The 57671-nt window shown below is 61.3% G+C and carries 49 protein-coding genes (1 of these 49 running past the window's edge); 19 read left to right on the plus strand and 30 right to left on the minus strand.

The window, feature by feature from the left end:
* Positions 1-145: 145 nt before the first annotated feature.
* On the plus strand, positions 146-1621 hold the full coding sequence (locus DDE76_RS07440; RefSeq protein WP_104894379.1) for an AMP nucleosidase: 1476 nt from the start codon (positions 146-148) through the stop codon (positions 1619-1621).
* A gap of 149 nt (positions 1622-1770) precedes the next feature.
* On the opposite strand, the gene eno is transcribed toward DDE76_RS07440, so the two are convergent.
* Positions 1771-3048, minus strand: coding sequence for a phosphopyruvate hydratase (gene eno / locus DDE76_RS07445; RefSeq protein WP_104894380.1), 1278 nt, complete (start codon positions 3046-3048; stop codon positions 1771-1773).
* Positions 3049-3150: 102 nt separating this feature from the next.
* On the minus strand, positions 3151-4107 hold the full coding sequence (locus tag DDE76_RS07450; protein ID WP_104894381.1) for an NAD-dependent epimerase/dehydratase family protein: 957 nt from the start codon (positions 4105-4107) through the stop codon (positions 3151-3153).
* A gap of 88 nt (positions 4108-4195) precedes the next feature.
* Between DDE76_RS07450 and DDE76_RS07455 the strand changes: the two genes are divergently transcribed.
* Both DDE76_RS07455 and DDE76_RS07460 read left to right on the plus strand, forming a co-directional pair.
* Positions 4196-4627 (plus strand): VOC family protein, encoded by a 432-nt coding sequence (locus tag DDE76_RS07455; RefSeq protein WP_245891833.1) that lies wholly within the window; start codon positions 4196-4198, stop codon positions 4625-4627.
* A 75-nt stretch (positions 4628-4702) separates the two neighbouring features.
* The gene (locus DDE76_RS07460) at positions 4703-5722 is read left to right on the plus strand and encodes a serine hydrolase domain-containing protein (RefSeq protein WP_104894383.1); all 1020 of its coding nucleotides are present in this window, start codon (positions 4703-4705) and stop codon (positions 5720-5722) included.
* A 33-nt stretch (positions 5723-5755) separates the two neighbouring features.
* On the opposite strand, the gene DDE76_RS07465 is transcribed toward DDE76_RS07460, so the two are convergent.
* Complete coding sequence (locus DDE76_RS07465) at positions 5756-5932, minus strand: DUF4169 family protein (RefSeq protein WP_104894384.1); 177 nt, start codon at positions 5930-5932, stop codon at positions 5756-5758.
* Between the two features lie 142 nt (positions 5933-6074).
* On the opposite strand from DDE76_RS07465, the gene DDE76_RS07470 reads away from it, so the two are divergent.
* The gene (locus DDE76_RS07470) at positions 6075-6479 is read left to right on the plus strand and encodes a YciI family protein (RefSeq protein ID WP_245891834.1); all 405 of its coding nucleotides are present in this window, start codon (positions 6075-6077) and stop codon (positions 6477-6479) included.
* Here DDE76_RS07470 and DDE76_RS07475 read toward each other — a convergent pair.
* The 3 genes from DDE76_RS07475 to tpiA all read right to left on the minus strand — a co-directional run bounded on the left by DDE76_RS07475 (position 6405) and on the right by tpiA (position 9506).
* The gene (locus DDE76_RS07475; protein ID WP_104894385.1) at positions 6405-8033 is read right to left on the minus strand and encodes a CTP synthase; all 1629 of its coding nucleotides are present in this window, start codon (positions 8031-8033) and stop codon (positions 6405-6407) included. The two genes, DDE76_RS07470 and DDE76_RS07475, sit on opposite strands and share 75 nt — an antisense overlap.
* 113 nt (positions 8034-8146) lie before the next feature.
* Positions 8147-8605, minus strand: coding sequence for a preprotein translocase subunit SecG (gene secG, locus DDE76_RS07480; protein ID WP_104894386.1), 459 nt, complete (start codon positions 8603-8605; stop codon positions 8147-8149).
* A gap of 145 nt (positions 8606-8750) precedes the next feature.
* Positions 8751-9506 carry a triose-phosphate isomerase gene (tpiA, locus tag DDE76_RS07485; protein WP_104894387.1) on the minus strand — a complete coding sequence of 252 codons (756 nt, stop codon included), beginning with the start codon at positions 9504-9506 and terminating at the stop codon, positions 8751-8753.
* 123 nt (positions 9507-9629) lie between these two features.
* Here tpiA and DDE76_RS07490 point away from each other — a divergent pair, with 123 nt between their 5' ends.
* The 8 genes from DDE76_RS07490 (at position 9630) to lexA (ending at position 18070) form a co-directional block, all read left to right on the plus strand.
* Complete coding sequence (locus DDE76_RS07490; protein ID WP_104894388.1) at positions 9630-11504, plus strand: peptidylprolyl isomerase; 1875 nt, start codon at positions 9630-9632, stop codon at positions 11502-11504.
* Positions 11505-11535: 31 nt separating this feature from the next.
* Complete coding sequence (gene trpE / locus DDE76_RS07495) at positions 11536-13044, plus strand: anthranilate synthase component I (RefSeq protein ID WP_104894389.1); 1509 nt, start codon at positions 11536-11538, stop codon at positions 13042-13044.
* 84 nt (positions 13045-13128) lie between these two features.
* Positions 13129-13728 carry an anthranilate synthase component II gene (locus DDE76_RS07500; protein WP_104894390.1) on the plus strand — a complete coding sequence of 200 codons (600 nt, stop codon included), beginning with the start codon at positions 13129-13131 and terminating at the stop codon, positions 13726-13728.
* Positions 13725-14744 (plus strand): anthranilate phosphoribosyltransferase, encoded by a 1020-nt coding sequence (trpD, locus tag DDE76_RS07505; RefSeq protein WP_198650867.1) that lies wholly within the window; start codon positions 13725-13727, stop codon positions 14742-14744. The genes DDE76_RS07500 and trpD overlap by 4 nt, the downstream gene beginning before the upstream one ends.
* On the plus strand, positions 14744-15556 hold the full coding sequence (gene trpC, locus DDE76_RS07510; protein ID WP_104894392.1) for an indole-3-glycerol phosphate synthase TrpC: 813 nt from the start codon (positions 14744-14746) through the stop codon (positions 15554-15556). Before trpD ends, trpC begins: the two co-directional genes overlap by 1 nt.
* On the plus strand, positions 15556-16035 hold the full coding sequence (gene moaC, locus DDE76_RS07515) for a cyclic pyranopterin monophosphate synthase MoaC (RefSeq protein WP_104894393.1): 480 nt from the start codon (positions 15556-15558) through the stop codon (positions 16033-16035). Before trpC ends, moaC begins: the two co-directional genes overlap by 1 nt.
* Positions 16032-17234: a molybdopterin molybdotransferase MoeA gene (locus tag DDE76_RS07520; protein WP_104894394.1), complete on the plus strand. Its 1203-nt coding sequence runs from the start codon at positions 16032-16034 to the stop codon at positions 17232-17234. Before moaC ends, DDE76_RS07520 begins: the two co-directional genes overlap by 4 nt.
* A 116-nt stretch (positions 17235-17350) precedes the next feature.
* Entirely contained in the window at positions 17351-18070 is a 720-nt protein-coding gene (gene lexA, locus DDE76_RS07525) for a transcriptional repressor LexA (protein ID WP_104894395.1), read from the plus strand.
* A 69-nt stretch (positions 18071-18139) separates the two neighbouring features.
* Here the strand turns inward: lexA and DDE76_RS07530 are convergent, their stop codons facing one another.
* Entirely contained in the window at positions 18140-19948 is a 1809-nt protein-coding gene (locus DDE76_RS07530; RefSeq protein WP_104894396.1) for an IlvD/Edd family dehydratase, read from the minus strand.
* 296 nt (positions 19949-20244) lie between these two features.
* On the opposite strand from DDE76_RS07530, the gene DDE76_RS07535 reads away from it, so the two are divergent.
* The 4 genes from DDE76_RS07535 to DDE76_RS07550 are packed head-to-tail and all read left to right on the plus strand — an operon-like array spanning position 20245 to position 24620.
* Positions 20245-21162 (plus strand): 2-dehydro-3-deoxygalactonokinase, encoded by a 918-nt coding sequence (locus DDE76_RS07535; RefSeq protein WP_104894397.1) that lies wholly within the window; start codon positions 20245-20247, stop codon positions 21160-21162.
* A gap of 10 nt (positions 21163-21172) precedes the next feature.
* Positions 21173-21784 carry a 2-dehydro-3-deoxy-6-phosphogalactonate aldolase gene (locus DDE76_RS07540; RefSeq protein ID WP_104894398.1) on the plus strand — a complete coding sequence of 204 codons (612 nt, stop codon included), beginning with the start codon at positions 21173-21175 and terminating at the stop codon, positions 21782-21784.
* On the plus strand, positions 21781-22656 hold the full coding sequence (locus DDE76_RS07545; protein ID WP_104894399.1) for an SMP-30/gluconolactonase/LRE family protein: 876 nt from the start codon (positions 21781-21783) through the stop codon (positions 22654-22656). The genes DDE76_RS07540 and DDE76_RS07545 overlap by 4 nt, the downstream gene beginning before the upstream one ends.
* A gap of 8 nt (positions 22657-22664) precedes the next feature.
* Positions 22665-24620: a beta-galactosidase gene (locus DDE76_RS07550; protein WP_104894400.1), complete on the plus strand. Its 1956-nt coding sequence runs from the start codon at positions 22665-22667 to the stop codon at positions 24618-24620.
* On the opposite strand, the gene DDE76_RS07555 is transcribed toward DDE76_RS07550, so the two are convergent.
* On the minus strand, positions 24589-26589 hold the full coding sequence (locus tag DDE76_RS07555; RefSeq protein ID WP_157955702.1) for a ComEC/Rec2 family competence protein: 2001 nt from the start codon (positions 26587-26589) through the stop codon (positions 24589-24591). The genes DDE76_RS07550 and DDE76_RS07555 overlap by 32 nt on opposite strands.
* Before the next feature lie 217 nt (positions 26590-26806).
* Here DDE76_RS07555 and gltX point away from each other — a divergent pair, with 217 nt between their 5' ends.
* Together gltX and gltA are read left to right on the plus strand one after the other, a co-directional pair.
* Entirely contained in the window at positions 26807-28222 is a 1416-nt protein-coding gene (gene gltX, locus DDE76_RS07560; protein WP_104895047.1) for a glutamate--tRNA ligase, read from the plus strand.
* A 184-nt stretch (positions 28223-28406) separates the two neighbouring features.
* Positions 28407-29696, plus strand: coding sequence for a citrate synthase (gene gltA, locus DDE76_RS07565; protein WP_104894402.1), 1290 nt, complete (start codon positions 28407-28409; stop codon positions 29694-29696).
* Here the strand turns inward: gltA and DDE76_RS07570 are convergent.
* From DDE76_RS07570 to proS, 16 genes are all read right to left on the minus strand, one after another.
* Entirely contained in the window at positions 29693-30820 is a 1128-nt protein-coding gene (locus tag DDE76_RS07570) for a lipid-A-disaccharide synthase (protein ID WP_104894403.1), read from the minus strand. The two genes, gltA and DDE76_RS07570, sit on opposite strands and share 4 nt — an antisense overlap.
* A gap of 21 nt (positions 30821-30841) precedes the next feature.
* On the minus strand, positions 30842-31639 hold the full coding sequence (lpxA, locus tag DDE76_RS07575; protein ID WP_104894404.1) for an acyl-ACP--UDP-N-acetylglucosamine O-acyltransferase: 798 nt from the start codon (positions 31637-31639) through the stop codon (positions 30842-30844).
* An 8-nt stretch (positions 31640-31647) separates the two neighbouring features.
* Positions 31648-32121, minus strand: coding sequence for a 3-hydroxyacyl-ACP dehydratase FabZ (fabZ, locus tag DDE76_RS07580; RefSeq protein WP_104894405.1), 474 nt, complete (start codon positions 32119-32121; stop codon positions 31648-31650).
* Positions 32118-33146, minus strand: a complete 1029-nt coding sequence (gene lpxD / locus DDE76_RS07585; RefSeq protein ID WP_104894406.1) for a UDP-3-O-(3-hydroxymyristoyl)glucosamine N-acyltransferase — start codon at positions 33144-33146, stop codon at positions 32118-32120. The genes fabZ and lpxD overlap by 4 nt, the downstream gene beginning before the upstream one ends.
* A gap of 72 nt (positions 33147-33218) precedes the next feature.
* Positions 33219-35333 (minus strand): outer membrane protein assembly factor BamA, encoded by a 2115-nt coding sequence (bamA, locus tag DDE76_RS07590; RefSeq protein ID WP_104894407.1) that lies wholly within the window; start codon positions 35331-35333, stop codon positions 33219-33221.
* Between the two features lie 183 nt (positions 35334-35516).
* Positions 35517-36653: an RIP metalloprotease RseP gene (rseP, locus tag DDE76_RS07595; RefSeq protein ID WP_104894408.1), complete on the minus strand. Its 1137-nt coding sequence runs from the start codon at positions 36651-36653 to the stop codon at positions 35517-35519.
* 41 nt (positions 36654-36694) lie between these two features.
* Complete coding sequence (locus DDE76_RS07600) at positions 36695-37462, minus strand: phosphatidate cytidylyltransferase (protein ID WP_157955703.1); 768 nt, start codon at positions 37460-37462, stop codon at positions 36695-36697.
* Positions 37463-37551: 89 nt separating this feature from the next.
* The gene (locus DDE76_RS07605; RefSeq protein WP_104894410.1) at positions 37552-38313 is read right to left on the minus strand and encodes an undecaprenyl pyrophosphate synthase; all 762 of its coding nucleotides are present in this window, start codon (positions 38311-38313) and stop codon (positions 37552-37554) included.
* Between the two features lie 33 nt (positions 38314-38346).
* Positions 38347-38907, minus strand: coding sequence for a ribosome recycling factor (gene frr / locus DDE76_RS07610; protein ID WP_104894411.1), 561 nt, complete (start codon positions 38905-38907; stop codon positions 38347-38349).
* Between the two features lie 111 nt (positions 38908-39018).
* Complete coding sequence (pyrH, locus tag DDE76_RS07615; RefSeq protein ID WP_461381899.1) at positions 39019-39756, minus strand: UMP kinase; 738 nt, start codon at positions 39754-39756, stop codon at positions 39019-39021.
* Between the two features lie 181 nt (positions 39757-39937).
* On the minus strand, positions 39938-40864 hold the full coding sequence (gene tsf, locus DDE76_RS07620; RefSeq protein WP_104894413.1) for a translation elongation factor Ts: 927 nt from the start codon (positions 40862-40864) through the stop codon (positions 39938-39940).
* 105 nt (positions 40865-40969) lie between these two features.
* On the minus strand, positions 40970-41743 hold the full coding sequence (gene rpsB / locus DDE76_RS07625) for a 30S ribosomal protein S2 (protein WP_104894414.1): 774 nt from the start codon (positions 41741-41743) through the stop codon (positions 40970-40972).
* Positions 41744-42080: 337 nt separating this feature from the next.
* Positions 42081-45536 (minus strand): DNA polymerase III subunit alpha, encoded by a 3456-nt coding sequence (dnaE, locus tag DDE76_RS07630; RefSeq protein ID WP_104895048.1) that lies wholly within the window; start codon positions 45534-45536, stop codon positions 42081-42083.
* 838 nt (positions 45537-46374) lie between these two features.
* On the minus strand, positions 46375-47061 hold the full coding sequence (locus tag DDE76_RS07635; RefSeq protein ID WP_104894415.1) for an ABC transporter ATP-binding protein: 687 nt from the start codon (positions 47059-47061) through the stop codon (positions 46375-46377).
* Positions 47054-48409: an ABC transporter permease gene (locus DDE76_RS07640; protein ID WP_104894416.1), complete on the minus strand. Its 1356-nt coding sequence runs from the start codon at positions 48407-48409 to the stop codon at positions 47054-47056. Before DDE76_RS07640 ends, DDE76_RS07635 begins: the two co-directional genes overlap by 8 nt.
* A 14-nt stretch (positions 48410-48423) precedes the next feature.
* On the minus strand, positions 48424-49773 hold the full coding sequence (gene proS, locus DDE76_RS07645; RefSeq protein ID WP_104894417.1) for a proline--tRNA ligase: 1350 nt from the start codon (positions 49771-49773) through the stop codon (positions 48424-48426).
* A gap of 351 nt (positions 49774-50124) precedes the next feature.
* Here proS and DDE76_RS07650 point away from each other — a divergent pair, with 351 nt between their 5' ends.
* Complete coding sequence (locus tag DDE76_RS07650) at positions 50125-50439, plus strand: MmcQ/YjbR family DNA-binding protein (RefSeq protein WP_104894418.1); 315 nt, start codon at positions 50125-50127, stop codon at positions 50437-50439.
* Positions 50440-50641: 202 nt separating this feature from the next.
* Here the strand turns inward: DDE76_RS07650 and DDE76_RS07655 are convergent, their stop codons facing one another.
* From DDE76_RS07655 to nuoL, 6 genes are all read right to left on the minus strand, one after another.
* Positions 50642-50893 carry a DUF1467 family protein gene (locus DDE76_RS07655; RefSeq protein ID WP_104894419.1) on the minus strand — a complete coding sequence of 84 codons (252 nt, stop codon included), beginning with the start codon at positions 50891-50893 and terminating at the stop codon, positions 50642-50644.
* 246 nt (positions 50894-51139) lie between these two features.
* A complete protein-coding gene (locus tag DDE76_RS07660; RefSeq protein ID WP_104894420.1) occupies positions 51140-52813 on the minus strand; it encodes a ribonuclease J in 1674 nt (557 codons plus the stop codon).
* Between the two features lie 74 nt (positions 52814-52887).
* The gene (locus DDE76_RS07665; protein ID WP_104894421.1) at positions 52888-53718 is read right to left on the minus strand and encodes a biotin--[acetyl-CoA-carboxylase] ligase; all 831 of its coding nucleotides are present in this window, start codon (positions 53716-53718) and stop codon (positions 52888-52890) included.
* 101 nt (positions 53719-53819) lie between these two features.
* Positions 53820-55265: an NADH-quinone oxidoreductase subunit NuoN gene (gene nuoN, locus DDE76_RS07670; protein WP_104894422.1), complete on the minus strand. Its 1446-nt coding sequence runs from the start codon at positions 55263-55265 to the stop codon at positions 53820-53822.
* Between the two features lie 9 nt (positions 55266-55274).
* Positions 55275-56858, minus strand: coding sequence for an NADH-quinone oxidoreductase subunit M (locus DDE76_RS07675; RefSeq protein ID WP_104894423.1), 1584 nt, complete (start codon positions 56856-56858; stop codon positions 55275-55277).
* Positions 56858-57671, minus strand: the final stretch of a protein-coding gene (nuoL, locus tag DDE76_RS07680; RefSeq protein WP_104894424.1) for an NADH-quinone oxidoreductase subunit L. Its footprint extends 1238 nt past the window's final position; the window shows 814 of its 2052 coding nt (coding positions 1239-2052); its start codon lies off the right edge, out of view — the gene reads right to left on this strand; it ends in the stop codon at positions 56858-56860. Before nuoL ends, DDE76_RS07675 begins: the two co-directional genes overlap by 1 nt.

Genomic DNA, 57671 nt, shown 5'->3' on the forward strand with positions numbered 1-57671 from the left:
AAAATGCCGCCACGTGAATGGTCCATGGCCAAGGCGCAGTTCGCTGTAATCTTCGGCGAGCGCTTCATCCGAGCCATGGCGGCGTAATATGCAATCGCCCGCCACACACGAAATTACTGACAGTCCCCACCGAGGGAACACCTTAATGACGACACTCAGCCCGCCACGCCTGGAAACCCAGGCATTTACCGATCCGGCAGCGGCCTGGGCGCATATCGCCCATATCTACCACCGCAATTGTGATTTCATCCGCAACCATCTCAATGGCCTGACCACGGGGACCATTCCGGCCGGGCGGGTGCGCGCCTGCTATCCTCAGGTGGAAGTGCGGTCCACCAGCTATTCCAAGCATGAGAGCACCCTGCCCTATGGGTATCTGCATAGCCCGGGCATCTATCGGACCACGGTGACTGCGCCGGACCTGTTCCAGGGCTATCTGCAGGAGCAGTTCGAGGTCATTCTCAAAAACCATGGCGGGGTGATCGAGGTTGGGGAGTCCGATACGCCGATCCCGCTGCACTTCGCTCTGGGGCCGCATGATCATCTCGATGGCAAGGCGATAAATGCCATGGAGGTGCCGCTGCGCGACCTGTTCGATGCGCCGGACCTTGGCAATACGGATGATGAAATCGCCAACGGCACCTATGTGCCACCGCGTGGCGGGCCCTACCCGCTTTCGGCCTTTACCGCGCCGCGCGTCGACTATTCGCTGTTCCGGCTGGCTCACTATACGGGCACCAACGCAGAGCATTTCCAGAACTTCGTGATCTTTACGAACTACCAGTTCTATATCGACGAATTCTGCCGCATGGCCAAAGGCTGGATGGCCGAAAAACATCCGCATTATCAGCGCTTTATTGAGCCGGGCAACGTTGCGACCAACAATATGCTGACCGGCGGCGGTGTCACTGGTAATCCACCGCCGCGCACGCCGCAAATGCCGGCTTACCACCTGGTGGGGGATCGCGGCCGTGGCATCACCATGATCAATATCGGGGTTGGACCCTCCAACGCCAAGACGATCACCGACCATATTGCGGTGCTCAGGCCGCATGCCTGGATCATGCTGGGGCATTGTGCGGGCCTCAGGAACAGCCAGGAGCTCGGCGACTACGTGCTGGCGCATGCCTATGTGCGCGAGGACCATGTGCTCGATGCCGATCTGCCGCTTTCCGTGCCGATCCCGGCGCTGGCCGAGGTGCAGGTGGCGCTGGAGCAGGCGGTGGAGGAAGTAACGCAGACCGAGGGGCTGGAAACCAAGAAGATCATGCGTACCGGTACAGTGGCAACCTTCGACAATCGCAATTGGGAGCTGCGCGACCAGACCGAGATCACACGGCGCCTCAGCCAGTCCCGCGCCGTGGCGCTGGACATGGAGAGCGCGACCATTGCCGCCAATGGTTTCCGCTTCCGCGTGCCCTATGGGACGTTGCTCTGCGTGTCGGATAAGCCACTGCATGGGGAACTGAAACTGCCGGGCATGGCCTCGGACTTTTATCGCACCCAGGTCAACCGGCACCTGCAGATCGGGCTCAGGGCGATGGAGATCTTGCGCGACCAGCCGGCGGAACGGCTGCATTCGCGGAAACTCAGGAGCTTTGCCGAGACGGCATTTCAGTAGGTCCGTTCGGGTTTGCGGCGGACCCTCTCACCCTTCTCAGCCTTTGGCCGATCCCCCTCTCCCCAAGGGGGAGAGGAAAAAGGGGACCAATCGATAGAAAAAAGCCCGGGATCGCTCCCGGGCTTTTTGCGTAACGTTTGGGGGACCGATCAGCGGCCCTTGACCACCGAATAGCCAGCATATTTGGCCGAGGAGCCGAGCTGTTCCTCGATGCGGATAAGCTGGTTGTACTTGGCCAGGCGGTCCGAGCGGGAGAGCGAGCCGGTCTTGATCTGACCGCAGTTCAGCGCCACGGCGAGGTCAGCAATGGTGGAATCCTCGGTTTCGCCCGAGCGGTGCGACATCACCGAGGTGTAGCCGGCGCGGTGCGCGGTATCGACGGCGTTGAGGGTTTCGGAGAGCGAGCCGATCTGGTTGACCTTGACCAGGATCGAGTTGGCGACGCCCATCTTGATGCCGGACACCAGGCGCTGGGTGTTGGTAACGAAAAGATCGTCGCCGACGAGTTGTACCTTGGAGCCAATGGCGTCGGTCAGAGCCTTCCAGCCGTCCCAATCGTCCTCGGCCATGCCGTCTTCGATGGTGATGATGGGGTAGCGATTGGCGAGGTCTTCGAGGAAGCGGACGTTTTCGTCCGATGAGAGCGACTTGCCCTCGCCCACCATCTCGTATTTGCCGTTCTTGTAATATTCGGTGGCTGCACAATCGAGACCGAGGAACACGTCCTCGCCCGGCTTGTAGCCGGCCTTTTCGATCGACTTCATGATGAAGCCCAGGGCTTCATCGGCCGATTTCAAGGCGGGCGCAAAACCACCCTCGTCGCCAACCGAGGTATTGTAGCCGTCGGCCGACAGGCCCTTCTTCAGCGTGTGGAAGATTTCGGCACCGATGCGCACGGCGTCGGCAATCGACTTGGCGCCGGCCGGCAGGATCATGAATTCCTGCATGTCGATGGGATTGTCAGCATGCTCGCCGCCATTGATGATGTTCATCATCGGCACAGGCAGTAAATGGGCGTTCGGGCCGCCGATATAGCGGTAGAAGGGCAGTTCACTCGATTCCGCGGCGGCCTTGGCCACGGCCAGCGAAACACCAAGAATGGCGTTGGCGCCCAGATTACCCTTGTTGGCAGTGCCATCGAGGTCGATCATTGCCTGGTCGATCGCGAGCTGATCGAGCGCGTCCATGCCCTGGATTTCGTCGGCAATGGTCGTGTTCACGTTCTCGACGGCCTGGGTCACGCCCTTGCCCATGTAGAGCGAACCGCCGTCGCGCAGTTCCACGGCCTCATGGGCGCCGGTCGAGGCGCCTGAGGGCACAGCGGCGCGACCGAAGCTGCCATCGTCCAGCACCACATCGACTTCGACGGTCGGGTTGCCGCGGCTATCGAAAATCTGGCGGCCATTGACGTGGATGATTGAAGACATGCGTGCCCTTCCCGGAATGCTACTTGGGTGTGAGTGCCTGTCTAGACGGGCCTTGTGACAGTGAAAAGAGGGAACGCGCAAAAAAGGCGCCGTCCTCGTCTCCTAGAGCGCAAGTTTTCCGTTGCCCAGCAGCCAGGACACCGACTCCTGCACAGCTTCCAGCGAGGTGTAACGTGGGGCATAGCCCAGCAGGCGGCGGCCCTTTGCGATACTGGCATTTGGACTGCGGGCAATGTGTTCCCAGGTGGCGGCGGCGTTCTCGGGCTTCTGCATGGATTTCCAGTCCTCCCAGGTTTGGAAGCTCAGCGAGGGTTCCTTGCCAAACCAGCGATACATGGCCTCGGCATAGCCCCGGAGTGTGATGGCGCCAGGCGATACGGCATGGAAGGCTTCCCCGACCGAGACGCTCCAGTTGGCCATGGCCTGCGTGAGAAGGATGGCGATGTCATCGGCATGGATATGATGCACCGTTTCCATGCCGAAATTGGGCAGGGCCAGGGTTTCGCCGCGGGCGATGGTTTGGAAGGCAGCATTGTCGAAGTGACCGGCCGGATTGAGCGGCGACCACCCCTGCCCCACGATGTGGCCGGGATGGAGAATGGTCACGGGGAAACCGTCACGTCGCGCCAGGTCGAGCAGGTAGTCCTCGATTGCTGCTTTCTGGACGCCATAATCGCCGAAGGGCCGCTTGGTCACGTCTTCGAGTGTCGGCACCACTTCAGAGAAGCCGTGGGTCCAGATCGTACCGATATGGAGGAAGTGGCGAATCTTGCCGATGAGAGCCTCAGCAAGCTGCTGGGCGCTTTCAAGTGTGAAGCAGATATTGTCGATGACGATATCGCCCTTGAGATCGGCGATCGCCCGGCCGAAATCTCCATTCGCCTCTGCAGCGGCGCGGTCGATGGTGACCCGCTCTACGTGGTTCCAGGCCGTGTCCGGGAGGTAAGGCTGCGCGGCGCCGCGCGAAACCGCCACCACGTCATGGCCCGCGCGCACCAGGCGCGGCACCAGATATGTGCCGATATGGCCCGTGGCTCCGATAACAATTATGCGCGCCATTTTGACCCCTCCCGCTGGTTTGGATGTACTTCCTGTCCTAACATGTCAGCGCGAACTGTCCAGTTCGCGCGTTCCGGAGGAGAAAGCCTTGACCAAACCCCTCGTCAAACAGGTGGCGCATACCTGTATTTTTGCCCGTGACCTCGACGCCGTCGAAACGTTCTACCGTGACGCGATGGGCGCGGCACCCAAGTTCGACTTCAAGCGCGGCGACGAGCGGATCGGCTTCTATCTAGATTTCGGTAATCGCACCTTTGTCGAGGTGTTCAAGAAGGGCGAGAGCCGGTTCGAGGAAAGCAACCAGATCAACCATATCTGCTTTGAGACCGACGATATCGATGGGTTCATGGCCAATGCCAGGGCCAAGGGCCTTGCGGTGACGGACAAAAAACTGGGTGTCGACCATACCTGGCAATGCTGGCTAGCCGATCCGAGCGGGGTGAAGATCGAGATCTTTCAGTACACACCGGACAGCAGGCAGTTCGGGCCGGACGGGGCGGTCTGCCAGGTGGACTGGTAGTCGATCACGAAACTGTGGAGGCGCAAGGCACCGCCTCCACATGTTTTCGCCGCAAGTGGCCGCGAAGCATGGGACATGAAGACATCACCTGCCCTTCTCGCCGTCCTGTTCGTCCTTTCACCCTTGCCCGCCCTGGCGCAGACGCAAGATCTCGCTGCCGTTCTTAACGCCGCCGATGCCCTTGAACCGCTCGAAGTGGTGGTTGTCGCTCAAGAAGGCGACATCCTGGCCGAGCGCGGCTATGACCGCCATGCGCCGGGCGATCCGACCAATATCAAGTCGGCCTCCAAAAGCGTTATGTCGGCCCTGGTCGGTATTGCCATCGACAAGGGACTGATCGAAGGGGTTGACCAGCCGATTGCCGATTTCCTGATCGATGATTTTCCTGCCGATGCGGATCCTCGACTGGATATGGTGACGGTTGGGCATTTGCTGTCGATGCAGGCCGGACTCGGTCGCACATCCGGGCCGAACTATGGCCGCTGGGTGGCCAGTGACAACTGGGTGCGCTCGGCACTTGCACAGGCTTTCGAAACCGATCCGGGCGGCCCGATGCAGTATTCGACAGGTTCGAGCCACCTGCTGTCGGCCATCCTGACACGGGTTAGCGGGCGTGCCACCCTGGATCTTGCCGAGGACTGGTTCGGGGCCGTCCCGGAGTTTGATATTGCCGGATGGGAGCGCGATCCGCAGGGGATTTACCTGGGTGGGAACCAGATGGCGATGAGTCCACACTCGCTCCTGGGCTTCGGGGAGGTGTTTCGCACGGGCGGGCTCGCGCCGGATGGAACGCGGGTGGTATCCTCAGACTGGATTGCGCAGTCCTGGGTGGAACGGACCAATTCCCGATTCAGCGGCGACGGCTATGGCTATGGCTGGTTCCTGCGGGAGATCGGCGGCGAAGCGGTGCGCTACGGCTGGGGTTATGGCGGGCAGATGATCTATGTCGTGCCGGCACTGGACCTGACCGTGGTGATGACGTCGGACGAGTTCTCGCCCTCCGCCGGGAACGGCCATCGCGACGCGCTGCATGATCTGCTGGCGGAGATTATCGGGGTGGTCGATGTGGAAGAAGCAAGCGCTGCCCAGGATTAGCGCCCTGGTATCCTGATTGGCGCGGGATCCGCGCTACTCCTCGCGCTTGTGCCCATCAACGTGCTTTTCTGCACGTGACTTCTCTCTCGCGCCCTTGAGCTTCTCGGCCTTGGTGCGGCCGAATTTGGCGCGGTTCTGTTCGGCCGTCGCGACCTTTTCGGCGCGGGTCTTGTTCTTGCGGGCGGTGCGGAGGTTGATGATCTCGGCCATGGCGTTTTTCCGATGTCGGGCACCTGGTGCGCCTGACGGCCTTTCCTAGCATATTCTTCCCGCGCGGTCACAGGCGCATTGGGCAGGCGGCGGAACCGTGTTTTGCTCTCGTCAATTGTCTTGAAGGAACAGGAGAACTGACATGCCGAAATTTGTGACCATCGGCTATGGCGACCGCCAGGGCTATGACCGCACACCGCAGGCCGTGCGGGACGCGGCGCATGCCCATGACGAGAAACTCAAAGCGGAAGGGGCGCTGATTGGCATAGCGGGGCGGCCGATTCAGGTCCGTAATCCCGAGGGTACGGCGATGCAGGTCACCGACGGCAGTTTCATGGCCGCATCCCTGCCCGTTGCCGGATTTGCCATTATCGAGGCCGACACTCTGGAAGATGCCATCGAGAAAGGTGGCCAAGGTGCCATGCGCCGTGGCGCATGGCGTGGTCGAGGTGTGGCCGCTGGAATACCCGGCCTAGACCAGCCGGCTCTGTTCCATCGCCGCGGCAATGAAGCTGGTAAAGAGCGGATGCGGCTCGAACGGCTTTGATTTCAGTTCTGGATGGAACTGGACGCCGATGAACCAGGGGTGGTCGGTGCGCTCGACGATTTCGGGCAGCGTGCCATCGGGTGAAACGCCAGAGAACAGCAGGCCATTGGCCTCCAGCCGCTTGCGGTAGTCCATGTTCACCTCGTAGCGATGACGATGACGCTCGGAAATGCGGGTGGTACCGTAAATATCGGCAACCCGGGAGCCTCGGGTGAGCTGGGCCGGATAGGCGCCAAGACGAAGCGTTCCGCCGAGATCTCCTTCGGCGCCCCGAGTTTCCTTTTCGTTGCCCTTCACCCATTCCGTCATCATACCCACAATCGGCTCCTTGGTGGGGCCGAATTCGGTGGACGAGGCATTCTTGATGCCGGCGGTGTTCCGCGCGGCTTCGATACAGGCCATCTGCATGCCGAAACAAATGCCGAAATAGGGCACGTCCTTGATGCGGGCGAAGCGAGCAGCCTCGATCTTGCCTGCCGAGCCGCGTTCACCGAAGCCGCCAGGCACCATGATGCCGTGCACGTGTTCGAGATAGGGCGCCGGATCGTCACGCTCGAAGACTTCCGAATCGATCCATTGCAGGTTGACCTTCACCTTGTTGGCGATGCCGCCATGGGTGAGCGCTTCGGAGAGCGACTTATAGGCATCCTTCAGGCCGGTATATTTGCCCACGATGGCGATGTTCACTTCACCTTCGGGATTGTGATAACGGCGGGATACTTCTTCCCAAGAGGACATGTCGGGTTCGGGCGCATCGGTGATGCCAAGCGCGGCGAGGACTTCCCGATCCAAGCCTTCATTGTGGTAGGCGACGGGTACATCATAGATCGAGCCGACATCGAGACCCTGGATAACGGCGGTTTCGCGAACGTTACAGAACAGCGAGAGCTTTTTCTTCTCGCCTTCCGGAATGGGGCGGTCGCAGCGGACCAGCAATACGTCCGGTGCGATACCAATCGAGCGCAGTTCCTTGACCGAGTGCTGGGTCGGCTTGGTCTTCAATTCCCCTGCAGAGGGGATATAGGGCATCAAGGTCAGATGAAGGTAAGCCGCGTGATTGCGCGGCAGTTCATTGCCAAGCTGACGGATGGCCTCGAAGAACGGCAGTCCCTCGATGTCGCCGACCGTCCCCCCGATCTCGACCAGCACGAAGTCGTAATCCTCGTTGCCGTCGAGGACGAATGCCTTGATCGCGTCCGTGACATGCGGAATGACCTGGACGGTGGCACCGAGAAACTCGCCTTTGCGCTCCTTGGCCAGCAAGTCCGAGTAGATGCGGCCGGAGGTGACATTGTCACGCTTGTTGGCGGCGCGCCCGGTGAAGCGCTCGTAGTGTCCCAGGTCAAGATCGGTTTCCGCCCCGTCGTCGGTGACGAACACTTCACCGTGCTGGGTCGGCGACATCGTGCCGGGATCGATGTTGAGATAGGGGTCGAGCTTGCGCAGGCGGACCTTGTAGCCACGTGCCTGCAGCACGGCGCCGAGCGCCGCCGAAGCCAAACCTTTGCCAAGGGAGGAGACCACGCCTCCGGTGATAAATACGTACCGAGCCATGGGCGATCACCATAAGCACATCAGACATGATTCGCAGAGCAGCTTTTGCGCTCTACACAAAAAGAAGAAGGGGATGTTGCCATCCCCTTTTCTCGCGGACGCCTTGCGGCGGATCAGTTGCCCGCAGGCACTGCGGGCGTTTCTTCGGTATCGGTCGATACTTCGGGTATGGGCAATTCGCTGTCCGATGCCGCTGGTTCTTCAGCCGGCGTCTGTGCCTCTGAAGGCAGCAGCAGATCGGAGGTCTCATCGCCCTGAAGAGCGTTGAGCGCGTCGAGCACCGTCGAAGGCTGGGTGCCATCTTCAAGCGAGGTCGCGTTGTCCAGAATGCTGGAAGTGCCACGATCAATCTCGTTGAGAATGGTCAGACCGATGGCAGAAGCGAAGAACAGGACAGCCAGAATGGCCGTTGTCCGGGTCAGCAGGTTTGCCGAGCCACGGGCGGTCATCAAACCGCCGCCGCCACCGCCACCACCGATTCCAAGGGCGCCGCCCTCAGAGCGCTGAAGCAGGATGACGACAATAAGCGCCAGCACAATCAGCAAATAGGCGACGAGCAGTACGTTGGCCATGAATCTCTTGTCTTCGCGTCAGTCCGGACGCGCCGATACGGCCCGCCCGGTTTGGAAAGGATGCGGGGTCATACACCCCCCGAACGGCAATTGCCAGCCGCTTGCGGCGCTTTTTCGCCACAGGCGGCTGCCTGTCCGGATACTCTTATACGGCCGAGATAATCGTATAGAAGTCCTTTGCCAAGAGGCTTGCACCTCCCACAAGGCCGCCATTGACGTTGCCTATACCCAAAATCTCGCGGGCGTTCTGGGGTTTTAGCGAGCCGCCATAGAGAATGCGGATGCTTTCACCCTTGGACAGACCGAACCGATCCACCAGCCGGGCGCGAATTGCATTGTGCATTTCGTCGATTTCATCGAGCGTGGGGGTGCGGCCGGTTCCGATGGCCCAAACGGGCTCATAGGCAACAACCACTTCGTGCTGCTCGGCAGCGTCAGGGATAGACGCGGCCAATTGCGCAGACACCACCGATTCTGCCTCTGCGGCATCGCGCTGTGCTTCAGTCTCGCCGACACAGATGATCGGTTTCAGGCCTGAGCCGATGGCGGCTTCGGCCTTGGCGCGTACTGTATCATCGGTTTCACCGTGATTTGTTCGGCGCTCGGAGTGGCCGACAATGACATATTGTGCACCGGCATCAGCGAGCATGCTGGCAGAGATGTCACCGGTATGGGCGCCGTGCGGTTCCTGATGACAATCCTGCCCCCCGGCAATGATGCCGCTCGAGGCGCCCTGCGCCGCGACCGCGGCCAACAGGGTGGCCGGCGGGCAAACCACGACAAGGGCACGGGGCGACTCGCCAGTGGTGAGCAGGCGGGCAAGTTCACTCAACTCATCAAGAGAGTGGGTGAGCCCGTTCATCTTCCAGTTTCCGGCGATCAGAGGTGATACGGTCGACAATCTTGGTACTCCTGCCTCTTGCGCCGGACAAGGCTTTGCCCTAACCCCGGCTGTCGTATTTGTCTTACTAGTCTGACCTTCGCCTCACGGTAAAGGATTGGACCCGAAAGTGGAACGCTTCAGATGCTTGATGGTTTGCGTGATTTTGCAAAATCCTGGCCGGGAAAAATCCTGGGCGCGTTTCTGCTTGTCGGTGTAGCTGGTTTCGGCATCAACAACGTGATCGTCGATCTGGGCAGCAATACCGTGGCGCGGGTTGGCGACGAGGAAATCACTTCGCGAGAGTTCCTGCGTGCCTATCAGAACCAGGCCAACCGGATCGCCCAGCAGATCGGTTCTGTGCCCACGGCCAGCCAGGCCGAAGCGATGGGCATTCCCACGGCTGTTATCTTGGGCTTGTCCGAGGGGGCCGCGCTCGACACTCTCTCGGCCCAGTTCAACATGGGCGTCTCGGAAAGCAAACTCGCGCAATTGCTGCGCGAGGACCCTTCATTCCATGGGACGCTGGGCACGTTCGAGCCGGCCCTGTTCACCCAGGTGCTGCAGAGCGCCGGTTGGACCGAGGCCGAATATTTCGAGGCGCGGAGCGACGAAGCTCGCCGCGACCAGCTCACCACGGCGCTGTTTGCCGATACAGATATGCCCGAAGTGGCGGCTGACCTGATCAATGATTATGCCACGGCAACGCGCACCATCGACTACATCGTTCTGAGCGGGACGAGCATTGAGACCCCCGAGGCACCAACCGAAGACGAACTCTCCGCCTATCTGGAGGAGAACCAGGCCGATTTCCGCACGGTGGAAACGCGTACCGTCAAATTGCTCGACCTTTCGCTAGCTTCGTTGGCGGCCACTAAAGATATCTCGTCGGAGGCGGTGCAGGCAGAATATGAGGCCACAAAAGCCTCGCTGACCACGCCTGAGCGTCGGACCATCGAACAGGTATCGCTGGCGACACCCGAGTTGCAGGCCCAGTTCGAGGCTGGTCTCGCAGACGGCACTGATTTCGCCACACTGGTTGCCGAGGCCGGGCTGACAGCATCCAGCCTTGGTACGCTCACGCAGGCGGAAATTACCGATACGCGTCTGGCCTCGGCGGCATTCGGCCTGCCCGAGGGCGGTTTCGCCATTATCGAAGGCATTGGCGGGCAGCGCGCGGTGCATGTTGCCGAGATCGAAGAGGCACGCGAGCCCACGCTCGAAGAAGCCCGGGACGATATTGTGGCGCGGCTGGCGCAGGACGAGGCCCGCGACGAGATCAACGACGTGCTAGACCAGATTGAAGAGCTGCGTGCGGCCTTCCAGCCCATCGACCAGATTGCCGAGCGCTTCGGCCTGCCGGTCTATGAGGCAAACGTGACTGCGGGGGGTGCTGAACTGGCCGTGTTGCCGAATCTGGCTGCAGAGGATTACGCCAGCGTCTCGCAGGCTATCTTTGCGGCCGAGCAAGATCGCCTGATCCCGTCCATTCCCTTGTCTGGCAGCGCGCATCTCTGGTTCGACCTCGAACAGGTCGAACCCGCCCGTGACCAAACCCTGGACGAGGTGCGGGCCGAGGTCGAAGCGGCAATTGCCGCGGAGCGGATAGATGCGGCGCTGGCGGCCAAGGCAGAAGACATTGTCGCGCGGCTCGAAGCGGGCGAAGCGCTGGCCGATATAGGCTTTGAGCTGAGCGCCTTTCCGCAGTTGAGCGCGCCCTTTACCCGCTTCGGATCCGAGGATGGGCTGGTGGACGGCACCGTGGCGTCGGCAGCGTTTGCTGGTGGACCGGGCCATGCTGGTGCGGTTCTAAACGAGAGCGGCGAACAGGTGGTCTTCCAGGTTGTCGACACCGCTGAGCCGACCACACCGCTTGATGATGTCGCCCTGGAAAGCATCAATGCCGAGGCGCGGGCCGGCCTCACCTCTGAATTTGTGGCGGCGGTGCGTGAGGATGCGGGCCTTCGGATCAACCAGCAGGCTCTCAACCAGCTTCTCGTGCAGAATTACGGCCAGTAACCGGCAGCTTTACCAACGGAACCAGACCAAAATGGGCGACGACACTTCCAAGACCTTTGCCGCGCAATATGATGCCGGAAAGTCTGGACTGCTGTGGCGTCGAGTCGTGGCGGATCTGGAAACCCCGATTGGCACCTATCTCAAGCTGGCGGCGGGCCGCAGTCACTCCTTCCTGCTCGAAAGTGTGCAGGACGGCACGACGCGCGGCCGCTATTCGATGATCGGCCTCTTGCCGGACCTGATTTTGAAGGTCGAGGACGGCAAGGCCTCGATCAATCGAACGGCGCAGACAGCACCTGACGATTTCGAGTCGCTCGACGACCTGCCGCTTGATGCTTTGCGCAAGCTCGTTGCCGAAAGCCAGATCGAGATGCCTGCGGGCCTGCCTCCGCAGTCGGCAGGAATCTACGGCTATCTCGGCTACGAGATGGTCCGCTACATGGAAGTGCTGCCCAACGAAAACCCTGACGATCTGCAGACGCCAGAAGCACTGCTGATGCGTCCCTCGTTGCTGGCGGTCTTCGATACGGTCAAGGACGAGCTCTACCTGACCGCGCCGATCTATGTGCGCGAGGGGGTGACGGCGGCACAGGCGCATGCCGCAGCCGAAGACCGGATCAACGATGCCATTGTCCGGCTGACGCGGGCGACGCCGGCCGCCCCTGCCCTGCCCGATCTGGAAACCATCGCGGTGACCAGCAACACCTCGCGGGACGAATATTTCGAGATGGTTGCGCGGGCCAAGGACTACATTACAGCCGGCGATATCTTCCAGGTGGTGCTGAGCCAACGGTTTTCCGCCGACTTTACACTGCCGCCAACGGCGCTCTATCGCGCGCTGCGCCGCACCAATCCCAGTCCCTATATGTACTTCTTCGATTTCGGCGGCTTTGCCGTTGCCGGATCGAGCCCGGAAATCCTGGTGCGGGTGCAGGACGGCCAGGTGACCATTCGGCCTATTGCCGGCACGCGCAAGCGCGGTGCTACGCCAACACGCGACAAGGAACTGGCCGCCGAGCTGCTGTCGGACCCCAAGGAGTTGAGCGAGCATCTGATGCTGCTCGACCTTGGCCGCAATGATGTCGGGCGCGTCACCAAGTCCGGGACCGTGAAGGTCACGGACAAGTTCTTCCTCGAATATTATTCCCACGTCATGCACATCGTCTCGAACGTGGTTGGCGAGCTGGATCCGCAGTATGATTTCGTAGATGCGCTTTCGGCTGGGTTCCCGGCTGGCACGGTTTCGGGTGCACCGAAAGTGCGTGCCATGGAAATCATTGATGAGCTCGAGAAGTCGCGTCGCGGCATATATGGCGGCTGCGTCGGCTATTTTGGCGCTGACGGCACGATGGATACCTGCATTGTGTTGCGCACCGGCATCGTCAAAGACGGCAAGCTCTATGTGCAGTCCGGTGCCGGGATCGTCGCCGACAGCCAGCCTGAGCTCGAACAGCTCGAATGCGAAAACAAGGCCCGCGCTCTTTTCAGCGCCGCCGAGGAGGCGCTACGCTATGCCGGAGAGGCCGGATTGGGGCAATGATGATGCTGAGGGACAACGATTTTCGATGGCGGGGCTGGTTCTGAACACCAAGTCACGGAACCAACGCCCAGAGGCAGTCTAGAAATGACCAAAACCCTCGTTATCGATAATTACGACAGCTTTACCTACAACCTCGTCCATTATCTGGGCGAGCTGGGTGCCGACATCATTGTCAGGCGCAATGACAAGGTTACGCTTGAAGAGATCGCCACCATGGCGCCGGACGCCATCGTGCTCTCGCCTGGCCCCTGCACGCCCAATGAGGCGGGGATTTGCCTGGCCGTGATCGATCGCTTCAAGACCACCATTCCCATGCTGGGCGTATGCCTGGGGCACCAGGCCATGGGCCAAGCGCTTGGCGGCGACGTGGTCCGGGCGCCGAGCCTCTTCCACGGCAAGACCAGCAAGATCAATCACACCGGCAAGGGCCTGTTCTTCGGGCTCAATTCAGGGTTCGAGGCGACGCGCTATCATTCCCTGATCGTCAAGGCGGACACCCTGCCCGCTGACCTGGAGGTGACGGCAACGACCGATGATGGCCTCATCATGGGCATGCAGCACAAAAGCCTGCCGATCCATGGCGTGCAGTTCCATCCAGAGAGCATCGCCAGCGAGAATGGCCACGCCTTGCTGCAAAACTTTCTCAACATTGCACGCGACTTCAACGGACGGAAGGCAGCGTGATGGATATTAAGCAAGCTCTGAACAAGATTGCTGACGGCAAGGACCTGACTGGCGAGGAGATGCGCGGTGTCATGCGCATCATCATGGCCGGTGAGGCCACGCCTGCGCAGATCGGCGCCTTCCTGATGGGGATGCGGATCAAAGGCGAAACGGTGGGCGAGATTGCCGCCGCGGTTTCGATCCTGCGTGAGCAGATGGTGCCTGTTAGTGCACCCGATGACGCCATCGATATCGTTGGCACCGGTGGCGACGGCGTTGGCAGCCTCAATATTTCAACGGCGACGGCGCTGGTGGTGGCGGCGGCCGGCGTGCCGGTGGCCAAGCATGGCAACAAGGCGCTTTCGTCCAGATCTGGTTCGTCGCAGGCGCTCGAAGCACTCGGCGTGAAGCTTGACCTGACGCCGGAGCAGATCGGCCAGACCATCGCCGGAGCCAATATCGGTTTCATGTTTGCGCCCAGTCACCACCCGGCGATGCGTCATGTGGGGCCGGCACGGGCCGAAATGGGTGTGCGGACGCTCTTCAACCTGCTCGGGCCGCAATCGAACCCCGCTGGTGTCCGGCGCTACTTGCTTGGCGTTTATGCACAGGAATGGGTGGAGCCGGTTGCCGCGGCCTTGCTCGCCAACCGCGCGACCAAGGCCTGGGTGGTGCATTCGAGCGAAGGGCTGGACGAGCTTTCGACCTCTGGCCCCAATTTTGTGGCCCAGATTGCCAATGGCGATCTGCGTAGTTTCGAGCTGCACCCTGAGCAAGTTGGGCTCAAGCTGACCGATCCCAAGGACCTGTTGGGCGGTGAACCGAGTGAAAATGCGGCGGCTATCGTGGCGCTGCTGGACGGGGCACCGGGTGCCTACCGCGACACGGTGTTGCTCAACGCCGGCGCCGCGCTGCTGGTGGCCGACAAGGTGGAGACCATCGAGGATGGCATTGCCCTTGCCCGCGACACCATCGATAGCGGCAAGGCCAAACAAACTCTCGCGCGCCTGGTGGCGGTATCGAACGGACGAGCCTGATGAGCGATATTCTCAAGCAGATCGAAGCTTACAAGCGCGAGGAAATCGCGGCGGCCAAGAGCATGCGCCCCTGGGCTGAAGTCGTGGCCGAGGCGCATGACCAGCCGGCGCCGCGCGGTTTCCTCAGGGCCATCAAAAACAAGCGCGCCAAGGGCGACTATGCCCTGATCGCGGAAGTGAAGAAGGCCAGCCCTTCCAAGGGGCTGATCCGCTCCGACTTCAACCCGGCCGAGATCGCCCGGTCCTATGAGCTGGCAGGCGCTGCCTGCCTCTCGGTGCTCACCGATCGCCCAAGCTTTCAGGGCTCGCCGAGCTATCTGATCGAGGCGCGTGCTGCGACCAGGCTTCCGGTTTTGCGCAAGGACTTCCTGTTCGAGACCTATCAGGTGGCCGAGGCCCGCTCCTGGGGTGCCGATTGCATTCTGATCATTCTGGCGGCGGTGGGCGACGATGTTGCGCGCTACCTGCTCGATGCGGCAGAGGAATGGGGCATGGATGCCCTAGTGGAAGTGCATGACCAGCTCGAGCTGGACCGGGCGCTGGCGCTCGGCGCCAAGTTCATCGGCGTCAATAACCGCAATTTGCGCACCTTCGAGACCACGCTGGAAACCACGGTCAATCTGGCGGCCGGCGTGCCGGACGATGTGGTGCTGGTCAGCGAAAGCGGCATTGTTACCCATGAGCACGTCAAGATGCTCGACGAGCGTTGCCATGTCGGCACGTTCCTGGTGGGTGAAAGCCTGATGCGCCAGGACGACGTGGTTGCGGCCACCCGCGCCCTGCTGATGGGTGCGGTGGAAACGGTGCGCTGATGGCAAGCGGCCTCACCCATCTCAATGAAAAGGGCGAGGCCCATATCGTCGATATCGGTGACAAGCCGGTTACCCGACGCCGCGCCGTCGCGCAGGCGGTGCTGAGCGGTCAGGCGGAGACGATCGCCACCATATTGGGCGGCGGGCTCCAAAAGGGCGACGCTCTTGCCGTGGCGCGGATTGCCGGGATCCTGGCCGCCAAGAAGACGGCGGAGCTGATCCCGCTTTGTCACCCGATCCCGCTGACCAAGGTCAGTGTCGAAATCACCGGGACAAGCGACACCAGCATTCGCATTGTGGCGACCGCCGAAACCACCGGACAGACCGGCGTAGAAATGGAGGCCCTGATTGCGGCCTCGACTGCGGCGCTGACGCTTTACGACATGGCCAAGGCGATTGATCGCGCGATGGTGGTGTCCGAGATGTGCCTGGTGGAAAAGTCCGGCGGCAAGTCGGGTGATTTTGTGCGGACGCCATGAGCCTTCTTCCGGTCGACGAGGCCTTGCGGGCCATTCTGGATCGAGTCCCAGCCGTCACTCCTGAGCAGGTGCCGCTGGGCGAGGCCAGTGGTCGTGTCCTGGCTGCTCCGGTCATCGCGGGACACAACCAGCCCCCCTTCGATGCCAGTGCCATGGATGGCTATGCCATGCGGGCAGAGGACGTTGCAGAGGGGGCACGCCTGCGCGTGATCGGCACATCGCAGGCCGGTGCGGGCTATGGCGGTGGGGTGCACCGTGGGGAGGCGGTCCGCATTTTCACCGGCGCGCCGGTGCCGCCTGGCGCAGATACCGTCATTATGCAGGAAGAGGCCGTTCGCGACGGTGATTTCGTGCAATTCACGGCCCCTGCCCGACCCGGCCACAGTGTGCGCCCCAAGGGCAATGATTTTTCAACCGGTCAGAGCCTGATTGCGGCGGGAACGCGCGTGACGCCGATGCAGATTGCAGTAGCTGCAGCGGCAAACCAGGCCCGCCTCACTGTTGCGCGGCGCCCAAGCATTGCGCTTCTGGCCACAGGGGACGAGCTGGTTCTGCCCGGCACGCCACTCGGGCCAGATCAAATTGTCGCCTCGAACAGTTTCGGACTCTCCGCCATGCTGACGCCCTATGCCCGGCAGGTCACCGACCACGGTATTGTCAGCGACGACGCGGATCGGCTGCGGGAGCGGCTGGAGGGTATTCTCATTGTGGGGCCGGATGTCCTCATCACCACGGGCGGCGCCTCGGTGGGTGAGCACGACCTGGTGCAGGACATTCTCAAAGGGCTCGGCGTGTCGCTCGATTTCTGGCGCATAAACATGCGTCCGGGAAAACCGCTGATGTTCGGCACTCATGGGCGGACTCTGGTGTTTGGACTGCCAGGGAACCCCGTTTCGGCCATGGTGACCGCAATGGTCTTCATCAAGCCGGCCTTGCGCGCCTGGGTTGGTCACGGCGAGCCAGCCCCCTGGCGCCTGCCGCTTGCAGGCGCCACCCCACCCAACAGCGCGCGCCGGCATTTCATGCGAGCGCGACTTATCCCAGGGGCCGATGGCATGCAGGCGCTGCCCATTACACAAACAGATAGCGGCCACACCTCGTCCCTGGCGGCGGCGGACCTGCTTATCGTGCAGCCGGAAAACGATCCCGGCCAGTCTATTGGGACCATGGTCGAAGCCCTGCCGATCGACGCCTTCTAGTTTGCGCCTGGCCGCAGGAGGCTTCGGCAGCGCCGCGTGCTCAAGGCCGTTGCAGAACATAACTGGAACATGTATGGTCGTTCCGTCTATGTTCCGATTCTGGGGTAGTGGGGCCAATGCTGACACGCAAACAACACGAGCTGCTAATGTTCATCCATGAACGGATGAAGGAGAGCGGCATTCCCCCAAGCTTCGATGAAATGAAGGATGCGCTGGACCTGGCGTCCAAATCCGGCATTCATCGACTGATTACGGCCCTGGAGGAGCGCGGCTTCATCCGGCGCCTGCCCAACCGAGCCCGGGCGCTGGAAGTGGTAAAGCTGCCCGACTCGATGAACCCGTCGCTAGGCGGGCGTAAGGCGCGGTTCGAGCCGTCGGTGATCGAGGGTAATCTGGGCAAAGTGGCCAATCCACCAGCCCGCGGCCATTCGGGCGGCGGGGACGACTATGCCCGTCCGGTTTCGATCCCGGTCATGGGGCGCATTGCGGCCGGTACCCCGATCGAGGCTATCCAGTCTCATTCCCATACTATCTCCGTGCCGCCTGAAATGCTGGGCGCAGGCGAGCATTACGCCCTTGAAGTGCGCGGTGACTCGATGATCGAGGCGGGCATTTTCGATGGCGATACCGTGTTGATCAAGAAGCAGGAACACGCTTCGACCGGCGAAATCATCGTGGCACTGGTCGATGATGAGGAAGCGACCCTGAAACGTCTGCGCCGCAAGGGTGACACTGTGGCCCTGGAGGCCGCGAACCCGGCGTATGAAACCCGCATTTTTCCGCCCGACCGGGTCAAGGTGCAGGGTCGGCTTGTGGGTTTGATGCGGAAATATTGAGATCAGTCTCGCTAAATTTGAGAGGCCCGCCGAAATGGCGGGCCTTTTGTTTTTTGATCAGCGCGAGCCTTAGTGATTGTCGCGCGGCACGCCTTCTGTTTGAGCGATGCGCTGGTACTTCTGGGCGGGCTTGAGGATGGCTCCTTCGCCCAATTGCCCCACGATCCCGCGCTGGATTTCCTGCCAGGGCGTCTGGTGCTTGGGGTATTTGTAGCCACCCTCGGCCTCAAGGGCTGCGCGGCGGTTTGCGATTTCCTCGTCGGAAATGAGGATGTCGGCTTCGCCCTTGTTGAGGTCGATGCGCACCCGATCGCCGGTCTTGAGAATGGCAAGATTGCCACCTGCTGCGGCCTCGGGGGAGGCATTGAGGATCGAGGGCGAGCCGGAGGTGCCGGACTGGCGACCATCGCCAATGCAGGCCAGCGAGGAAATGCCCTTCTTGATGAGGTAGTCGGGCGGCCGCATGTTGACCACTTCCGCGGCACCCGGATAGCCGATCGGTCCGGCGCCGCGCATGAACAGCAGGGTGTGTTCGTCGATCTCAAGAGCCGGATCGTCGATCCGGTGGTGGTAGTCTTCGGGGCCATCGAAGACCACGGCCTTGCCCTCGAACATGCCTGGATGGGCCGGATCGGAGAGGTAGCGGTCCTTGAACTCTGGGCTGATCACGCTGGTCTTCATAATAGCGTTGTCGAAAAGGTTGCCGCGTAGCACGAGGAAGCCAGCCTCGGCCTTGAGCGGATTGTCGAAGTGGCGGATGACTTTGTCATCCTCGATGACAGTGGTGCGGCAGTTCTCACCAATGGTCTTGCCGTTGACGGTAGGCGCGTTCTCGTGGATCAGCCCCTGCCCCATCAGCTCGTTGACCACTGCGGGTACGCCACCGGCGTGGTAATAGTCCTCGCCAAGATATTCGCCAGCCGGTTGCAGATTGACCAGCAGAGGTACCTTGTGGCCGTGCTGCTGCCATTCATCGATTTCGAGTTCGACGCCGATATGCTTGGCAATGGCATTGATATGGATCGGCGCATTGGTCGAACCGCCAATGGCAGAATTAACGACGATAGCGTTGAGGAAATTTTCCTTGGTCAGGATGTCTGAGGGCTTGAGATCCTCATGCACCATTTCCACGGCGCGCTTGCCGGTGCGGTAGGCCATTTCCTGACGGTCGCGATAGGGTGCGGGGATGGCGGCGGAACCGGGGAGCTGCATGCCCAGTGCCTCGGCCAGCGAATTCATGGTCGAGGCCGTGCCCATGGTGTTGCAATAGCCGGTGGACGGCGCGGACGACGCGACAAGCTCGATGAACTTGGGATAGTCGATCTCGCCTGCGGCCAGCATCTGGCGGGCCTTCCAGACGATAGTACCCGAACCGGTACGCTCACCTTTGTGCCAGCCGTTGAGCATGGGGCCGACTGACAACGCGATCGCTGGAATATTGACCGTTGCCGCGCCCATCAGCATTGCCGGCGTGGTCTTGTCGCAGCCAATGGTGAGGACCACGCCATCGAGCGGATAGCCATAGAGCACTTCCACCAGGCCCAGATAGGCCAGGTTGCGGTCGAGACCCGCAGTCGGGCGCTTGCCGGTTTCCTGGATCGGGTGCACCGGGAATTCGATGGCGATGCCGCCCGCCTCGCGAATGCCCTCGCGCACGCGCTCGGCGAGCACCATGTGATGGCGGTTGCAAGGGCTGAGATCCGAGCCGGTCTGGGCGATACCAATGATCGGTTTTCCAGACTGCAATTCCTCCCGCGACACGCCAAAATTCATGTAGCGCTCAAGATAGAGCGCGGTCATGTCGGGGTTTTCGGGATTGTCGAACCATGCGCGCGAGCGAAGCTTGCGGCCGCCGGCGCCGCCATTGTCTGCAGTCATCTTGCCTGTTCCTTGCTTGTCCGCCGGGCGCGGATCAGAGGGCCTTGGTGGAAGTGTTCTATCACGCGAAACCGCGCTGTGAATGGGTTTGGGATAAAAAATCATACAAATCAGCCAAAGCTGTGCCATGGATGTTAGAAATCTGGTCAAAGGGCCTGCTGAGCTTACCCTGGGAGAAGCTGGCAGCGCAGCTATCGCGTAGGAAAAGGTCCGGAGTTGGAATCGAACTGGCCAGCAGGCGCAGAGGCCATTAGGGTCGCGCCGCATCGTTCCGGGATCGAGGGAGAGGGTTCAGATTGACCGAGTCAGTTGCATGGGTTGGGGTGGATTGGGGAACATCCAATCTGCGCGCCTGGGGCATTGGGGGGGCTGGCGCTGTGGTCGCAAGCGCCGATTCCGACCAGGGGATGGGCAAATTGGCACGCGAGCAGTTTCCGCAAGCGCTCGGCGCAGCGCTCGGGCAAATGCCATTGCCAGCCGGGCCGCTTGATGTGGTCATTTGCGGTATGGCCGGAGCGCGGCAGGGTTGGCTCGAAGCCCCCTATCTTGAGGCACCGACCGATCTTGGGTCGCTTGGCCTGGGCGCGGTAAGCCCGGCTATGCCAGATGAACGGTTTCGCGTGTCTATCCTGCCCGGCGTCTGTCAGCGGCAGGGCGGCGAGAATGTCATGCGTGGCGAGGAAACCCAATTGCTTGGTCTGGCCAGCCTCTACCCCGACTATGCTGGTCTGGTCTGCATGCCGGGCACGCATTCAAAATGGGCCAGGCTCGAAGGTACTCGGATCGCGCACTTCTCGACGGCCATGACCGGGGAATTGTTCGCCCTGCTCAAGAGCCAATCGGTACTACGCCACTCGCTGAACGGACCATTGGACGGCCCAGGCCAGGATGAGGGTTTTGTTGCCGGTGCGCGTGACGGGCTGGACAATCCTGCAGGACTATTGGGCCAGTTGTTCACCGTTCGCGCGGCCTCCCTGCTTTCGGGCAAGGCGCCGGACTGGTGCGCGGGCTATCTCTCGGGCCTGCTGATCGGCACCGAGATTGCTGCGAACCGTAACGAGATCAGCACAGATCCGGTGCCGCTGATCGGCTCTGACAAGCTCTGCGCGCTGTATATGCGCGTGCTCCACATGGCCGGCGCCTCTGGTCGCCTGGTCGACTCAACTGAAGTCGTGCTTGCCGGTCTCAAGGCCGCGCGCGCGTCCATTGCCTGAGGATTTGCCCGTGACCCATCGCCATATCATCGCCATTCTGCGCGGCATGACGCCCGATGAGGCCGTGCCCGTCTGCACGGCACTGGTGGAGGCCGGTATTACGCTGATCGAAGTGCCGCTCAACTCACCCAATGCGGTGGATAGTATCGGCCGCGCCGCCAAGGCTCTGTCTGAGCGGGCTGAGATTGGTGCGGGCACGGTGTTGACGCCAGAGGATGTGCGGGCCGTTGCCGGTGCCGGGGGTACTTTCATCGTTTCCCCGGACACCAATGTCGAGGTGATCGCGGAGACAGTGCGACTGGAGCTGAAGTCCTATCCCGGAGTGTTTTCTCCGACCGATGCCTTTGCCGCCATTCGCGCCGGCGCGACCGGGCTCAAATTCTTCCCGGCCGAAGTGCTGGGCGCCAAGGGAATCAAGGCGATGAAAGCCGTGCTGCCGCCCGCCCTGCCGCTCTATGCGGTGGGCGGCGCCAATCCGGATAATTTCCACGAGTTCTTCGCCGTGGGCTGCGCCGGATTTGGCTTGGGCACCTATATCTTCAAGCCGGGCATGAGCGTGGCGGAGGTCAGCGAGCGCGCGAAACTGGCCGTTGCGGCCTATGACCAAGGAGCCGCGAAATGACCGAGACCGCCAAGCTGCTGATCGACAGCCAATGTGCATTGGGTGAAGGGCCGTTCTGGCATGCGGGCCGCCAGCAATTGTTCTGGTTCGATATCAACAACAAGACCCTGTTTGCCGCCAATGCCGAGGGCGCCGTGCAGAACCAGTGGCAGTTCGACGAGATTGTCGCGGCGGGCGCGATTATCGATGATGCGACGCTGGCACTGGCCAGTGAAACCGGGCTGAAGCGTTTTGACATGGTGACCGGTGAGACGGTTCACCTGGTCGATATCGAGCGGGACGTGCCTGCCAATCGTACCAATGACAGCCGGGTGCATCCCTCCGGTGCATTCTGGATCGGCACCATGGTCAAGGATGAGGGTCCCAAGGACGGTGGGGTCTATCACTATCGCGCGGGCGTTCTGACCAAGATCATCTCCAACGCCGCCATCCCCAATGCCACCTGTTTCTCGCCCGACGGGCGCACGGCCTATTGGACCGACACGCCGGACCAGAAGATTCTCAAATGCGCCGTCGATCCCGAAACGGGGATGCCGGTTGGCGAGTGGAACCTGTTTGCCGATGTTTCAGAGCATCGCGGCTATCCGGACGGGGCCGTGGTCGATAGCGCGGGCTATCTGTGGAACGCCCGTTGGGGCGGCTCCTGCGTGATCCGCTATGCACCTGACGGGTCCATCGACCGAATCATCGAGGTGCCTGTGAGCCAGGTCACCTGCCCCGCATTTGGCGGCAAGGACCTGAAGCGCCTGTTCCTGACCAGCGCCAACAAGACCCTGTCGGCCGAGCAATTGGCGGAGGAGAAGGTCGCTGGCGGGGTCTTCTTTATCGACCTCGATGTGGCCGGACAGCCCGAACCCAAGATCAAGCTTTGAGACCTGCAATGAAGCCCTGCCTTGGCGTCTGCTACTATCCCGAACACTGGCCAGAGTCCTTTTGGGAATCCGATGCCATGCGGATGGCCGAGGTCGGCATTCGATTCGTCCGGATCGGTGAATTCGCCTGGTCGCGGCTTGAGCCAACTGACGGCAATCTCCAACTCGACTGGATGATTCGCGCCATGGACGTGCTGGGGCGCCACGGCCTCAAGGTGATCGTCGGCACGCCGACGGCGACGCCGCCGCGCTGGATGATCGACAGGCATCCGGATATGCTGGCAGTCGATCGTGAGGGGCGAAGCAAGGGCTTTGGCTCACGGCGGCACTATGATTTCTCGCATCTGGGCTATCGCGAGGAAAGTGCGCGAATCACGCGGATTCTTGCCGAGGCGCTGGGCGATCATCCGGCACTCGGTGGCTGGCAGACCGACAATGAATATGGCTGCCACGACACGACCTATTCCTACTCATCGGCCGCGCAGGACGGTTTTCGAAAGTGGTTGGCCGAGAGATATGAAAATATCGGCGCGCTGAACCAGGCCTGGGGCACTGTGTTCTGGTCGATGGAGTACAACAACTTTGACCAGATCGAGCTGCCAAACCTACTGGTCTGTGATGCCGCTCCTGCCCATGAGCTGGATTTCCGGCGCTATTCGTCCGACCAGGTCGCCGCGTTCAATGCGGTGCAATATGAGATATTGAAGGCCCGGCGGCCTGACCTGCCGGTGATCCACAATTTCATGAGCCGGTACAGCGAGTTCGATCACTACAAGTTGGGTGAGACGCTCGATATTGCCAGTTGGGATTCCTATCCCATCGGGCACCTCGCTGGCAGCGATGAAACCGCGGAGCACAAGGCCCTCTATATGCGCCAGGGCGATCCGGACAATGCAGCATTCCACCACGATCTCTATCGCAGTGTCGGGCATGGCCGGATGTGGATCATGGAGCAGCAGCCCGGCCCGGTGAACTGGGCAGCCGCCAACCCCGATCCTCTGCCCGGCATGGCGCGGCTTTGGGCCTGGGAGGCTTTTGCGCACGGTGCGGAAGTCGTGTCCTATTTCCGCTGGCGCCAGGCGCCTTTCGCGCAGGAACAGATGCATGCAGGGCTAGTGCGACCCGACAGCGAACCGGCGCCCGGCTATGGTGAAGCCAGCCAGGTGGCGCGGGAGCTTGCCGAAATCGGGCTGGAGGGCACGGTTTCACAAAGCAGGATTGCGCTGATCTACGACTATGAAAGCGAGTGGGCCTGGGAGGTCCAGCCGCAGGCGGCCGGTTTCAAACATGGCAATCATGTGCGGGAACTCTATTCGGCATTCCGCAAGCGCGGGCTGGATGTCGATGTGCTGCCCCCATCGACAAGTAGCTTTGCAGGCTATGACATTGTCGCCATTCCCGCCCTGCTCGCCTGGACGGACGAGCTGCGTGACGCAGTGGCCAATTTTGATGGTCACGTACTGATAGGGCCGCGCACTGGCTCGAAAACAGAACACTTTGCCATTCCCGACCGGCTGGGTCCCGACCTGCCGCAGAACCTGCTCGACGCCAAGGTGGCCAGGGTGGACAGCCTGCCCGCAGGCGTCGAGGTGGCCGTCAAGGGCGGCGGCGCGGCGCGACTTTGGCGCGAAAAAGTGGAGGGCAGTGCGAAAGTCGTGATGGAGGATGTCGAGGGCGTACCAGTGCTGCTCTCGCAGGGGAACCTTTTCTACCTCACCGCCAGTGGCGACCAGGCACTGGTGCAGCGTGTGGCCGACTATCTGATTGCCGAGGCCGATACGCCAACACTGGCCCTCCCCGCGGGCGTTCGCTGCCGGGTGCGCGGCCAGTATCGCATCTATGTCAATTACGGGACCGGCACGCAGACACTGACCCCGGCCCAAGACGAAATTGGCTATGTACTGGGTGGTGCCACCATTCCGGCAGCCGGTGTCAGCGTGGCGCAATGCGCCAGGGCCGATTGAGATTCTCAATGGCCGGGCGGATATCGAACCGCCCGGTCGCCTCATTCCAGACCAACCAGTGCACACCGCCTTCGAGCAGGTTTCGCGGTCCGATGACCTGCCCCGTAGCGTAGCAGAATTGTGGCGGGTAGATGCGCGCGATCAACAGGTCATGGCGACCACAATCTTCGGCGAAAGCTGCCGCATTGCGGATGACGGCTACGCTATAGGCCGGGTTGGTCAGAATGCAGCCCAGACCGTCGCAATTGGCCGCCGGGTGCGGGGCTGTAATTTCGGCCTGGTAGTGGTCGCTCCAGACATCGACGGCAAAGCTGCCGGTTCGGCCAGTCACCAGCGCCATTGCCTCACCATTGCGAATTGCGACGGCCTGGGTGGTATCGGCAATCAGGATGTCCGGGCGCGGTTCGAACCCAATTGCCAGGATTACGGGGAGTGCCAGGGCCGGCCCCAGCAAGCGCCAGCGGGTTTCAAGGAAGGCGAACCAGGCAAGAGCGATCAGCCCCACGCCCAATGTCCAACCTGCGAGCAGCGGATTGCCTGTCCAACCCTGGCTCCAGGCGGCCACCAGTTCGGCGACATCGATCATGCGGTCAATGCCCCAGCCCATGATGGCCAGGAAAAGCCCGTCAATGCCCAGTGGCATGGCAAGAACCGAGACGACGCCGAAAGGCATGATGACCAGGCTGACAAAGGGCAAGGCCAGCACATTCCCGATAACCCCCAGCGGGGCAGTCTGCTGAAAGTGGTAGGCAGAAAACAGGAGGGTCGCCAGACCCGCGACAAGGCTGGTCCATGCGGTAGCGGCAACAACACCGCCGATGCGGGCCAAGCGCCCTCTCGATGGCGTTCCATGAAGGCGCGGCAGTTCATAGATGCCGATGAGACCGACGACTGCGGCGAAGGAGAGCTGGAAGCTGGGCCTGAAGATGCTCGCCGGATCGATGAGAATGATGATGATGGCCGCGATGGCGACATTGCGCATGGTCAATGCCTGGCGTCCCGCGAGGACCGCGCCGAAGATCAGAGCGAGCATCAGGGTCGAGCGGAAGGCCGGCACATTGTCCATACCACCGGCTAACAATAGATAGAGAAAGGCCGCGACAATGCCGACCGATGCAGAGATCTGCTTGATGGGCCAGGCCACAAGAGCCGGAATCGAAGCCAGCGCCAGGCGCAGGAGCCAGTAGATGCCGCCTGCCACAATGGACAGGTGCAGGCCCGAGATCGAATAGATGTGGGCCAAGCCCGAGGCGGCCATGACGTCGCGCGTTTCATCGGTGATGTCGCTTTGATCCCCGACCACCATGGCCTTGCCGATCGCGGCTGTAGCGCCATCCAGAACCGTATCGATGCGGTCACCAATGACGGTGCGCAGGCCCTGAACCTGACGGGCCAGGCTCCAGATGTCGCCGGCGGCAAGGACCTCAAGCGTCCCGATGGTCGAACCATAAGCCCCCACGCCAACGAAATAGGAGTGAAACTGCCCGTCATGAGCACCGGGCAAGACCGGCCCTGGAATGGGTGCCAACCGCAGGGCGGCCCGGAAGCTGTCGCCCGGCGCGAGCTTTAGATCGCCCGGCAGGACGATACGGGCGCGGCGGATCGGGACTGGTCTGGCGTCTTCGATCGGCACAAGTTGGGACGCAATGATCCGGATCCGGTTCTCATCGGCGGACAGGACCTCGTCGACCTGGGCTTCATAGGTACCATAGGCCGGGTAGGCCAGCATCGGGGTGCCAAAGGCCAAGCCATGCAGGGGCAAGAGGCAGAAGCCGAGCCAGAACGCGGAGATCTGAACGACGCCCCGGAGCCCATTCAGTGCAAGCCGAACACGAGACACCACCATCAGGACAGCCAGAGCAATCGCCACGCCAGCGAGCAGATAGGCTGACGGCTCGGCTGGCATGGTTGCGTAGCAGATCAGCCCCGCGATCATGGAAAACGGCAGCAGGACAAAGAGCCGACGCATTTCAACGGCACTTTGTATGGCGTTGCGCAGGCTATCCCCTGCTGCAGGTTCTCCAGGAGCAGGCCAGTCCGCCCGCTTGCCGCGCGCGCGCAACCATCTGGCCAGCCTCGACGTGCCCTCGACAACCCTTTGCCCAGCCCCCATGCGCCCTGCCCTTGCGCTCAAGCCCGCCTATGCTACACACAGCCCGCAATTTCTCAAATCCTTCCGGTTTGCCATGTCTCAGGTCGTCACGCGTTTTGCTCCCTCTCCCACCGGCTATCTGCACATTGGCGGTGCGCGAACGGCGCTGTTTAGCTGGGCCTATGCGCAGAACAAGGGCGGCAAAATGCTCTTGCGTATCGAGGATACGGATCGGGAAAGGTCCACTGAGGCCGCCGTCACCGCACTGATCGATGGGTTGAAGTGGCTGGGCTTGGACTGGGAAGGCGAGCCGATCAGCCAGTTCTCCCGCGCTGCGCGGCATGCTGAAGTGGCTCACGAGCTGGTGAAAAAAGGGCACGCCTATTATTGCTATTGTTCCCCCCAGGAGCTGGAACAGATGCGCGAGGAGGCCCGCGCCGCTGGCAAGCCGCCACGCTATAACGGCTATTGGCGGGACCGCGACGCTTCGGAGGCCCCTGCCGACATCAAGCCAGTGATCCGTATCAAGGCGCCGCTGGAAGGCGAGATCGTCGTGCGCGACCATGTGCAGGGTGAGGTGGTGTTCAAAACCGAGAACCTGGATGACTTCATCATCCTGCGATCGGATGGCACCCCGACCTACATGCATGCCGTGGTGGTCGATGACCATGACATGGGCGTCACCCATATCATCCGCGGCGACGACCACCTGACCAATGCGGCCCGGCAGATCATCATCTACAATGCCATGGGCTGGACCGTGCCGGAAATGGCGCATATCCCGCTGATCCATGGGCCGGATGGCGCCAAGCTGTCCAAGCGGCACGGCGCGCTCGGCGTCGAGGCCTATCGGCAGATGGGCTACCTGCCCGCAGCCTTGCGCAACTATCTGGCGCGCCTGGGCTGGAGCCATGGCGACGACGAATTCTTCACCACCGAGCAGATGGTGGAATGGTTCAGCCTTGAGGCCCTCAACAAGGGGGCTGCGCGCTTCGACTTCGTCAAGCTCGAGAACATCAACGGTCACTATATCCGCGAGGCCGACCCCGCCTATCTGTATGACGTTATGGTTGAAACGGCCAGGGAAGTCGGGCGCGACGAGGATGCCAAGGGCCTGATGGCCAACCACAATACGGTTCTGGCCGCCCTGCCCGAATTGCAGCCGCGCGCCAAGACCGTGCTTGAACTGATCGATCTTGCACAGTTCATCTATGCCCTGCGCCCAATCCAGCCGGACGAGAAAGCTGCGGCGTTGCTGACCGATGAGGCACGCATTGTGCTCCAGAGCGTTGCCGATACGTTAGGGGGCCTTGCCGATTGGTCAGTGCCAAGCATTGATGCGGCCATGCGTGCCCTGGCTGAGGAAAAGGGGCTCAAGCTGGGCAAACTGGCACAGCCTTTGCGTGCGGCGCTCACCGGACGCACTGTTTCTCCGGGGATTTTCGAGGTCATGGTGCTGATCGGACGAGAAGAGAGCCTTGCCCGACTCGGTGATCAGACGGCTGCTTGAGACACGATAGGCAAGCCTGTCGCCAGCCTGTCGGATAGATAAGTCATACTCACCTATCGGTTGCTTGCGATGGGCAAGACCTGATACCTCTGCACCGGAAAATCGGCGCTTTAAGGGCGCCGCCCCCGGGGCCGCATTTCCTGTCCTTTCCTGCGGACGAACGGGGTGAAGCGAGGAGAGCTCAATGACCGAAAAAGTCGCCAAACTCGTCATCGGAGACCAGACCCACGAATTCCCCATATTGAGTGGTTCGGTGGGTCCGGATGTGATGGATATCCGTTCGCTCTATGCCAAGACGGGCCTGTTTACCTACGACCCCGGGTTCACCTCGACGGCAGCGTGCGATAGCGCGATTACCTATATCGATGGCGACAAGGGCGAGTTGCTCTACCGCGGTTACCCCATCGAGCAACTGGCCGAAAAGTCCAGCTATCTCGAAGTGTGCTACCTGCTGCTCTATGGCGAGCTGCCGACCCCGACCCAGTTCAAGGAATTCGAGGCCCTGGTGACGCGCCACACCATGGTGCATGAGCAGATGCACTATTTCTATCGTGGCTTCCGCCGCGACGCGCACCCAATGGCCATCATGACCGGCGTTGTCGGCGCCATGGCGGCCTTTTACCATGACAGTACCGACATCAACGATCCGCAGCAGCGCGAGATCGCTTCGATCCGCATGATCGCCAAAATGCCGACGATTGCGGCCATGGCCTACAAGTATTCAGTGGGCCAGCCCTTCGTCTACCCGCGCAACGATCTCGATTACGCAGCGAACTTCCTGCATATGTGCTTCTCGGTGCCCGCCGAGGAATACAAGGTCGATCCCAAGATCGCCCGCGCGATGGACCTGATCTTCACACTGCATGCCGATCACGAGCAGAACGCATCGACCTCGACGGTGCGTTTGTCGGGATCGTCGGACGCCAACCCGTTCGCCTGTATCGCGGCTGGCGTGGCGTGCCTCTGGGGCCCCGCTCATGGCGGCGCCAATGAAGCCTGCCTCAACATGCTGCGTGAAATCGGCACGGTGGATCGTATCCCCGAATTCATTGCCCGCGCCAAGGACAAGAACGACCCGTTCCGCCTGATGGGCTTTGGTCATCGCGTCTACAAGAACTTCGATCCGCGCGCCAAGGTGATGCAGGCCACGGCCAAGGAAGTGCTGGAGATTCTCGGGGTGGGCAATAATCCCACGCTGCAGGTGGCCCAGGAGCTGGAGCGCATTGCGCTCGAGGACCAATACTTCATCGACCGCAAGCTTTACCCGAATGTCGACTTCTATTCGGGCGTGATCCTGGATGCGATCGGCTTCCCGACCTCAATGTTTACCGTGCTGTTCGCCGTCGCCCGCACCGTTGGCTGGATCAGCCAGTGGAAGGAAATGATTGGCGACCCGCAGAAGAAGATTGGCCGCCCGCGCCAGCTCTACAATGGCGCCACTGCACGGGACTACGATCCGATCAACAGCCGCTAAGTGCGCCAGATTTCGAGGATCCGGTCTGCCGGGTCCTCGCGGAGGTGCGGGGGCAGCCCCGCCTCCATAATCCGAAAAAGCTCGTCAAAGGCCAGTATCTGGTCCTGGCGGGCTTTTTTGTTGTCCAGCAGATTGCGCATTGCTGACTTTGCAGGGCTCGCCAAAAGTGGTGCTGCGACAAATTCGGGCACAATCTGTTCGCCGAGAATGATATTGGGCAGGGATACCCAAGGCCGACCGAGTTTTGCGTAGACATGGGATTGGTGGCTGTCGAGCGCGTAAATGACCACCATAGGAACACGCGCGAGAGCTAGTTCGAGCGTCACGGTGCCCGAGACGCAGATGGCGCCAATGGCCTGCTGATAAACTTCGCGACGCGCAGCGCGCGATTCAACGACACGGACTGGCGCCGGCCAACTGGCGGTTTCCCGGATCAGCCTGTCGCGCAGCCGGGGCAAGGTCGGGATGACCAGTTCAGTCACCACCTCATGGCGCGCGAGGTCGGCTGCCATTTCGGCCAATACGGGCATGTGGCGGCGCAGCTCGCCATCGCGGCTGCCAGGCAGCAGAACAAGCGGCCCTCGATCAGGTGGCGATAGCGAAGGGATGGCCTCGGCAAGGGCCGGATGGCCGACGTAGCTGGTGGGGGGACCGCCAAGCCGCTCCATGGCCTCAGGCTCGAACGGGAGCACGGCCAGAACGGCATCGAAGAGCGGCGCAAGGCGTTTGGCGCGCTCCGGGTGGCGGGCCCAAACCGATGGCGCCACATAGAGGACCAAGTGACCAGCATACCCGCGCTTGCGCAGGCGTGCCGCCAGAAGGCGCGAGAAGTCCTGGGCATCGACAAGCACCACCATGTCAGGGTTTGCGGCCAGGATGGCCTGCGCTGTCTGCTTGAGCCGCCAGAGCAGGCGTGGCAGGTTGAGCAGCACATCGGTGATGCCCATGACCGCCAGATCGGACATCGCATAGAGCGTGGTCAGCCCCTGCCCCGCCAATTCGTCGCCGCCAACGCCAGACAGCTCCAGATTCACCTGGCCGCGCAGCCGCGCCACCAAATCTGCAGCAATCCGATCTCCGGACGGCTCACCGGCCAGAATAAAGAGGCGCAGCTTCTCGCTCATGGTTGCCTCCGGATCGGATGGCTATTCTGTCTCGTGGCCGTTGCGCGGCAGCAGGATGGGGCGATCCTGGGCGTCTGCAATGAAACGCACCACGTCCTGAACCAGAGCATCCTGGCTGAAGATCTCGGCTGCGTCTTCCACGCGTTCCCGCAGCGTCCCCTCACTCGCAAAAATCTGCCGATAAGCGGCGCGCAGGCGGTGGATGGCTTCGCGCTCAAAGCCCCGGCGCTTGAGGCCAATGAGGTTGAGGCCAGTCAGGGTCGCCCGGTTGCCGACCGCCATGCCGTAGGGAATGACGTCGCCATCCACCATGGATTGGGCGCCGATAAAGGCGTGCGCGCCGATGCGGGTGAATTGATGGATGACGCAGGTGCCGCCAAAAATCACATTGTCACCGACCTGAACATGGCCGGCTACGCCGACATAGTTGGCCATGATGACATTGTTCCCCAAAATCGCGTCATGGGCGACGTGAGCGTTGGCCATAATCAGGCAATTATTGCCAATGCGCGTGACCATGCCACCATTTTCGGTGCCCGGATTGATGGTCACGGATTCCCTTATGGTGCAGTTCGCGCCAATTTCGAGGCGTGAGTTCTCACCATGAAACTTGAGATCCTGCGGCTCATGGCCGATCGAGGCGAAGGGAAAGATACGCGTACCGGGGCCGATCGTCGTGTTGCCTTCGACAACAGCGTGCGACACCAACTCGACCCTGTCGCCAAGCGTGACATTGCTGCCAACGATGCTATATGGCCCGATGCGTACATCCGCGCCGAGCCTGGCCCCATCGGCGACAATCGCCGTGGGGTGAATCATAGGGGCTGTCACGCCTCGGCCCCGACGATCATCGCGGTGATCTCGGCTTCGGCAATCACTGTGCCGTTGACCTTGGCCTTGGCCTCGTAGCGTCCCACATTGCGGCGGCGGTGCATCTTGGTGATGTGGAATTCGATTGTATCGCCAGGTCCGGCAGGCTTGCGGAAGCGGGCATTGTCGACCCCGAGCATCAGAACGATGTTTTTCCGGCCACCGGTCGAGTCGTGCTTGATGACAATGGCGCCGGCTGTCTGGGCCATGCCTTCTATGATCAGGACGCCAGGAAAGATCGGGTTGTTCGGGAAGTGTCCGAGAAAGATCGGTTCGTTGAACGTGACGTTCTTCACCCCAATGGCCGATTCGTCGCCGTTAATCTCAACGATCTTGTCGATCATCAGGAAGGGATAGCGATGTGGCAGCGCCTCAAGAATTTCGGCGATGTTCATGGCATTGAGTTCGGTGACGGCGGTGGTTTCGTTCATCCCCGCTTCTCCCCCTTCGACAGTTTCCGCACAACGGCGAGTTCTCGCCAGAAATCTCTTATATCCTGCGCTGGAGCGCCAGCAAGCTTGGACCCGGCGGGCCAGTCCTTGGTCACGGCCGCCCGGCCATGAATGACCGAGCCGGCGCCAATGCTGAGATGACCCGAGGTGCCAACCCCGCCGCCCATCAATACGCCATCCCCCACGATAGTGGAGCCGGACAGGCCGCTCATAGCTGCAATCAGACAGTTGCGGCCAATACGGCAGTTGTGACCGATCTGGACCAGATTATCGATCTTTGACCCTTCGCCCAAAACCGTGTCACCCAGTGCGCCCCGGTCGATGGTACTGTTCGCGCCAATCTCGACGCGGTCCTGAATGACCACCCGACCCAGTTGCGGGATCTTGCGATTGGACTGGCCGAAATCGAGCCAGCCGAAGCCTTCCGTGCCGATGCGCACGCCGGAATGCAATACGACTTCATTGCCCAGATGAGCGCAGTCGATGGTGCAATTGGGGGCAATGATGCAGTTTCTGCCAATGGTTACACCGGCGCCGATCACCGTGTTGGCGCCAATCACAGTGCCTCGGCCGATTTCAACGCCGGCGCCCACCACAACATTGGTGCCAAGGGTGACATCGCGCTCGAACACGGGCGCACCAAGATCCTCTCGCCCGGCCGCGATGATTGATCGGGTGCTTGACGGATAGAGCGCGTCGAGAATATCGGCAAAGACGTTGTGGGGCTTGTCGATCACGACGGCGATGCAGCCCACGGGAACGGCGTCCTTGAGAGCGGGCGACACCAGAACGGCACCAGCAGTGGTGGCGCGCAGTTCCTCAATGTAGCTGGGCTGGGCCGCAAGGGCCAGTTCACCCGGCCCGGCCAATTCGAGTTCGGCGACCCCGGTAATTGTGAGCTCGGGATTCCCAAGGCCCGCCGCCAAGTCTGATTGACCAACCAGAGCAAGCAATGCGCCCAAGGTCTGCGGACCGGCGAAGCGATGGAAACGGGTATCGACCATGATATCACTTAAACAGAAAGAGCCGCGGCGCTACCGCCCCGCGGCTCCAAAAAACTATTCACGCCGGCCAGACTAGAGCAAGGTCGAGATGGTGAACTGGAACATCTGCGTGCGGTCGTCGGTCGACTTGTTCAGGACATGAGCAAAGTCGCCGCGCAGCGGGCCGAACGGCGAATCCCAGATAAGGGATGCACCAACCGAAGTGCGCCATGGCTGGTCGTTGCTTGTGGCAACCGCACCACCGCCACCGATGATGTCGCTGCTGTCACCAACCCAGGCAGCGTCTGCCCAGACCGCACCGCTCAGACCGTAGCTCTCCGGAAGGCCGGGGATCGGGAACTCGATTTCACCGGAGATACCGGCAAACATAGTGGCCCCGACATATTCGCCAGTCCCCAAGCGCGGGCCAAACCCACGGGGTTCAAAACCGCGAATGAGCTGCGAGCCAGGCGTAAAGGCCTCGACCGAATGAACGGCGCCGCCATTCATGCTATTGATGATGCCAGCCTGGCCGCGGATGCTGCCCACCACGCCGCTGTCCGGGATCAGCGGCACAAAATAGCGTGCGCGCGCCTCGGAGCGCAACAGATTGTGGTCCCAGCCAATGTAGCGCTGGGTGAAGGTGGCATAGAGCCCTTCTGTCGGGTTCTGGACATCGTCCACACCGTTCCAGGTCAGCGTGTAGCCAATAAACGCCTTGTTGAACTCCTGACCATTCGCGACCAGCGTCGAATTTGGCGCATCTGTATCGTCAACGACCATCCGCTCATAGCCACCGAAGAACTGCGCGTTCAAGGCGCTGGTCAGCGGCACACCCACCCGAAGCTGCCCACCGGTTGTCTGCGTCCCGTAGAAGCTGGTCGAGGTCTCGTCGTTGATGCGATGATAGGCATCCACGCCAGCAGAGATCTTGAGACCCATGAAGCGGGGCTCGGTGAACGAAAAGTCGAAGGTGCGGCCCGACTGCGAAGCACCAATGGCCGCCCGCAGATACTGGCCGCGGCCAAGGAAATTGCGCTCGGTCAGCGACAGCTCGCCCAGAATACCGTCGGTGGTGGAGTAACCGGCTGTGGCCCCGTACTCACCGGTGGACTGTTCTTCGACATTGATGTTGAGGACAATCTTGTCCGGCGAAGAGCCAGGCGCAGTCGAGATATCGATCCTGGAAAAATAGCCAAGAGCGTCGATATTATTGCGACCGCGGATCACCATGGAGCGGTTGAACGGGTCGCCTTCAGCAAAATCGAGCTCACGACGAATGACGAAGTCACGTGTCTTGATGTTACCCGTAATGTTGATGCGCTCGACATAGATGCGCGCACCTTCATCAACCAGATAGGTGACGTTGAAGGAATTGGTGGCCGCGTCGCGATCCAGGCGCGCCCGGACGTCGGCAAAGGAGTAACCCTGGACTGTGGCCTCGTAGGCCATATCCTCGATGGACTTTTGCAGATCAAGCGCCGAATAGGTCGCACCCTGCCCCGTGCGCACAGTGCTGCGCAGCACGTCTGTGTTCAGGCCGTCAATGCTGGTTTCGATACCAACATTGCCGAACTCATACTTCTGACCTTCGTTGACGGTCACATTGATGAAGTAGGCATTGCGAGCGGCATCATATTCGGCAACCGAATTGACCTGCGCATCGGGGAAACCCCGATTGGCGTAGTATGCCCGGATCCGCTCACGGTCGACGGCCATTTTCTGCTCGTCATAGGTGTCGTCCCGGAGCAGCCAGCTCAGGATGCCCGACTCCTTGGTGAGCATGGCGCCCTTGAGATTGCCTGCGCCGATGGAGTTGTTGCCGGTAAAGTTGATCGCGGCGATCCCGGCGCGCTCACCTTCATTGATCTCGAAGATCACCCGCACCCGACCATCTGTGGTCTGCTCGGTCCGGGCCGTTACCGAAACGGAGTTGAACCCGTCACGATCATAGGCAAGGCGAATGCTCTCGATGTCAGCGTTGAGACGCTGCTGGCTGTAAATTCCCGAGGTCGAGATATCGACCATGGTCAGGAGCTGACTGTCAGGGAAGCGGCGATTGCCTTCGAACAGAACGGAAGCAACCAGTTGCTCCTGTGCCTGTGCCGTCACGACGCCAAGGACAGGCACGCCAGCAACCATGGGGGCTGCCCCCAAAATGGCTATCGCCGAAACCGCGCCACGCATCAACTTGGTGGGGTGAATCATATTGTTATTGCCTTCTGCGACCCGCTCGAAGAATCGCCATGCACAGCGCTCCCCCAAGCTAACTCCATTGAAGTGTTTTACTGTTTTTTTAACCAGGAACAAGGCGTGACTGCTCACGCGGTTAGCAATTCATTGGCGACCTTGTATTCGTGCAACACCTTGCGAACCAAGGTTAACAATGCGTTAGCGCAAAATACCGAAGTGGTCGAACACCGTGTCGTTGAACAGGGTAAACACCATGAGCGCAAGCACAAGGGCAAATCCGAAGCGGAAGCCGATTTCCTGTATGCGCATGCTGAGCGGGCGCCCGCGAGCTGCTTCGATAAAATAATACAGCAGGTGCCCGCCATCGAGCATAGGCACCGGCAGCAGGTTGAAGATCCCGATATTGAGCGAGAGCAGCGCCATCAGGTTGATCAGGGCCACAAAGCCCAACGTAGCAACTTCCCCTGAAACCTTGGCCACCTTGACCGGTCCGCCAAGCTGCTCGACATCCCCTCTGCCTACGAAGAAGTCGCCAAGGAAAGCCGCCGTGCGCTGCACGATGAACCGGATCTCCTCGAAGGTCATGCCCACGGCCTCGACAGGACCGGGGCGATAAAGTGTCACATCGGTCTCCTCGACATCTCGGGAGACCCCGATCCGGCCAATCCGCTGGTCATTGCCGAATCGGTCCTCGATTTCAACAGCTTCGGGGACCAGGGTAAGCGTTCGTTGCGCACCGCTGCGCACAAGGTCCACCACCACCGCGCGCTCTGGACTGGTGGCGACATAGCGCTGGAAATCCTCAAAGCCGCGAACGGCATAACCATCGACTGCCAAGATTTCATCGCCTGGCAGGAAGCCCGCTGCCTCGGCGACCGAGCCGGAGACGACTTCGCTGATGACAGGCGGGATCGTGTAGCGGCCATAGCCGAGCAAGAGAGCATAGAGAATCAAGAAGGTCAGCAGGACATTGGCAAGCGGGCCGGCGGCGACGATCGCAATGCGTTGCCAGACACTCTTGTTGACGAAGAGGCGCGGCGCCAGGGCCGGATCCACATTTGCGGCGGCCTCAAGGTCGGGCACGCTGGCCGGATTCATGTCGCCGACAAAGCGGACATAGCCCCCCAATGGGATAGCTGAAATACGCCAGCGCGTGCCGTGCCGGTCGTTCCAGCCCACCAGCTCGCGCCCAAAGCCAACCGAGAAGGTGTGGATGGCCACCCCGTTCCAGCGCGCCACCAGATAATGGCCCATCTCATGGACGAAGACGATAACCGTCAGAACGACGAGGAATGGAACGAGATAGGACAGCAGCCAGTAGGCGAAATCAAACATTGGGTTCCAATACTCTCACAGTTCGGCACGGGCTGGCGCTACTACCAGTGGAGCAATCCCGTCGCTATCGCCCCGAACCCGGCATGGGTTGCGCCCACTATTACGACCAGAAACACGCCGAATGTGAGACTGTCCAGGCGATCCATCAGCCCGCCATGTCCGGGAATGATGTCGCCGCTGTCCTTGATGCGGAAGAACCGCTTGATCGCACTCTCGGCCAGATCACCGGCCTGAGCGAGTACGCTGATCGTCGCAGAGAGCAGGATGCCAATCCAGATCGGTGAGTCGGTCAGCCACAGCCAGACCAGCAGCCCCGCACCAGTACCAAGAGCGAGCCCACCCAAGGCGCCCGACCAGGTCTTGGATGGCGAAATGTCGGGAGCGAGCTTTTCACCGCCAATCTGGCGGCCTGCAAAAAAGGCTGCAGAATCGGTCATCCAGACCACGGTACCAAGATAAAGTCCGGCCCAAATTCCTGCCGTCCCGGTGCCGCGCATGGCCATGAGAGAGGTTATCAGCGCACCGAACAGCATCAGCCCGACAATCCGCCAGACCATGTGCTCGCGCTCCATGGTGAATGTCAGGCCACACGCCAGGGCAATCGCCCCTGTTGGCCCCCAGAGTCCGACAAGTGGGTATAGGAGGCCGGACAGCGCCACGAGCCCGATCAGCACCATGCCCTGTTGGGTCAGCGGCGCACGGGTCACCATGGTCTCCCATTCGCGGTAGGCAAGGGCATAGACCCCACCTACAACCGCAGCAAAGAGATAGCTGCCAACGACAAGCGCCGTCGCGGTCAGCGCAATCAAAACAGCGGCAGAAGCGAGTCGCGGCCCTACATCGGCCCAGGACCGCCGGGCTGGGACCGGCTGATCAGTATTCGGATCCCCCTGCCCGCTCAACGCGCGTCCGTCCCAATACCGCCAAAGCGCCGGTCACGCTGAGTGAACATTTCAAGCACCCGAACAAAGCTGGCTTCGTCAAAATCGGGCCAGTGTTCATCAACAAACACGAACTCCGCATAGGCCGCCTGCCAGAGCAGGAAATTGGAGAGGCGCTGTTCGCCACTGGTCCGGATGATAACGTCCGGATCTGGCAGACCAGCGGTGTAGAGCGCGTCGCCAAGCCGTTGCTCGTTGATGTCGTCAGGGCTTAAACGCCCCGCAGCCACTTCACCTGCCAGGTGACGGGCCGCAGCGACAATCTCGGCCTTGCTGCCATAGTTGAACGCGACCACCAGGGTCAGTCCCGTATTGGCCTGCGTCTTGGCCTCGACATCGTCGATCAGCTTGACGAGGCTCGGTTCCAGCCCAGCACGCGAACCGATGATACGAACGCGCACATTGTTGCGTATCAGCCGCTGCAAATCTGATGCAACAAAGCGCCGCAACAGGTTGAAAATGAAGGACACTTCATCAGAAGGTCTGGACCAGTTCTCCGACGAGAAACTAAATACCGTCAGGCAGGGCACGCCATAGGCGATGCAGTGTTCGACTAAACCGCGAAGGGATTTGACACCTTCTACATGACCTTCGGTCCGCCGCTTGCCGCGTTGCCTGGCCCAGCGGCCATTGCCATCCATTATGACGCCGATGTGGCGCGGGATTTTCAACCCCGCACCTGGCTCAACTTTCATGCTGGCGGCCGGTTCCCCTGCCATCAACGCCCTCCCGGCGCGAGATCATGTGATCCTCTAGACCTGCATGATCTCCTGTTCCTTGGTCGCCACGATGGCATCGATCTCAGCGACGGAGTCATCGGTGGCCTTTTGAACCAGATCGGACTGCTTCTTGGCGTCGTCCTGGCTCATGTCGCCGTCTTTCTCCGCCTTTTTCAAGGCATCCATGCCGTCGCGTCGAATATGGCGCACGGCGACGCGCGCCTGCTCGGCATAGGTGTGGGCAACCTTGGCAAGCTCCTTGCGGCGCTGTTCATTCAGCTCGGGCAATGGCACGCGGATGATCTGCCCTTCACCCATCGGGTTCAAACCCAAGCCGCTGTCACGAATGGCCTTCTCGACAGCATTGGCGTTGGACCGGTCCCAGACCTGCACAGAGAGCATCCGGGGTTCGGGTACGGTCACTGTCGCTACCTGATTGAGCGGCATGCGCGAGCCATAGACTTCCACCGTTACGGGATCGAGGAGACTGGCGCTGGCGCGCCCGGTCCTCAGGCCACCCAACTCATCCTTGAGAGACGCGACGGACTTCTGCATACGCGTCTTGAGGTCGTTGAGATCGTAGCTCGAGGCCATTGCTGTTTCCTTCCAGTCCATTGCCGGCCCGGGTCTTGTGCCCGTTCTCTGGCGTTCATCGGGTTCATCAACACCCATAGTGCGGGGCCGACGGCACCTGCAAGCAGGTGTCTAGAGCGGATTGCCCACGCGCGTAGACAGGCCCTTGCCCTCCAATACACCAGCAAGGCCTGCCTTGTCGTCCAATGCATATACGATTATCGGCATGGCGTTGTCGCGGGCAAGTGCGAATGCAGCGGTATCCATCACCTTCAGGTTTTGATGGATCACGTCGTCATAGCTAATCTGTGTGTAGCGGGTTGCGGTCGGGTCTTTCATCGGGTCGGCCGAATAGACCCCGTCGACCTTGGTCCCCTTGAGCACCATGTCGCATTCAAGCTCGATGGCACGCAGGGTCGCTGCGGTATCGGTTGTGAAGAACGGATTCCCCGTTCCGCCGCCCAGGACAACGACAAAGCCTTCTTCGAGCGCCAGCTTGGCGTCGCGCGCGGTAAAAGTATCTGCAACAGAAGGCATGGTTGCTGCACTGAACGGCTTGGATTTGACGCCGTGGCGGGTGATGGCATTGCTCAGGGCCAAGGCGTTGATCATGGTGCCCAGCATGCCCATCAGGTCGGCGGTCACGCGGTCGGTGCCATCAGCCGCACCGGCCATGCCTCGGAAAATATTGCCCCCGCCCACCACAATGGCAACCTCAACGCCGGTGCGTGCCACGTCAGCAATCTGGCCGGCAATGCGCTGCAGGTATGGCGGTTCAATGCCAAAGGAATTGTCTCCCGCCAGCGCTTCACCCGATACCTTGAGCAAGATGCGCTTATGTGCGGATGGCATTGGTGGGGACCCCTTGATCTTTGATGAGCGGGCCACCGATTCCGGCGGACCCGGCAAACCCTATGGCAAATTGCCCGGCAAATGAAGCCAAGGCTGCATGCTGAAGTAATTTGAAGTGGAATAGCTCAATCCAGAAAAGCGGCCTATCCGGAGAGCGTGGGAACGGGCGAAATCGCCCATTCCCCCAAATTGGTCTGGCTTATTTGGTGCCAGCAGTAGCCGCGACTTCTGCGGCAAAGTCGCTTTCGACCTTCTCGATACCTTCGCCCAAAGCATAGCGCACGAACTTGGTGAGCTTGATCGGGGCGCCAGCGTCCTTCTCGGCGTTCTTGATCGCGTCGCCAACCTTGGTTTCACCGTCGATGACAAAAACTTGGCTGAGCAAGGTCACTTCTTCGAAGTACTTGCGCATGCGGCCTTCAACCATCTTTTCGGCGATGTCAGCAGGCTTGCCACTTTCCTTGACCTGCTCAAGGATGATGGCGCGCTCACGGGCGACAACTTCCTGATCCAGCTCGTCGGGCGAGATGGCCTGAGGCTGGGCAGCCGCGATGTGCATGGCAAGCTGCTTGCCAAGAGCCGACAGAGACGCCTTATCGCCGGTCGATTCGAGGGCAACCAGAATACCGATCTTGCCCATTCCGGGCTTAACAGCATTGTGGACGTAGCTTTCGACCACACCGTCGGTGACCGAAACGGTCTCGGTGCGGCGCAGGTTCATGTTCTCGCCGATCTTGGCGATGGCTTCGGTCAGTTCAGCGGAAACCGAGTGGCCGGTGCCGGGGAACGGCATTTCACCGAGCTTGACGACATCGCCATCAGCATCGAGCGCCAGCTTGGAGACAGCTTCGACGATGTTCTGGAACTGCTCGTTGCGGGCAACGAAGTCGGTTTCAGAGTTGACTTCAACGGCAGCGGCCTTGGTGCCGGCAGTGATGACGCCGACCAGACCTTCAGCAGCGACGCGGTCGGCCTTCTTGGCGGCCTTTGCCAGGCCACGGGTGCGCAGCCAGTCAATTGCTGCGTCCATATCGCCATTGGTTTCAGCCAGGGCCTTCTTGCAGTCCATCATCCCGACACCTGTCGAGTCGCGGAGCTGCTTGACCATTGCAGCAGTGATTTCCATGGGTTCACCTCTTGGCGGCCCCTCGCGGGGCGGCTTATTCGAGTGGGTACTTGCCCGGAATCGGGCGGAGCGTGCCTCCCACAGGAAGGCACGCCTGCACGAAGATTAGTTGACGGTTGCGTCGCCTTCGGCCGGCAGGTCCTCGGCGGGCGCCTCGGCAGCCGAGCCCAGATCGGCGCCGAGCGCGCTCGAAGAGCGGCCGATGCCGTCGATGGCAGCACGCGAGATCAGCGAGACATAGAGCTCAAGAGCGCGGCTGGCGTCGTCATTGCCGGGGATGGCGTAGTCAACGATATCGGGATCGCAATTGGTGTCGACGATGGCGACGACCGGGATGCCCAGGCGACGGGCTTCCTTGATTGCGTTCTCTTCCTTGTTGGTGTCGATCACGAACAAGAGGTTTGGCAGGTTGCCCATGTCCTTGATGCCGCCCAGGTCGCGCTCAAGACGCTCCTGCTCGCGGGACATCATCAGGCGTTCCTTCTTGGTGCGCAGGGCCAGGTCGGCCTCGCTCATCGACTCGAGCTCGCGCAGGCGGGCGATCGAGTTGGAGATGGTCTGCCAGTTGGTCAGCGTACCGCCGAGCCAACGGGAGTTGACGTAGTACTGGGCCGACTGCTTGGCCGCGTCAGCCACCAGCGGGGCGGCCTGGCGCTTTGTGCCGACGAAGAGAACGCGGCCGCCATCAGCCACGGTGTCGGATACGAGCTGCAGGGCGCGGCTGAGGGCCGGCACGGTCTGGCTCAGATCGAGAATGTGAATGTCGTTGCGAACGCCGAAAATGTAGCGTTCCATCTTCGGGTTCCAGCGATGCTTCTGGTGGCCGAAGTGCACGCCAGCTTCGAGAAGCTGACGCATGGAGAATTCTGGCAGTGCCATGATGGGCTGCTCCTTTACCGGTTGATGCCTCCACGAAGCCTTGCAGCGGAACCCGCCACCGGTTGGATTTTCCGCAAGGGAAAAGCCTGCTTCGTGTGTGAAATCACGTTCGACCCGTGCCGAACGCGTGGCTGCTATATGCCAAGGCGGTGCGAGAAGCAACCCAGAACAGCAGGCAAAGCGGGCGCCTGCGGCATTCACGACAATTTCAAGCAACCGGCGGCGCCGATGTGGTATTGATTAACCATAGACCCGCGCCCAGACGCGGGGACAAGGGTGAGAACCCCTGAGCGAGGGAGGAAGGGCCCCCAAAGGCTCGCCTCCCCCGCGTTTTCGTTTACGCGAAGCGAACATCGGTCACACCTTCAAGCGCCTTGATGCCGCCGGCGACTTCGGCCGTGACGTTGTACTTGCCGGGCAGTTCGATCTCGTATTCGCGCGCCCCCCCATCCCGGATCACCACGAAATTGACCGTGCCATTGCCGCCGCGCTTGAGTTGCGCGCTGGTCGGGCCCAGGGCCTGAGGATCGGCAAGGAATACGGTCAATTGCCGGTCGATCCGCTCGGCCATGCCTTCAATGGGTTCAGCGGACATAAGGCGCACGCTGATGCCTTCGGCACGCTCATCGGCCCCGACCTGCAGAATGACCGAATTGCCTGGCTGCAGGATAGCGCCGAACTCGTTGATCTGCTCGGAAAAGGCAATGCACTCATAGGTGCCGCTCTGATCCGACAGGGTCAGGATCATCATCGGCGTGCCCTTACGTGTTCGCCTGTCGTTTCGCGAGGAAATCGTGCCAGCGAGGCGCCCTGCCCCGGCCCCGTCCTTCACGGCGCGTTCAAAGTCGCTCCAGCGTTGGACGCGAAGCTTTTCGAACAAGTCGGCATAGGCGTCGAGCGGATGGGCTGAAAGATGGAAGCCGATGGCCGCCAGTTCGCGATCGGCCCGTTCGGTTGAATTCCAGACCGCAACCCCGGTCGGCAGGCGGAATGGCTCTTCCTCCACGCCACCAAACAGCGAGACCTGGCCGGAGCTGCGATCGGCCGTGAGGGCCTGAGCCGTGCCGATGACGGATTCGACTGCGGCAAAGGCAATTTCCCGGCGCGGAACGAGACAATCGAATGCACCCGCATTGACCAGGGTTTCGAGCGTGCGCTTATTGAGCACGCGCGGATCTACGCGGCGGGCAAAGTCCCCCAGATCCTTGAAAGGCTGGTCGCCGCGCACTTCCACAATGTGCTCGGCCATGGCCCTGCCGACGCCCTTGACCGCCGAGAGGCCGTAATGGACCCGGTCATCCTTGACCGAAAACACCACCTCGGACTGGTTGACGCAGGGCGGGACCACCTCAATGCCCTTCTTGCCGGCCTCGCGCCGGAAGTCGGAGAGCTTGTCGGTCTGGGCCATATCGAGGGTCATTGAGGCCGCATAAAATTCGTGCGGGAAATGCTCCTTGAGATAAGCAGTCTGGTAGCTGACCCAGGCGTAGGCAGCAGCGTGGCTCTTGTTGAAGCCGTAATTGGCGAACTTGGCCAACAGGTCGAAGATTTCGTCGGCGAGCGCCGCACTCACCCCGTTGGGCCCCGCGCCCTCGCGGAAGCGGATGCGCTGGTTATCCATCTCCGCCTTGATCTTCTTGCCCATGGCGCGGCGCAGCATGTCGGCCTCGCCGAGCGAGTAGCCCGAGAGAAGCTGGGCGATCTGCATCACCTGCTCCTGATAGACGATGATGCCATAGGTCTCGTCCAGCACTTCGGACAGCGCTGGATGGGGGTAAACAACCTCCTCGGTGCCGTGCTTGCGGTTGATGAAGCTGGGAATATTGTCCATCGGGCCTGGCCGATAGAGCGCGTTCATGGCGATCAGGTCTTCGATGCGGTCGGGCTTGAGATCCATCAGTGCCCGGCGCATGCCCGCACTTTCAAACTGGAAGATGCCGTAGGTGTCGCCCCGCGCATACAGCTTGTAGGTGGCTGCGTCCTCGATATCGATGGCGTCGATATCGAGCTCGACGCCCCGCTGCTTCACCATGTCCACGGCATAGCGGATGGTAGTCAGGGTCTTGAGGCCCAGAAAATCGAACTTGACGAGGCCAGCCGGCTCGACCCATTTCAGGTTGTATTGGGTAACCGGCATGTCGGAGCGCGGATCGCGGTACAGCGGCAGCAGTTCCTGGAGGGGCCGGTCGCCGATGACAATACCGGCGGCATGGGTCGAGGCGTGGCGGAACAGGCCTTCGAGAGCCTTGGCGATCTCGACCAATTGCCCGACCGTCTCGTCCTCATCGGCCATCTGCTTGAACTGGGGCACCTCTTTCATGGTGCGCTCGATGGACCAGGGATCGGCCGGGTTGGCAGGCACGAGCTTGCAGATGCGGTCGACCTGGCCATAGGGCATCTGCAGCACGCGGCCGACGTCGCGCAGCACGGCGCGGGCCTGCAACGTTCCGAAGGTGATGATCTGGGCGACCTGGCTGGATCCGTATTTGTCCTGCACGTAGTCGATGACTTCCTCACGCCGATCCTGGCAGAAGTCGATATCGAAGTCGGGCATCGAGACGCGTTCGGGATTGAGGAAGCGCTCGAACAGCAGATTGTAGCGCAGGGGATCGAGGTCGGTGATGGTGGTGGCATAGGCCACCAGGGAGCCGGCGCCCGAGCCGCGCCCCGGCCCGACCGGGATATTGTGGGCCTTGGCCCATTGAATGAAGTCGGCCACGATCAGGAAGTAGCCGGGGAATTTCATCTTCTCGATGATACCCAGCTCGAAATCGAGCCGCTCGCGATATTCCTTCTCTTCCTTGCCCGGTGCCAGGCCGACGATTTCGAGGCGCTTGTCTAGACCCTCGACCGCGATCTTGCGCAGGGCGGCGGCCTCGGCGGCAACCACTTCGTCTTCGGTAGCGTGCGAGCCGGCGGCGAATTTGGGCAGGATCGGCCCGCGGGTGCGCGGACGGAACGCCACGCGCCTGGCGATCTCGATGGTCGAATCGAGGGCCTCGGGCAGGTCGGAGAACAGCTCGACCATCTCAGCGCGGGTCTTGAAATAATACTGGTCGTTGAGCTTGCGCCGCTCGGTCTGGGCGAGCACGGAACTGCCAGCGATGGCCAGCAGCGCGTCGTGGGCCTCATATTCCTTCTCGGTCTTGAAGAAGGGTTCGTTGGTGGCGACCAGCGGGATGCCCTTGCGATAGGCGTAGTCGACCAGACGCGGCTCGACCGTCGTCTCCATGGGCCGGCCGTGACGCTGCAATTCGATATAGAAGCGATCGCCGAACAGATCGGCCAGACGGTCCAGCCGGCGGGTTGCGTTGGCGTCCTGTCCGTTGGCAAAGGCCATGTCGATGCCGCCTTCGGGCCCGCCGGAGAGGCAGATGAGGCCCGAAAGGCTTTCGCGTGTCATCCAGTCCAGACTCGCCCGGGCCAGGCCGTCCTCGCCCTCAAGATAGGCGCGCGAGACCAGGCGCGAGAGATTGGAAAAGCCTGTTTCGGATTGCGCCATCAGGACGATGCTGGACTTGCCGGTCCAGGCGATATGCCCACGTTCGCTGACCCGTTCTTCGGCGGCGGCAAAATCGACGGCAAGTTCGACGCCAATCAGGGGCTGAATGCCCTTCTTGGCCGCTTTCTCGGAGAACTCCAAAGCGCCGAAGAGATTGTTGGTGTCGGCGATGCCGAGAGCCGGCTGTTCGTCTTCAGCGGCCAGCTTGAGAATGGTCTCAAGCTGCAATGCCCCTTCGAGCAGCGAAAAGGCGGAATGAACGTGAAGGTGAATGAAGCCAGGGCCGCGCATATGCATCTCCTGATCTGACCCTGCGGCACGGCTTGGCCGGGGTCAAACCGCCGTTGCGTCAATCCACAGCCGATCACACGATGTGGGTGATGATATCCATCCAGGTCAGCGAGCCGATGGTGAAGGCGCCCAGGGTAACGAAAGCGGCGAGGTCTTTGACAAAATCGAGCATTCTGGTCTCCCGTGTTTCTGTAATGTTCTTGTATATTCTCTTTTTGTTCTCGTCCAGACAGGAACAGCGGTGAAACCGGGGACAGCGGTTAATTGGTTAGGATTTCGTTAGGAGGTGTTTGGCGGGTGTTAAGATTCGGGACGTGCCGAAGATCCGGGTGACGCTGACGACCCCGGTTGCAGATGTGGACGTGTTCCGAGGCGCGTGCGTCTCAGTAAACTTAGATAAATAGAGACGTCGCCGCCTCGGAACACCGGGTTTCTCCTGCTGTCGTGGCCCCTATTGATCGCTCGTCGCAAGGTGGCCCAACCAGCAGGCAGGCTCTGGAGCGACCCAGCACCCAACCGGCTCCCCCCGCAAAAGTTCGCTGCAGTCCGTCCGACGCGGGAGTGATGGGGAGGAGTATGGGGGAGGTTTTGCAGGCGGGGATATCTTTTCAAACAGAAGGCACACCCCTTCCCAGCTTCGCTATGCCTGCCGGCTAAGCTACGCGACCTCCCCATCAAGGGGAGGTCGGCGCGGTATTTGGATTGGTATCGTGCCAAACGAAGATAACCCTTGCGGTCGTCTCAATTGTCCCGGCCCCATTGGAGCCAAGCGTTCGCTGCGCGAACCGCCTGCGAGGTCACCAGTTCGTTTCTTTATGCGCTTGCCCTGCGGCAAGCTTCAAAGACTGTGCGGCACCACCAGGCCGCCCTTGAGCGTGACAATGCGGTCGGCGCGGCGGGCGAGGTCGTGATTGTGGGTGGCGATGAGGGCGGCAGCGCCTTCGTTCTTGATCAGATCCTTGAGGGCCTCGAACACCAGGTCGCTGGTTTCGGGATCAAGATTGCCGGTCGGCTCGTCGGCCAGGATAACGCGGGGATGATTGGCGGCGGCACGGGCGATGGCAATGCGCTGCTGTTCACCTCCGGACAATTCGGCGGGGCGATGGGCCGCGCGGGGTGCTACGCCGAGCAGGTCGAGCAGTTCCATGGCCCTGGCCTCGGCCTTGTTCTGGTCATGACCGGCAATGAGCTGCGGCATAACCACATTTTCGAGCGCGGTGAACTCGGGCAGCAGGTGGTGGAACTGGTAGACATAGCCGACGGTCGAGCGCCGGAGCTGGGTGCGGGCCCGGTCACCAAGCTGGCTGGTGGGCTGGCCGATGATCTCGATCTCGCCGCCCTGGGGGGATTCGAGCAAGCCGCAGAGATGCAGCAGCGTGGACTTGCCGGCGCCCGACGGCGCGACGAGCGCGACCAGTTCGCCGCTTTCGACGGTCAGATCGGCGGCTTCCAGCACGCGAACGAGGCGCTCGCCTTCGCCATAGTGGCGATGGACGCCGGAGAGCTTGAGATGGGGTTTACTCATAACGCAGGGCCTCGACCGGGTCATATTGCGCGGCCCGCCAGGCGGGATAGAGCGTGGCCAGGAAGCTCAGGCCCAGGGCCATGCAGACCACCACGGTGACCTCCATGGGGTCAGTGCGGCTGGGGAGCGAGGAGAGGAAGAAGACTTCGGGCGGGAACAGGGTCACCCCGAGCAGATTGGAGATTGACGCACGCAAGGCCTCGGCATTGGCGGCGACAATCAGGCCGACAACAGTTCCCACCAGCGTACCAATGACGCCGATGGCGGTGCCGGTGATGGAGAAAATGCGCATGATGGCGCCACGGGTCGCGCCCATGGTGCGCAGCACGGCGATGTCGGCACCCTTGTCCTTCACCAGCATGATGAGGCTGGAGATGATGTTGAAGGCGGCCACGAGGATGATCATGGATAGAATGGTGAACATCACCACGCGCTCGACCTGAAGGGCCGAGAAGAAGGTTTCGTTGCGCTGCTGCCAGTCGGTCAGGACCAGCGGGCGGACGTCCGGCGCCGATTGCAGACGCTGGCGCATCAGGGACACTTCATCGGGATCGTCTATGAACACTTCGACGGCCGTGGCGCGGGGAACGCGTTCATAGGCGGCGTCGATTTCGGCGTCGCTGGCGAGCGGATCGAGCCGTTCCATGCCGGGCTTGAGGACCTCGTCGACCATGCGGAAATAGTCCTGCGCGGCCTCGAGCGGCATGTACATGAAGAAGCTGTCGAACTCGACCATGCCCAGATTGTAGATGGCGTTGACCGGGTAAGAGCGGATCTGCGGGGTCGAGCCGAAGGGCGTCATGGCGCCATCTGGATTGATGATCTGCACCTGATCACCGATGCCGAGGCCCAGCGTCTGGGCCAAGCGATAGCCGATGGCGACGCCCCGGCTGCCGTCCCACTGGTCGAAGCCGCCCTGCTCTGCCGAGTTGTAGAGCAGATCGAGCTTTTTGAGATTTTCCTCATCCATGCCGCGCACGGAAACGCCGGTGGACGAGCCGCGGCCGGAAGCCAGCACCTGGCCTTCGACGAAATATACGGCGAAGGAAACGCCATCGACCTGCTCAAGGGCGGCCACGGTTTCCTTGTAGTCGGTGAACTGGCTCTCGATGGGATGGGCGGTGAAATGACCGTTCAGGCCCAAGATCTTATCGAGCAGTTCGCCGCGGAAACCATTCATCACCGACATGACGACGATGAGGGTCGCCACGCCAATGGCCACGCCGACCATGGTGAGGCTGGCAATGACCGAGATGAAGGCTTCCTTGCGGCGGGCGCGCAGATAGCGCCCGGCGATCAACCATTCGAAGCGGGCGAATGGCCGGGTTGCCCGGCCTCCCCTCGGCATTGGCGCGCTGTCGGTCAAATGTCGGTCATCCGTTGGGGTTCGATCAGGCCCTTGAGACGCGCGACCGCCTCGGTGAGCGGCAGCGATTCGCGCTCGCCGGTCTTGCGATGCTTGATTTCAACTTCGCCCGATTTAAGGCCACGCGGCCCCAGGATGAGCTGATAGGGAATGCCGACCAGGTCAGCGGTGGCGAATTTGGAGCCGGCCGGCTGGTCGCGATCGTCATAGAGCATGTCGAGACCGGCGGCGGTCAGCTCGGCATAGAGCTTGTCGCAGGCCGCGTCGGTGTCGGCATCGCCGGCCTTGAGATTGATCAGGACGGCCTCGAAGGGCGCGACCGAAACCGGCCAGATGATGCCGTTTTCGTCGTGGCTGGCCTCGATGATGGCCGGCACGACGCGGGTCAGGCCGATGCCGTAGGAGCCCATATGCACGATGGTTTCCTTGCCATCCTGGCCGGTGACGCTGGCCTTCATGGGCTCGGAATATTTGGTGCCGAAATAGAAGATGTGTCCAACCTCGATGCCGCGGGCGGAAACGCGCTTGTCCTCGGGCACGGCGGCTTCGTATTCGCCCTGGTCGACCATTTCCTCGGTGGCGGCGTAGAGCGAGGTCCAGTCGTTGAAGATGGGCTTGAGGTCGCCCATGAAATCGGTGTCCTGGCCGGGAATGGGCTTGTCGAGCAGGTCGCGGTGGCAGAAGACCTGGCTTTCGCCGGTTTCGGCCAGGATGATCCATTCATGGCTGAGATCGCCGCCGATGGGGCCGGTATCGGCGCGCATGGGGATGGCGGTCAGGCCCATGCGGGCATAGGTGCGCAGATAGGCCACAAACATACGCTCATAGGCCTTGACCGCGTCTTCCTTGGTCAGGTCGAAACTGTAGGCATCCTTCATGAGGAATTCGCGGGAGCGCATGGTGCCAAAGCGCGGGCGCACCTCGTCGCGGAACTTCCACTGGATGTGGTAGAGATTAAGCGGCAGGTCCTTGTAGGACTTCACATAGGTGCGGAAGATGTCGGTGATCATCTCCTCATTGGTGGGACCATAGAGGAATTCGCGCTCGTGCCGGTCCTCAATGCGCAGCATCTCCTTGCCATAGGCGTCGTAGCGCCCCGATTCGCGCCAGAGATCGGCGGACTGGATGGTGGGCATGAGCAGCTCAATCGCGCCGGAGCGATTCTGCTCCTCCTCGATGATCTTCTGCACCTTCATCAGCACCTTGTAGCCGAGCGGCAGCCAGGAATAGAGGCCGGAGGCCTGCTGGCGGATCATGCCGGCGCGCAGCATCAGGCGGTGCGAAACGATCTCGGCTTCCTTGGGCACATCACGAAGCACCGGCAGAAAATAGCGGGAAAGGCGCATGGGAACTCCGACAAAAGGGCTTATTGGAGCATGTTCTTGTCGGAAAACCGGCAACCACTTTTCCGGAACATGCTCACGTCGACTCGCAGGATTTGTTGATGCACACTCAAATCGCAACCGTCCATTCGATGCAAGCATGCAAGCTATGCAGAATCTACTTGGCAGAGCGATTTTCTGTTGTTAGGGTCCGCCCCAATAAAACAAAGGTGGCCCAAACCGCCGGACGTCGACAACGTCAAGGGAGGAGCGTTGGCAGCCGCTTCGTAGCGCGCCTAAGACCAACGTATTGTCGAACAAACTCATTCCAGCAGGGCCTTGTGCCCTGCTTTTTTGTTTGAGGAACAATTTACTATGGTCGATGCCGCAACATTCACGCGAATTGCGTTGAGTCTGCCGGGGACGACCTCCGCGCCGCATTTCGACAGGGTCGCGTTCAAGGTGAAACGCACCTTTGCGACTCTGGCGGCCGACGGCCGGAGCGCCAATATCAAATTCACGCCAGAAGAGCAGGAATTGAAGTGCATGGTCGCGCCGGAGATATTCCGGGCCATCGACAATGGCTGGGGACGCCAAGGCTGGACGACCATGACCCTCGCATCGGCCAATGAGGCGGACATCGTAGCCGCGCTTGGGCTGGCCCATATGCACGCGGTGGCAAAGAAGTAGTGTCGGCACCATTGCGTTGAGTGGGCCCATTTTCCGCGACCGCGGAGACAGACAGGGACGCGCCCAGCAACAGCTATAATTGTGGAAGCGGCCCCTTACCGACCTACGCTTCGCTCCAGCCATCTCCCCCGAAAGGAGAGAGGAATACACGGCGCAGCGCCAGGAGAAGCGATGCTTCTCCACCCACGAAGTGCACGAGACCTCAGCGGTTCCAGTAGGCCTGCAGGGTTTCGTTGCTGAGGCCCCACAGCAGCAGGGCGGTAAACAGGGCCGCCAGCGCAGTGGTGATCAGCATCTTCGAGATCAGGCGCGGGGCAACCGGCGCGCCGGGATCGGAACCCGCGACGATTTCAGCCCCCTTTTCATGGTGGCTGTGACTGCCAATGGGCAGGACGGCCACAAAAGTGAGCCACCAGACCACGAAATAGACGGCGATGAGGGATCCGATTTGCATGGGGCTACCTAACGCGGAATTGGGGTCAGTGGGAAGTGGCGCGGTGTCGCGGCGGGAATCTCGCATAAGATCCGCTGTCACCCCCACCCCTACGCTAAGGACGCCAGGCGTCCAGCTTCGCTAGCCTCTCCAGAAGGGGGGAGACGATGAACACCGGCATCGCAACCTGCGCCTCCCTCCCCTCGATGGGGAGGGAATGAGGGTGGGGTGACGAACAAGCTGGATGATTTGCCTCTGCGCGTGACATCAGACCCGATGCACGAAGACCGAGACGTTGGGCTTGCGGCCCCAGAAGGCGTTGACCTCGTTGCGGATGGCCTTGAACAGGGCGGAGTTGAGCACTTCGGTGTCGCTGCGGCGCTTGGCGGGCATCGACTTGATGACGCCGGTGATGGTGTCTTCGATGAGGTCGGTGACCGATTCTTCGTCGGTTTCGGGCAGGCCTTCGACGACCAGATCGGGGCCGGAGACGACCTGGCCACCGCCATTGACGCAGAGGCTGACAATGACCATGCCGCCAAAGGACAGGCGGCGGCGGCCCTTTACGCCGCTTTCCTCGGGGGTGCAGAGCACCAGGCCATCGAGATAGAGTTCGCCGGTGCGCACTTCGGCCGGATAGGCCATGGGCTCGGGGAAGAGCCGGACCATATCGCCATTGCGGGCCTCGCAGACATTGGGAATGCCTTCTTCGCGGCCGAGCTTGGCGTGCGCCTGCAGATGTACCGATTCGCCGTGAACAGGCACCAGAACCTCGGGCTTGACCCAGGAATAGAGCTTTTGCAGTTCGCCGCGCCGGGGGTGGCCGGTGACATGAACAAGTGCGTCATTGGCGGTGATGAGTTCGACGCCCTTGTCGATCAGCAGGTTCTGAATGTCGATGACTTCGCGCTCATTGCCCGGAATGGCCCAGGACGAGAAGATCATGCGGTCGCCGGCATTGAGGTCGATCACCGGATGATCGCCGCGGGCGATACGGGCAATGGCGGCACGGGCCTCGCCCTGGCTACCGGTACAGATCAGCACACACTTGTCGCGCGGAATGGACTTATAGGCATCCTGGTCGTGCAGCGTCGGCAGGCCTTCGAGCATGCCCAGTTCGCGGGCAATGCCCATGATGCGGTGCAGCGAGCGACCCGAGAGGACCACTTCGCGGCCGGCCTTGTGGGCAGCGCGAACGATGGAGACCACGCGTCCGACATTTGAAGCGAAGGTGGTGACGGCGACGCGGTGCGGTGCATCGGCGATGAGCTTGGCGAGATTGTCGCCGACTTCCTGCTCGCTCGGGCTTTCGCCTTCCTTGGTGGCGTTGGTTGAATCGCAGATCAGGGCCAACGGTGTAGAGGTGTCCTCGCCAATCTTCTTGAGGCGATCAAAATTGGTTGGTGCGCTGATCACCGGGGTCGGATCGAGCTTCCAGTCGCCGGTATGCAGAGCGCGGCCAATTGGCGTGGTGATCAGGATGGCGTTCGATTCCGGGATCGAGTGCGCAACATTGATCGGCTCGATGGTGAACGGGCCGACGTCGAACGGTTTGCCCGGCTGCATGATGGTCACATCGACATTTTCAACGATCCCATCCCCTGCCCGCTTGGCGGCGAGCATGGCGGCCGTAAAGGGGGTCGCATAGACCGGCTTGTCAAAGACCGGCCAGAGGTCGAGCACGGCGCCGTAATGGTCTTCGTGGCTGTGGGTGAGGATCAGCGCCAGCACATCGTCGGCGTTCTCCTCGAGAAATTCGGGATTGGCCATGATCAGTTCGATGCCGGGCAGATCGGGACCGCCGAAGCTGACCCCGCAATCGACCACGATCCACTTGCGGCGATGGGCTGGGCCGAAGCCATAGGCGGCCATGTTCATGCCGATTTCGCCAACGCCGCCAAGCGGCACAAAGACGAGTTCATCCCTTTGGTTCTTAGCCATGGGTATTTTTCCTTTATCTGGCAGAACGCCGGACGATCTCAAGGTCGCCGGCCGCCCTGCCGTTTATGTTGTGGTCAGCTTCGGGCGCTGGCCGTTGCCCCAAAATGCACATCGCCTGCCGTGATCGGATGCCGCGCGCCGTCATCGTCGCGAATGATCAACCGACCCGAGGAGTCGATGGTTTCAAAAATGCCCCGGCGCACCACGCCGTCCTGGCTGATGGCCACCGGTGCGCCTATGCCTGCCGCTGCACCCCGCCAGCGGGTGAGAACCGCGCCGACGCCCTGACCATCGTTCCAGAGGCTGAAAGCGTCCACCCAGGCGTCGGACAGGGCCTCGAACACGTCTTCTGCCGAGCGCGCGACGCCCAGGGCCTGCAGCGAGGTTGCTGGATAAGGCACCCCTTCGGGCGCCGCAACCACATTGACGCCAATGCCGATGATGACGGCCTGGCGTCCATCGGCTGTCTTGGTGGTTTCGAGCAGGATGCCGGCCAATTTGGCACCGTCCGCCAGAACGTCGTTGGGCCATTTGAGCGCAATGCGCGACCGGCCATCGGCGCCGTCGGCCCCATCAATGCCGATGCGGACCATGCCGCCCGGCAGAATAGCGGAGAGACCGGCGTTGAGCGCCACGCCAGCCACAAAACCCAGCGTGGCGATGGTGTCAGGCGAAGCATCAGGCACAACCAGGAGGCTGGCGGCCAGATTGCCGTGGGGGCTGTGCCATTCCCTACCCCGGCGGCCACGGCCGGCCGTCTGTTGCAGAGCGGCAAACCAGATGCCGCCGGGATCGCCTGCGGCGGCCGAGGCCAACGCCTCGCTATTGGTTGAGCCGATGGAGTCAAAGCCCGCAAGCCGGTATCCGGCGTCACGGGCTTTTGCACCCAAGGCGAACCTTGCCACCTAGATCACCACATGCCCCGACGGGCATGTCCGGTGTGATCCAGGTGAAATATGATGCATCGGCTGACCGAAAACCGGCAACCACTTTTCGGACCGATGCACTAGAACAGGCTTCCGGCAGCTGTCTGCGCCCAGGAGGCGAGCGGATTGCCGACCGTGAAGTAGTAGGTGACAACCAGGAAGCCGGAGGCCGCCATGATGATGTTCAGCTCTCCGGGGACAGCGGCAAACTGCTTGATCGGTGCGTCGAAGAACATCACCTTGACCACGCGCAGATAGTAGAAGGCGCTGACGGCCGAGGCGAGCACGCCGATCACCGAAAGCACGTAGAGGTTGGCTTCGATAGCGGCCAGGAATACGTGCCACTTGGCAAAGAACCCGGCAAGCGGCGGCAGGCCGATCAGCGAGAACATGAGAATGGCCATGATGGCGGCCACGAAGGGCCGGGTCTGGGCTGCGCCAGCCAGATCATCGATGGTTTCGACATAGCCGGTGTCGGTGCGGAACGAAAGAAGGCAGGCAAACAGTCCCACGGTCATGGCCACATAGATCGCCATATAGATGGCGACGCCTTCCACCCCGACCTGGGTACCCGAAGACAGGCCCACAAGGGCAAAGCCGACATGGCCGATGGACGAATAGGCAATCAGGCGCTTGAGCGACTGCTGGCCGATGGCGGCAAAGGCGGCCAGAACCATGGAGGCAATCGAGAGGAAGATGACGATCTGCTGCCAGTCAGAGGTGATGGGCGCGAAGGTATCCATCACCAGACGGATCATCAGCGTCATCGCCGCCACCTTGGGCGCCATGGCAAAGAAGGCGGTAACCGGTGTGGGTGCGCCTTCATAAACGTCGGGCGTCCACATGTGGAACGGCACCGCCGAGATCTTGAAGGCAACACCAGCAAGCAGGAACACCACGCCGAAGATCAGGCCGACCGAGCGACCTTCATTTGCGATGGCAATGACGATCTCGCCCAGATTGGTATGGCCGGTGAAGCCATAGATCAGCGAGGCGCCGTAGAGCAGCAGGCCCGAAGACAGCGCGCCGAGCACGAAATACTTCAAGCCCGCCTCGGAAGCCCGTGGGTCATCGCGCTTGATCGCCGCCATGACATAGAGCGAGAGCGACTGCAGCTCGAGGCCGACATAAAGGCTCATCAGGTCGTTGGCGGACACCATGACCATCATGCCGAGCGTGGCGAGCAGCGCCAGCACGGAATACTCGTACTTGTGGACGCCGTTTTCCTCAGCATTGGACATGGCAAGGATAAGGGCCAGGCCGGCGCCGCCAATGACCAGTACCTTCATGAACCGGCCGAAGCTGTCGGCGATGAAGAGGCCATTGAAGATGACGCCGTCGGTCGGCTGAAGCATGACCAGCAGGCCGGTGGCGGCCAGCAGGCCCACGGCGAGCCAGGACACGAGCGCCGAGCGCTCCTTGTTGATCACCACGCCGACCAGCAAGAGCACGAGAATGCCCAATGCCATAAGCACTTCGGGATAGGCAGGAGCCAGGCTCGCGAAATCGGTAACGTCAGAGTTCACGTCAGTCTCCTAATGCGCAGCGGGCTCGGCCGCGTGGTCGTCGGCCGGCTGGGCCGCGCCTTCGGCAGGCGCGACATATTCAAGGGGGGCGCGGGCATCGGCCTGGGCCACGGCCGGATCAAGGCCATTGGCAGCCGAATATTGCGCGACCAGATTGTCGACCGCGGCGGCGGTCGTATCGAGGATCGGGGCCGGATAGAAGCCGAACACCACGGTGAGCACGATGAGCGGATAGAGCACCACCTTTTCGCGCAGGTTGAGATCGAGAATGCCCTTGAGGCTGTCCTTGGTGAGGGCGCCAAAGACCACCCGGCGGTAAAGCCAGAGGGCATAGCCGGCCGAGAAGATCACGCCGAAGGCCGCACCAAAGGCCACCCAGGTATTGACCTGGAAAACGCCGATCATGGTGAGGAATTCACCCACGAATCCCGATGTGCCCGGCAGGCCGACATTGGCCATGGTGAAGACCATGAAGGCAAAGGCATATTGCGGCATGCGCTCGACAAGGCCGCCATAGGCGGAGATCTCGCGGGTGTGCATGCGGTCATAAATGACGCCGACGCAGAGGAAGAGCGCGCCGGACACGATGCCGTGGCTGATCATCTGGAACATGGCGCCCTGGATGCCCAGAGCATTGCCGGCAAAGATGCCCATGGTGACAAAACCCATATGGGCCACCGACGAATAGGCAATCAGCTTCTTGATGTCGGTCTGCACCAGAGCGACCAGCGAGGTCAGAATGATGGCCGCGACCGAAAGCAGGAAGACGAAGTTGGCGAACTGGGCCGAAGCATCGGGGAACATGGGTAGCGAAAAGCGCAGGAAGCCGTAGCCGCCGAGCTTGAGCAGGATCGCGGCCAGGATGACCGAGCCGGCTGTCGGTGCTTGTACGTGGGCCTCAGGCAGCCAGCGATGGAAGGGCCACATGGGCATCTTGACCGCCAGCGAGGCAAAGAATGCCAGCCAGAGCCAGGTCTGCATGCCGACCGGGAAATCGTGGCCAAGCAGGCGGACGATATCGGTGGTGCCAGCGTCCCAATACATGCCCATCATGGCGAGCAACATCAGCACCGAGCCGATGAAGGTGTAGAAGAAGAACTTGTAGGCCGCCTGGATGCGGGCCGCGCCGCCCCAGATGCCGATGATGAGGAACATCGGCAGCAGGGTGCCTTCGAAGAAGACATAGAACATGGCCAGGTCGAGCGTGGTGAAAACGCCGATCATCAGCGTTTCGAGCACCAGGAACACGATCATGTATTCCTTGACGCGGGTCTCGACGTCCCAGCTCGCCAGGACAGCGGCGGGCATGAGCAGCGCGGTCAGCACGACAAAGAGCACCGAGATGCCGTCGACGCCGACGCGGTAGCCGATCGAGTCACCGATCCAGGGCATGTTGACCACGAACTGGAAGCCGGCGCTGGAGGCGTCGAAGGCCTGCCAGAGGGCCAGGGACAGTACGAAGACAACCAGGGTGGTGGCCAGTGCGATCCAGCGGATGGCGTTCAGCGCGGTCTTGGGCGTGAACAGCAGGATTGCCGCGCCGAAAACCGGCAGCCAGGTCAGGAGGGTGAGGATAGAGTTCTCAAAGGTCATCAGATCAGTCCCCCGGCCGCGATGGCCCAGGTCAACAGTGCCGCGATGCCGATGAGCATGGCGAAGGCATAGTGGTAGAGATAGCCGGACTGGAGCTTGACGACCCAGCTCGTGACGTTCTGGACACGACGGCCCAAGCCTTCGGCAATCTTGCCGTCGACCAGCCAGTCATCAAAGCCCTTCCAGACCGCATTGCCGATCCAGAGCGCAGGCTTGACGAAGATCGTGTTGTAGAGCTCGTCGAAGTACCACTTGTTGAGCAGGAACTGGTAGAGCCCCGGATTGGTCGCCGCGAGCCTGCCGGGCACGTCCGGGCGGCGGATATACATGTACCAGGCCGCAACGAAGCCGATGATCATAGCGATGGTCGCGCTCCACTTGACCCAGGTCGGGACATGATGGGCGTCTTCGATGATCTGGTGATCGACATAGATCGATCCGGCGAAGAAGTGCTCGATATGCTCCACGTCGTGGAAGAACATGCCGTAGAACACCACGCCGGCCAGCACCGCGCCGACGGCCAGCACATAGAGCGGCACCAGCATGACATTGGGCGACTCGTGCGCATTGTCATGGGCCGAACCATGATGCCCATGATCGGCGTGGTCATCATGGGCATGGTCATCATGTCCATGTGCCGCCTCGCGCGGGGTACCGTGGAAGGTCAGGTGCACCAGGCGCCAGGAATAGAAGCTGGTGAACAGCGCGGCCACGACCAGCAGCCAGAAGGCGAGCGAGCCGACATTGCCGCCGAACGCATAGGCGCTTTCGATGATAGCGTCCTTGGAGAAGAAGCCGGCGAAACCGAAATTG

This window comes from Devosia indica (genome assembly GCF_003056405.1).
Lineage (GTDB): Bacteria > Pseudomonadota > Alphaproteobacteria > Rhizobiales > Devosiaceae > Devosia > Devosia indica.

Coding starts and splice junctions, on each gene's coding strand:
- DDE76_RS07440 (WP_104894379.1), top strand. CDS start 146: ATGACGACACTCAGCCCGCCACGCCTGGAAACCCAGGCATTTACCGAT.
- eno (WP_104894380.1), bottom strand. CDS start 3,048: ATGTCTTCAATCATCCACGTCAATGGCCGCCAGATTTTCGATAGCCGC.
- DDE76_RS07450 (WP_104894381.1), bottom strand. CDS start 4,107: ATGGCGCGCATAATTGTTATCGGAGCCACGGGCCATATCGGCACATAT.
- DDE76_RS07460 (WP_104894383.1), top strand. CDS start 4,703: ATGAAGACATCACCTGCCCTTCTCGCCGTCCTGTTCGTCCTTTCACCC.
- DDE76_RS07465 (WP_104894384.1), bottom strand. CDS start 5,932: ATGGCCGAGATCATCAACCTCCGCACCGCCCGCAAGAACAAGACCCGC.
- DDE76_RS07470 (WP_245891834.1), top strand. CDS start 6,075: ATGCCGAAATTTGTGACCATCGGCTATGGCGACCGCCAGGGCTATGAC.
- DDE76_RS07475 (WP_104894385.1), bottom strand. CDS start 8,033: ATGGCTCGGTACGTATTTATCACCGGAGGCGTGGTCTCCTCCCTTGGC.
- secG (WP_104894386.1), bottom strand. CDS start 8,605: ATGGCCAACGTACTGCTCGTCGCCTATTTGCTGATTGTGCTGGCGCTT.
- DDE76_RS07490 (WP_104894388.1), top strand. CDS start 9,630: ATGCTTGATGGTTTGCGTGATTTTGCAAAATCCTGGCCGGGAAAAATC.
- trpE (WP_104894389.1), top strand. CDS start 11,536: ATGGGCGACGACACTTCCAAGACCTTTGCCGCGCAATATGATGCCGGA.
- DDE76_RS07500 (WP_104894390.1), top strand. CDS start 13,129: ATGACCAAAACCCTCGTTATCGATAATTACGACAGCTTTACCTACAAC.
- trpC (WP_104894392.1), top strand. CDS start 14,744: ATGAGCGATATTCTCAAGCAGATCGAAGCTTACAAGCGCGAGGAAATC.
- moaC (WP_104894393.1), top strand. CDS start 15,556: ATGGCAAGCGGCCTCACCCATCTCAATGAAAAGGGCGAGGCCCATATC.
- DDE76_RS07520 (WP_104894394.1), top strand. CDS start 16,032: ATGAGCCTTCTTCCGGTCGACGAGGCCTTGCGGGCCATTCTGGATCGA.
- lexA (WP_104894395.1), top strand. CDS start 17,351: ATGCTGACACGCAAACAACACGAGCTGCTAATGTTCATCCATGAACGG.
- DDE76_RS07530 (WP_104894396.1), bottom strand. CDS start 19,948: ATGACTGCAGACAATGGCGGCGCCGGCGGCCGCAAGCTTCGCTCGCGC.
- DDE76_RS07545 (WP_104894399.1), top strand. CDS start 21,781: ATGACCGAGACCGCCAAGCTGCTGATCGACAGCCAATGTGCATTGGGT.
- DDE76_RS07550 (WP_104894400.1), top strand. CDS start 22,665: ATGAAGCCCTGCCTTGGCGTCTGCTACTATCCCGAACACTGGCCAGAG.
- DDE76_RS07555 (WP_157955702.1), bottom strand. CDS start 26,589: ATGCGTCGGCTCTTTGTCCTGCTGCCGTTTTCCATGATCGCGGGGCTG.
- gltX (WP_104895047.1), top strand. CDS start 26,807: ATGTCTCAGGTCGTCACGCGTTTTGCTCCCTCTCCCACCGGCTATCTG.
- gltA (WP_104894402.1), top strand. CDS start 28,407: ATGACCGAAAAAGTCGCCAAACTCGTCATCGGAGACCAGACCCACGAA.
- DDE76_RS07570 (WP_104894403.1), bottom strand. CDS start 30,820: ATGAGCGAGAAGCTGCGCCTCTTTATTCTGGCCGGTGAGCCGTCCGGA.
- lpxA (WP_104894404.1), bottom strand. CDS start 31,639: ATGATTCACCCCACGGCGATTGTCGCCGATGGGGCCAGGCTCGGCGCG.
- fabZ (WP_104894405.1), bottom strand. CDS start 32,121: ATGAACGAAACCACCGCCGTCACCGAACTCAATGCCATGAACATCGCC.
- lpxD (WP_104894406.1), bottom strand. CDS start 33,146: ATGGTCGATACCCGTTTCCATCGCTTCGCCGGTCCGCAGACCTTGGGC.
- bamA (WP_104894407.1), bottom strand. CDS start 35,333: ATGATTCACCCCACCAAGTTGATGCGTGGCGCGGTTTCGGCGATAGCC.
- rseP (WP_104894408.1), bottom strand. CDS start 36,653: ATGTTTGATTTCGCCTACTGGCTGCTGTCCTATCTCGTTCCATTCCTC.
- DDE76_RS07605 (WP_104894410.1), bottom strand. CDS start 38,313: ATGGCAGGGGAACCGGCCGCCAGCATGAAAGTTGAGCCAGGTGCGGGG.
- frr (WP_104894411.1), bottom strand. CDS start 38,907: ATGGCCTCGAGCTACGATCTCAACGACCTCAAGACGCGTATGCAGAAG.
- tsf (WP_104894413.1), bottom strand. CDS start 40,864: ATGGAAATCACTGCTGCAATGGTCAAGCAGCTCCGCGACTCGACAGGT.
- rpsB (WP_104894414.1), bottom strand. CDS start 41,743: ATGGCACTGCCAGAATTCTCCATGCGTCAGCTTCTCGAAGCTGGCGTG.
- dnaE (WP_104895048.1), bottom strand. CDS start 45,536: ATGCGCGGCCCTGGCTTCATTCACCTTCACGTTCATTCCGCCTTTTCG.
- DDE76_RS07635 (WP_104894415.1), bottom strand. CDS start 47,061: ATGAGTAAACCCCATCTCAAGCTCTCCGGCGTCCATCGCCACTATGGC.
- DDE76_RS07640 (WP_104894416.1), bottom strand. CDS start 48,409: ATGCCGAGGGGAGGCCGGGCAACCCGGCCATTCGCCCGCTTCGAATGG.
- proS (WP_104894417.1), bottom strand. CDS start 49,773: ATGCGCCTTTCCCGCTATTTTCTGCCGGTGCTTCGTGATGTGCCCAAG.
- DDE76_RS07650 (WP_104894418.1), top strand. CDS start 50,125: ATGGTCGATGCCGCAACATTCACGCGAATTGCGTTGAGTCTGCCGGGG.
- DDE76_RS07655 (WP_104894419.1), bottom strand. CDS start 50,893: ATGCAAATCGGATCCCTCATCGCCGTCTATTTCGTGGTCTGGTGGCTC.
- DDE76_RS07660 (WP_104894420.1), bottom strand. CDS start 52,813: ATGGCTAAGAACCAAAGGGATGAACTCGTCTTTGTGCCGCTTGGCGGC.
- DDE76_RS07675 (WP_104894423.1), bottom strand. CDS start 56,858: ATGACCTTTGAGAACTCTATCCTCACCCTCCTGACCTGGCTGCCGGTT.